We start from the raw sequence: 57,671 nt of genomic DNA, 5'->3' as shown, positions 1-57,671 counted from the left end.
TCAATGTCAGCTGCCCTTAACTAAAATAGCCATAGCAAGTTACCAAAGGTCTTATAGATATGAGTGACTCAACGTTTATAAACAATATGTATTCACAAATTAAAAAAAGCGCCAAGGATATATAGATGACCTTAGCGCTTCTAATCGAGATTTTACTTGAATAACTTAAACAAACAGCAACTGAAGCTATGCAAGATTGTTCTGTCGATACTGCTGACGGTATGCTTTTGGCGAGACACCATACACACGTTTAAACGCCTGACTAAAAGTCGAGTCTGAGGCATAACCTACCATCTCGCTGATACGGCTAATACTGTTTTGCTGTAAGCGTAAATAGCGAGCTGCCAATCGTAAGCGGTAATCGATCAGATAAGTTAATGGCGGCATACCAACAGTGTCTTTGAAACGCTGTGCAAAGCTAGAACGCGACATCCCAGCTACTTCTGCAAGTTGATGAATGGTCCAGCTTTCACTCGGTTCCCCATGCATTGCGGCTAGTGCCTTGGTCAAAAATGGATCCTTCATGGCTTTAAGCCAGTTTTCTGTGGCTTCAGGCAAGCTTTCAATATAGACGCGCAAACACTCAATCATCATGATGCTTGCCCAATGATTGATTACAGCCGTTTTGCCCATACGCTCACGCTCAGCTTCTAGTGTTAGCAGCTTTATCTCTACATCAATCACTTCAAACCGTCCGTCAGCAGCATCATTGAGCTCTGGCAATATCGGTGGCAGTACTGACAACAGAGGATTAATCATCTCTTTGTCGTATTTGCATTCGATCAGTATCAAAGAAGAATTGGGGTCGCCATCGCCATCGATATCAAGTGTACGCTCGGTGCAATTACTCAATAGTTCATCAAGCGACTCGGCAATATCGCCATGGTGATTGAGTGCGTAACTCACATGCTTGTGCGCATTCGGAATCATGATCATGTCGCCAGCGCGAGCTTCTCTTAGACCATTACCAACATCAATGCAAAAACCGCCAGACATTACTAAGTAAAATAAAATGGTGTCTTTTCTAGTAATAGAATAAGACCAATTGCCAGTGCCATTTAGACGATAATACTTAGTCTCAAATAAATGCACGTTTTGCAGCAATACACTCAGTGCGTCCATCAATCAATTCCTCAATAATGCAGATTAATAACGATTCATCTTAAAAAAATAATAGTATTCTTAATAACAATTTCTGTCAGTTTCCTCTATGCCAATGCTTGCTCCAATAAATAATTTTTATTAAATATAATGGATGTGATAGCACTTAAGCATAATGCATCATTTAAAATGTCATGTCTATTTACTTATTAGAATTACTAAACAATAATAGAGTAGACACAGTCACGCTAGACCTTAAGGAAAAGCTATAGGAAGTGTTGATAAGAATTTGGGGGATTATCTAGTATTGAAGGTGTTATCAAACTCAATCTAATTAATCTTATAAAGATAATGCAGAGATAAAATCGAATAGGCATAAAAAAATCGCCATCAAGGGCGAGTGCTATTACTGATATATTTTTAGATTAAGATATGATTTGTATGTAGATACAAAATATGGGGCGACTGATGGGACTCGAACCCACGACAACCGAGATCACAACCCGGGGCTCTACCAACTGAGCTACAACCGCCATAACTATTGCCAAAGAATAGGCAAGATTTGCAGGCTAAATGGTGCGCCTGGCAGGATTCGAACCTGCGGCCACCTCCTTAGAAGGGAGATGCTCTATCCAGCTGAGCTACAGGCGCTCTTAGAGGACTTTTATATACTAAGCTTACTTTGCGATATATTTTACTATATCAGAAACTAAACCGTTATACATAAAAAAAAGCCTGTAAGGCTCTTAAAATAGATGGTCGGAGTGATAGGATTCGAACCTACGACCCTCTGGTCCCAAACCAGATGCGCTACCAAACTGCGCCACACTCCGAAATTCTCTATTATCACGATAGTTTGTTAATCAACTCGTTGTTGGCAATGCCGCTAACTTGTTAATGTTCCTCGCTATCGAGGTGCACATATTAAGGGGTAAAGGCGATTGTGTCAACACCTATTTTCGATTAATTTCAAATAATCGCTAATTTTTTTAAAATTACGTCAATTTCGCCAAAATAGTGACAGCAAGACCCTTTATCCATCAGTCATTCACGCTGTCATTGATAATGATATTAAGCTTTGTCCAAATGTGGCAGTACTTCACCGTTAAGTGTGCCTGTCAAAACATTAAACGGCATTAACCATAAATGGGCATCGGCTGACTCATTGTTTTTAATATTATCGCTACTGTCTCTCTTATTATTATCACTACCATAGTGAATTTGTTGCTTGAGCACCACTGGCTGCCTATCACTACCTAGCACTGGGTAAACCAACCAGACCTGCCCCGCCAAGTAAGCTTGTGCATAGCTGGTCAATTGATAAGCGTCGCTCGCACTAATCGCAGCGGCATGCGGTAAGTACTTCCATTTAATATCGATGACATGACTGTAGCGACCTCTGGTTTTGTTTTTGGCTTTAGTTTGATGAGCTGCTATATCGTTCTGATTTTGACAATCATCAGAGGCAGTTTTAAATATCAGCAAATCAGGCCGTATAGACAAGCACGCTAGTCCCTCAGCATCGTTTAGCCAGACACTTTGGGTTTGATAAAAAGGACGGTAATTGCTACTAATCTGCTGAAACATAGATGCAATACGCTGACTTGCCCATTGCTCAAAAGCTTGATTCATATCAATCAATAAACATAATCTTAGCTGAGAGCAATTTTGTCTACTTGGATCAATACCGTTACCTGTCGCAGCTGTCGCCTGTTTTAGTAACCAGTATGCCAAGTCTACTAACTGCTGCGCGGTGTGCAATTTTTGCTTTTGAAGTGGCTGAGCGTCTAGCTGACGCTTTGCTTGAGCATATATTACCGCTATCTGCTGCATTTCGCGGTTGTTGATCGTAGACACCTGCTGCCATGGCTGCAACAGTTTTGAAGAAATAAACTGGGGTAATAAAGGCATCAAGTAAACCAATGCACTCTTAATCAGCCGATTGGCCAACATGTCGTGACTTAATACGCTACTTTCACAGATGAACCTATGCGGTTGCATACTATTGTGACGCAGTTGTTCTTTGATGAGCAGTCGACCTTGCAGGGATGCCTGATTTTCAATCTGAGCCTGATAATGCTTGGTTGGTTGATAATCCATTAAACGCTGCAAAAACTGCTCAATCAGCCAATCTGATATAGGCAATTCTTTTAACGGTAAAGGAGTGGACTGGGAGTTAAACTGACCGAAGTTTTTCGTATTGGGTAGCTTACGATTGTTACGCGTATCAAAATGTATCAAATCCGATAGCATACCCTGTACCCAATGACGAGTCTGGACAATATTGCTAGTCTGAGTAGACTGATTGAGCTTTGGCAATATCTCAAGCGTCATGCCACTAGGCAGTAAAATAATCCCAACGTAGTGCCCAACCTTGAGCTGCCATTGGCCTTGCTTACGCTTGATAGTAAATGCTGCAAACTCTTGTACTATTAGCCAATCGAAGTCAGACGCTTTCAAAAAATCATGCACGGTCAGACGTTGATGCTCAAACACGGTGATAACGTTCATTGTGACGACACTACTGTTAGGGATACGAGTCTGACGACTGTTTGCCCTAATAGCGTGTTGCTTGGTGTCATATGGATTATTCGTTATCACTGAACGGTCACCCTGCTAGTACAAACGCTGATAGATAGCAGCATGATTAAATTCACCATCCCTAGCGATCAGATCGGCATTGATAGTATAGCTATTCATACTCATAGATTGATCAAGAAAAGAACCCTGCCCTGCAAACATTTGGTGTTCAGCGGAAGCATTATTTTGGCTGTTCATCGGATTATACAAGTCGTCATTCATTAGCGCTTGACTGTCCTGTACGAACTGCTTGCTCGTCGGTTGCTGCTCATCTCCAAAGATATACTGCAGCACTGTAATTTGGCCACCCGCAGCTTGAGCCAATTGAGGAATAATTTGTTCGACGAGCGCCGTTTGTAATTGCTCTAACTGAGTGACTGCGAATAAAAACGCATGACCCAACTGCGCTTCTACTCCCAGTGTCTGCACGATACGTCTATTCAAGCCTGTTAGTAATTTACTCAAATCTATCGCACCTGCTTCTAAGTCTTCAGACAGTCCAGTGTCGGTGTCATTGCTGGCTCGAATTGTTGATAGTAAATTAGGCTGCGGCGGACAATCCATAAAGCGAAAACGTCGGCGTAATGCCATATCAAGTGGCGCTAAAGAATGGTCTTGGGTATTCATAGTGGCATAAATATCGACATTGGCAGGAACACTAAAAGCACGCCCAGAATACGCCAAACTTACTGTCATCGCATTCGGCTTGTCCGCTCGTTTATCAGGCTCTATCAAACTGAGAAGCTCGCCAAACACCCGTGACACGTTAGCACGGTTAATCTCATCAATCAGCATGGCATAACGCTGCTGAGGGTCGCGGGCGGCACGTTGGCATAGCTTTAAAAACGCCCCATCTTGCACCGCGTAACTCATTTGAGTTTGTTTAGAAGGGCTGTTATTTGCTTGAGCAGCACCATTCATGACAGGCCGTATACCTTCTACAAACTCTTCATAACCGTAGGCTTGATGGAAGCTCACCATACTAAAACGTTGCTGACCAATGTTTTGATTTTGATGGGGTTGGTTGTCACGCTGTGCCTGCTGAAACTCTGCTAATTGCTGCGATAAATCTTCTAGTAGCACCATACTCTCTGGCAATAAATACCATGCCCCACTATTGTCCTTATCAAAATAAGCTTGGCTAGCGCGGTTATCAAAACTGACTGTTTGAGAGTTTGTAGGACTATGTCTGCGTAGCTCTAACCAAGCTGTACTATCTAGATTTTTATCACGTGAGTTCTGAGCAGCTTTGGTCATAAAAAAAGGATGATCAATAATTTCTCGTACCTTTAACAAGTCCTGTTGTTCAGCACGTAAATCTAAAAACACCAAACACAATACTTCGCGCCAGCTTAAACCTTGCAGCAGTTGTTCTAATAAATCTTCATTTTCAGTCTTGGGTAGATAGTCGGTGTATTGCTTCGCGATTTGCAGCAATCTATAGGTTTTACCTGTACCAGCAACGCCCGTATAAATAATATTTGTCGGTTCATGAGTAGACATATCAGGCATAACGTTATCCAGCGGCATTGAAAACAGGTTTAAAATAGACATGCTAACATTTTGTCATTATAACGTGACTGTCTATTGGCATGGTAACTATAGTCAACCTTCTATAAATTGGATACGGTGTCAGTCTCGCTTAGTCTACTATTTGTAGTACTTCCACTCAGGCATCCTTTGTCCAAATGATGCTGACATATAAGATACCTAGACTACTTTAAGTGGCGATCTAAATTGATGACATAACCTAGCAACATAGCCACGCTACTATAGTTTTGTAAGCGCAGCAGTTCATGCTAATAATAGTAGGAAGGCAATGGTTGATGTACCATAGTATTTGTAGCGACTTTCATTATCTATATTTGTGTCGCTATCATAAAAAGCCATGCTAAGAATGTCATTCAACTCATTTACGTTAAGGAATTTTGTATGTCAGGATTATTAAAAAAACTACCCGCCAAGTTGACCAATAAACTGCCAGCCAAAGTATCTGACAGCACAAAATCATCAGTTGAGAAGCCTAGCAGCACGCTAAAACCAATTAGCAATCAATTTACCAAACTGCTATCAGTCACCAAATATCTGCCTGCTGGTGCACGCTCAAGTATTTTATCTAAAGCCTTTGGCAAGGTCGTCCCATATGTCGGCACAACTGGCATTTATTATGAGACGGTAGAACCAAACCAAGTCGTCGTTAGTTTAAACAATAATAAAGCCGTCCAAAACCATATCGGCTCTATCCATGCAGTCGCCATCACGTTACTGGCTGAGACAGCAACGGGTTTTATTTTGGGTTTGAACTTGCCCTCTGATCGTATCCTACTGATTAAATCTTACTCGGTAAATTTCCATCGTCCAATCAAAAAAGGTCAAATTGCTGCTATTGCAAGCTTGTCTAACGAACAGCGTTTGGATATCCTAAACACGCCCAAAGGTGAGATGATTATTCCTTGTGTCATCAAAGATCGTGAATCTGATAGTGATCGTGACCCAATTGTGGTTGAGATGACCTGGGCATGGATACCAAAAGCGGAACTAGAGGCACGCCGCCAAGGTAAAGCGTCTGAAAAAGTTGCAGAAGATGACTCTAAAACCGAGGCATCAATCGAAGAAAGCAATGCTTCATCTACTCAAAATAATAGTACTGATAAGTAGCTAGTAAAAATTGATAACAAACCCAATGAGGAAACAGTATGTCCAAACTTAGTACTTGCTTATCTACGCTAGCGCTCGCCGCCATGTGCTCATTGGGTTTTGTTCATAGCGCTAATGCCAACACAACGACAGCTGTCAGCATTGCTAAATCTAGCCCTACTTTCTTGGGCGATGGCGGTACTTATCCTTTTTCAGAAGCTGTACGCGTAGGCAATACATTATATATGTCGGGACAAATTGGCTTTAAAGATGGCAAACTGGTCAAAGGCGGTATCAAAGCTGAAACCAAGCAAATGCTCGATAACATCCATATCACGCTATTAAAGTACGGCTACCGAAAGTCTGATATCGTTAAATGTATGGTCATGCTGACTGATATGGATGACTTTGATGACTTCAACAAAGTCTACAAGGCTGAGATGATAAAGCCCTACCCTGTACGCTCAGCCTTTGGCGTATCAGAATTGGCTGCTGGAGCAAGCGTTGAGATTGAGTGTATGGCTGCCAAATAATAGCGGCTAAAAACTCTAAAGCTCCACAATTAGAAAAACGTTAAAACTAAAATAACTGGCTATTCACACCAGCTATTTTTTGTCTGTTATACCGATATCTAGTTTGCAGATTTATACCAATATTGTCTCGTCCGTTAACGCACTCTCCTTTGTCACTCGCAGCACTTCTTCCAATGTCGTACGCCCTTCTATGACCTTACGCAAACCATCTGCACGTATCGATGGGGTCTGCTTGCGCGCATATTCTTCTAGCTCATACTCAGCCGTATTGCTATGAATCATACGGCGCAATGTATCGTCGATTGGCACGACTTCATATATAGCAGTACGTCCTTTAAACCCTGACTGATTACATTTATCGCAGCCAACTGGCTTGGGCAAACGAATCGACTCACTCGCTATATCTCTGGTATCACGTTTCAGCGTTGTCCCAATCCCAATTTCGGTAAATAGCTTGGCTTGCTCGGTATCGGCAGCCTGCCAGCTTTGACAATGTGAACATAAAGTACGTACCAAACGCTGCGCTACTACGCCAATAAGCGACGACGACAACAGAAACGGCTCAACACCCATATCCTGTAAGCGAGTGACCGCGCCAATAGCAGTGTTGGTATGCAGCGTCGATAATACCAAATGCCCTGTCAAAGAGGCCTGTACGGCAATCTCTGCTGTCTCTAAATCACGAATTTCACCAACCATCACAACATCGGGATCTTGACGCAACATCGCGCGCAAACTTTTAGCAAATGTCATATCTACTTTGTTATTGACCTGCGTCTGCCCGATACCATCAAGCTGAAACTCAATCGGATCTTCAGCAGTCAAGATATTGCGAGTTTGATCATTTAAATCGGTCAATGCAGAATATAACGTCGTGGTTTTACCCGAGCCAGTCGGCCCTGTTACCAAAATAATGCCGTGCGGACGATGGATTAAGCGCCTTAGCTCAGTATAGTCACTATCAGAAAGCCCCAAATACGTCATATTCAAACGACCAGCTTGCTTGTCTAATAGACGCATCACTACACGCTCACCAAAGCTCGATGGCAAAGTCGATACACGCACATCGACCTCTCGCCCTGCCAGTCTTAAACTGATACGACCATCTTGCGGCACTCGCTTTTCGGCGATATCTAACTTAGCCATTACCTTAATACGCGAGACTAACAATGGAGCCAGTTGTCGTTTTGGTGTGATGATTTCTTTTAGCTCACCATCAACTCGGAAACGAACGACCAAACGCTTTTCAAAGGTCTCAATATGAATATCTGAGGCACTTAAACGGATGGCTTCGGACAACAATGCATTAATCAAACGAATGATAGGTGCGTCGTCTTGTTGATCCATCAAGTCTTCAGTTTCAGGGACACTATCTGCCAAGCTATCGAGATCAGGATGGTCCTCAAGTCCAGCAGCAATATGCTGAGACTCTCCTGTATTGCCAGCATAAGCTGCGTTCATACGTTTTTCAAAATCGTCCGTGCTGACACTTTCGTAAGTGGGTACACCGCGAATGCCTTGCTGCTGTAAAAACCGTACCGCTTCGTTGATCGCTGACAACGGAGTCGCTTTGGTGAGTACCAATGTCGGCGGCAATTCAGGATCTATCGCAAGTATGGCCAAAATCTGATGGCGTTTCGCAAAGCTGTATGGCAACTGCATCATAAAGACGGCCCAATAAGTGAGGAGAGGATAAGAAGTACGCACGCCAAGACAGGATGGATGCCTTGTCTTTAACAGTTCGAATCAAAAAAGACTGCCAGTAAGGTTGCATGAGTTTGTTATAATAGCATTTTGTTTTAGACGGGTATTATTTTATGTGACTGGCGCTTTATACCTATTGCCCAGCACATATTATTACTATCAGAGTTAGCATATCATGCCTTTTTTTGCAGACCGCTTGCCATTGTCTATTACACCTTTTAGATTGCTTAGATTACCCATCATATTTTGTCTATCCCTTCTCCCGCTCGATATTAGGATTTTCCGTTATGTCAGAGAACGTTAGCACTACTCATCCAACACCACTTTTACAAGATACCTTTACTGTCGGTAGCCGTACCTTTTCTTCGCGTCTGTTAGTCGGTACCGGTAAATATAAAGACATGACAGAGACTGGAGAAGCGATTGCCGCTTCAGCAGCCGAAATCGTGACCGTTGCTATTCGCCGTGTCAATATTGGACAAAATAGTGATGAACCTAACTTATTAGATGTGATTTCACCTGATAAATATACGATACTACCGAATACTGCTGGCTGCTTTGACGCCGAAACAGCCATTCGCACTTGTAAGCTTGCTCGCGAATTATTGGGTGGGCATAATTTGGTTAAGCTTGAGGTATTGGGTGATGAGAAAACCTTGTATCCAAACGTTATGGAAACTTTAAAAGCCGCCAAAGTATTGATCGATGATGGTTTTGAAGTGATGGTTTATACGTCAGATGACCCTATCGTCGCACAAGAATTAGAAAGCATGGGCTGTGTCGCTATTATGCCGCTTGGCAGCTTGATTGGTTCAGGACTTGGTCTACTCAATCGTCATACACTTAGCTTAATAATCGAAAATGCTAAAGTACCTGTATTGGTTGACGCTGGTGTCGGCACTGCGTCTGATGCTGCACTTGCAATGGAGCTTGGCTGTGATGGCGTACTGATGAACTCAGCCATTGCCAATGCACAAAACCCGGTAATGATGGCACACGCAATGAAACATGCTATGTGGGCAGGCCGCGCTGCGTTTTTGGCAGGTCGTATGCCTATGCGTAAGATGGCTACTGCCAGCTCACCACAAACTGGGTATTTCTTTCAATAAATTGAAGCATAAATGACATGTCATAATAGAGCGTGTTGAGTATTTACGTATAGTGCTGTCAGTGCTATGGTTGATTGCTTAACACGCTCTATAAAATAATAAAAAATGTTATTTGATTGAATATCTACTCATTATAATTTTCACATAACACTTATCGTCATAAAAGGATTTATTATGCGACTTCTCACAGCAGTCGACCAGTTGTTTCTACTTCTTGAGTCGCGTAAACAGCCCATGCACGTTGGTGGCTTATTCTTGTTTGAATTGCCAGATGATGCAGGGAGCGATTTTGTCTATCAACTGGTCAAGCAGATGCAAGACTCTGATGTGCCGCCAAGCTTTCCATTCAACCAAGTGCTTGAACATTTGATGTTTTGGAAAAAAGACAAAAACTTCGATGTCGAACATCATTTCCATCATGTCGCATTGCCAAAACCTGCGCGTGCTCGTGAGCTATTGATGTACGTTTCACGAGAGCATGGACGTCTGTTGGACCGTGCCATGCCGCTGTGGGAATGTCATGTGGTTGAGGGTATTGAGCCCGAAACTGAGGGCAGCCCTGAGCGTTTTGCGTTGTACTTTAAGATTCACCACTCTCTAGTAGATGGCATCGCTGCGATGCGTTTGGTACAAAAATCGCTATCGCAATCAGCAACAGAACCCGTAACCTTGCCAGTGTGGTCGTTGATGGCGCGCCATCGCAACCATGTCAACGCTATCTTGCCAGCTGAAAGATCGGTCAAACGCATCATTAAAGAGCAAATCTCTACCATCAAACCTGTATTCACAGAGCTGCTAGACAACCTTAAAAACTATAGCGATGAAGGCTATGTCGGCACTTTTGATGCGCCTATGAGCATTTTGAATAAGCGCATTTCAGCATCTCGTCGTATAGCTGCACAGTCCTATGACATCAAACGCTTTAACGATATTGCAGAGAGATTGAATATCAGCAAAAATGATGTGGTACTCGCCGTCTGTTCTGGTGCCCTTCGTCGCTATTTAATCTCGATGGACGCCCTACCAAGCAAACCATTGATTGCCTTTGTGCCGATGTCGCTACGTACAGATAAGAGCGTCTCGGGCAATCAGCTATCATTTGTATTGGCAAATTTGGGTACCCATTTAGACAATCCTTTACGTAGAATAGAATTGATTCATCGCAGTATGAATAACGGCAAACGTCGCTTTCGCCGCATGAATCAAGCGCAGGTTATCAACTATAGTGTGATTGCCTATGCTTGGGAGGGTATCAATCTAGCGACAGGGTTATTCCCCAAAAAGCAGGCCTTTAACCTAATTATTTCTAACGTTCCTGGCTCTGAAAAGCCACTGTACTGGAACGGCGCGCGCTTGCAATCGCTATACCCCGCTTCTATTGTCTTTAATGGTCAAGCGATGAATATTACTTTAGCCAGTTATCTAGATAAGATTGAGTTTGGTATTACCGCTTGTAGCAAGGCGCTGCCTCGCGTACAAGATATGCTGATGCTGATAGAAGAAGAGTTGCAGTTGCTAGAAACTACCAGTAAGGAATTAGCATTCAAAGGTATTACCGTTGAAGATAAAAATGACAATAAGGGTAATAATCAAACAAAAAAGCTGGCTCCATAACGGAACCAGCTTTTTTCATTCATACTCAATCTAGATATTAACTATATCTAGGCGCTAAACGTTAATAGCATTAAGGTTAACGTTTAAATTGCGTCACCCCAGATTGGGACAACTGTTTGCATCAACGGCTTAAGCAATTTCACATTACAAGCGAAGATAGAGCCTGATGTCATAGAGTTGTGCGCGCCAGTATGATCAACCACCACACCGCGTGCTTCAGTTACGATAAGCTCGCCCGCAGCGATGTCCCAAGGCTTGATAGACATCTCAAAATAACCGTCAAAACGACCAGCGGCAACATAGCATAAGTCAAGCGCAGCTGAACCCATACGACGTACCTGACCACCTGCCTCAGATATCTTCTGTAAGCTCTCAAAGTGCTGTTTAGCATAAGAGATAACTTCGCCATTGCGCTTACGCTCAAGCGGATGACCGGTCGTAAAGAAACCGCCATCAATGGTTTTGCGCTCGCTCACTTGCATACGGCGATTGTTCAAGCGCGCGCCTTTACCGCGGCTCGCTGAGAACATCTCATCACGAACAGGATCATAGACCACACCGTGTTGGGTAACACCTTTATGCTGTACAGCGATAGATACGCAGAACTGCGGTACACCGTGGACGAAGTTCTTAGTGCCGTCTAGTGGATCGATAATCCAGCACCAGTCAGCATCTTCGCCGCGGCCTTCTTGCATACCAAACTCTTCACCCAAAAATGAATGATTAGGATAGCTGGCTTTTAGCGTCTCGATAGTGAGCTCTTCGCTAAAGCGATCAATGCGGGTAACCAAACCATCAAGTCCTTTAGACTCGATATCTAACTCGATTTTGTGGCGGTTTTGATGCGCATATAAAATCTCTTTACCAACTTTTTCAGCAGTACGCGCTGCGATGACGACCATGGGTTCCATAAATAACCTATTTGCTTGATGAATGAATATAAAAAAATAAGACTAACTTTGTGCCCACAACATGCCAAACAGCCGCCGCATCACACCACATCTATGCGATTAAAAACGTGTCTCTTATAAACGAAAACTTATAAAAGACACTCGCATTATACTAAAATTGTTCGATAAAAATGAAAAAACCGTTACGCTGACCAAGCCAGTACTTTGGCGATCATCTAAACTGCGCAAGTTGTAAAAAAGTTAGCACCTACGGCTAGCAGGCGTTTGCTCTGTTTAAAGAGCTTATATCGGTTTTAATTCATGCCTTTTTAGCGCATTAATTTTTTAAAATAATATTGTAACGCTTACGATAAGAGCGTTTTAAGCTGTTTAACCACGCCCTCGACATCTAGACCACAATCAGCTAATTGCTCTGCTTGAGAGCCATGAGCAATAAAGCGATCAGGAATACCGATATTAGCAATAGCTGGACGACTTTGCTTAAAGGCTGCCGACTCATTGAGTAAATATTCATTTGCTGCACTACCCGCGCCGCCCATAATCATGTGCTCTTCTAGGGTTGCTATATGAGTGACCCCTTGCGCCAGTAACGTCTCAAGCATGGCTGTATCTAGCGGTTTTACCCAGCGCATATTGACCACCTGTATCTGGCAATCTAACGCTGCATCGTTATCTGTTAGGGTTTCTGCTGCTTGCTGAGCAGTTGCTACCATCGTACCAAAGGCCAATAATGCCAATTTGTAAGGTGCATCAGCTTTACCTAATACTGACTCGACCACCGCTTCACCAACTTTATAAGTTTGGGCTGGCTGCTTAATATCAGCACCTGTGCCTGTACCACGCGGATAACGTACCGCCGTACAGCCTGGATACTCATAGCAAGTATTGAGCAAGTGGTAGCATTCGTTCTCATCTTTTGGCGCTGCAATCACCATATTAGGCACACAACGTAAAAATGCAAAATCAAACACGCCAGCATGCGTCGCACCGTCTTCACCGACTAAGCCCGCGCGATCGATGGCAAACATAACATCGAGGTTCTGTAGAGCCACGTCATGAATCAGCTGATCATATCCACGCTGTAAGAACGTTGAATAAATCGCGACAATAGGTTTGACGCCTTGAGTTGCCATCCCAGCCGCTAGCGTGACAGCGTGTTGCTCAGCAATAGCCACATCAAAGAAACGCTCTGGAAAGTGACGAGCAAAGTCCGTCATCCCTGAGCCTTCTTCCATAGCAGGGGTGACAGCTAGCAGCTTATCGTCTTCGGCCGCTTTATCACATAAGAACTGGCCAAACACTTGCGAATATTTTAATGCTGGCTTTGTACTTGGTTGTTTTTTTAGCTGCTCTATAGAGTTAGCTTTAGACTCTTCATGCTCTTTATGATTTTCGACTGGCAACTTACTGATTGCGTGATAGCCCACTGGATCTAATTCTGCTGGTGCAAAGCCTTTACCCTTAGTGGTATAGATATGCACTAGTACTGGGCCTTTTACTTGCTTCGCCAGTGACAATACGCGCAGTAGCTCAGGAATATTATGCCCATCAAACGGACCAAAATAGGTAAAACCAATCGCTTTGAATAAGTTGTCTTCTAGCTGCGGAACATCACGCATCTCTTTGTGACGTTTGCGGCGATCGAACGCTTGCATATCAGGACGGTGGCAGAGTACAGGCTCACCTGACTCAGAGATATCAACTTGATAACCTGATTCCCAAAGCATGGCTAAATGTCGTGAAAATCCACCAATAGAGCAAGATATCGACATATCATTATCGTTTAGAACGACCAACAAATCAGCATCTTGCTGTACTGCGTCATTCATGGCTTCAAATGCCATGCCGCCTGTCATTGCACCATCGCCGATGATGCAAGCAACCGTTTGCTCGCGGCCTTGATAACGCAGGGCGAGGCTCATACCCAAACCAGCTGAGATAGAGGTCGATGAATGCCCAACGCCAAATGTATCGTAGACAGATTCTGCGCGCTCAGGAAATGCCGTCAGACCATCTTTAGACCTGATAGTACCTAGCTGCTCACGGCGACCTGTCAGTACTTTATGAGCATAAGCTTGATGACCCACGTCCCAGACGATTTGGTCTTGCGGCGTCTCTAACAAATAATGCAATACTATGGTCAATTCGACCACACCTAAATTGGCACCAAAATGCCCACCGCTCTGACCAGCTGAATACAATAGAAAAAGGCGCAATTCATCGGCCAGCGTAATAAGCTTGGCAGTCGAAAGCGTGCTGAGGTCAGTGGGTGTATCAATTGCATCAAGCAATGGCGTATGAGGACGCACACGTGGAATCACAGTATAGGTCTGCTGTAAGCTCGATAGCTGAGCAGCAGAATCCAGCACTGATGTAGATAGGGACTGAGACTTTGGAGAATGAGGTGACTGCTGCATAAACCGTACGATACCTACCAATCTGCTGACAAGACGTGTCTTTAAAATATAGCGGTGACTATAATCAAAAGACGTCAATAATACCTACATCATTATTGATGTAATCGACCATATAATTATTCATGCAACTTTCGTATTTGTATAGCTGCGCTACTTACGACAGTACACACGCTAGCACAATAGACTGCGCGCCAATACCAACGTTTTGATATCAAAATATTGATGCTTTTATACTATTGACTACTGAGGGGTGACATTATGCCCTATTATTTTGCATCAATAGCGGATGTTAGTGACGACATAGTAATGTAAGGGTAAAGACTTGTCACTGTATCCGTCAAAATAGTATGGCATAATAGCATTTTTTTTTAATTGTCGCTTTAATCATCGTGCGTCGTCTGTGAACTTTGTGTGTTTTTATAAAAAATACAATGAGCACGCTGTCTTTATGAACAGGTTATACTGGTATCATCTTAATTTTAGCAGTAAAGTTTAGGTGACATGCTCATCTCAACTAATAGCTATCTTGAAAACAGTAGTTATCTCGAACAGTAACCGGCTCTAACAGCGCTCATCTCAAACAGCAATAACATACTTTTCACCGCCACGACTTTAGGCTTATGTAGGACAGCAATGTCATATCAATTTATCACTAGTGCCAAATTACCCACTCGTCACGGCGAGTTTGATATTCATATCTTTGAAAATAGCGAAGGTCAAGAGCATGTCATGCTGACCGTTGGTCTAGCTGTGGTCGATCAACAGACAGATGTCATGGCTAGCCAACCCTCAGACGACATGATATTGAACCAAAAGGATGAATCGATAGCGAAGCAAGTGCCGCTCATTCGCATTCATTCTGAATGTCTGACAGGCGACGCGTTTAGCTCATTGAAATGCGACTGTGGTCCGCAGCTCAATACTGCCATGCAAGCCATCCAAGAGTCAGGTTGCGGTGCGATTTTGTATTTGCGTCAAGAAGGCCGCGGTATTGGTTTGACCAATAAGATTCGTGCGTACGCCCTTCAAGATCAAGGGCATGATACGTTGGATGCCAATCTCATGTTGGGCTTGCCTGCTGATGCGCGTATCTATGATATGTGTGGTCCGATGCTTGCCCATATCGGTGTCGACGCTGTCAGGCTCATCACCAACAACCCAAACAAAGTTGCTTATCTAACTGAGCATGGTATTGATGTTGTCGAACGGGTGCCATTGTTGGTCGGTGTCAATGATATGAATGCGGAATATCTAGCAACCAAACGTGATCGCATGGGCCACTTGTTTGATAAAAATATCAATCTTGATATAGACGCTTCTCTCGATACAGACCTTAATACCGCCATACACCTGAATAAATAGATATTTTATGAGTATTACAAATACAAATAACGAAACAGACTTATCAACGGTAGCGTCCGTGACGACGCCAACCAATAACGACATCATGCGAGTGCGCGAATTTTTGGTTGATTTACAGGCGCGTATCTGTGAATCGCTAGAAGCACAAGAGCGTGACGGCAGCACTAATAACAACGAGTATGCGACCTTTGTTCCTGATGACTGGGAACGTCCTGAAGGCGGCGGCGGACGGTCGTGTGTATTGGCAGATGGCGAGGTCATCGAAAAAGCGGGCGTCATGTTTAGCCATATTCATGTACATAACCTCCCTGCCTCTGCGACCGCGCGTCACCCTAATATCGCTGGACGTAAAGCTCAAGCAATGGGCGTATCACTGGTTGTCCATCCCAAAAATCCAAACGTGCCTACTAGCCATGCCAATGTGCGTTTATTCGTAGCAGAAGCGGAAGGCGAAGCTCCTATCTGGTGGTTTGGCGGTGGCTTTGACTTAACGCCATTCTATCCAGTACTCGCTGATTGTGTACACTGGCATCAAGTCTGTCATGATCTATGTGCGCCTTTTGGGGACAATATCTACGCTGATTTCAAACAGTGGTGTGATGAGTATTTCCATCTACGCCATCGTGATGAGCAGCGCGGTATTGGTGGTCTGTTTTATGATGACGTCAGTACTGAAAGTCGTGGCTGGGACTTTGAGACTTGCTTTAACTTTATGAAAGCCGTGGGCAACGGTTATCTTGACGGTATCATGCCGATTTTTGAACAGCGTAAAAATATGCCTTATACTGAAGCGCAGCGCGAGTTTCAGCTCTATCGCCGTGGTCGCTACGTCGAGTACAATCTGGTCTACGATCGCGGAACGCTATTTGGGCTACAGAGTAATGGACGGATCGAGTCCATCCTAGTCAGTATGCCGCCGCTTGCCAGCTGGCATTATCGTTTTGAGCCTGCTGAAGGAACGCCAGAATTTGAGTTGACCGATTATTATCTAAAGCCGCGTGATTGGTTAGCACTGTAGTTTTCGTAAATATTGCAATACTCATATTTTTGGAAAATACTAAAAAGGTCAGCTACTATCGCTGGCCTTTTTTATTATCAGTACTATCCAAACGAGCTACTCCCACGTTGTTATCGTACAGAAATACGTTGTGCAGCTACTATACAATCATCACAATCAACTATAAGCAAACATAAGTAGCCATAACCAAGTTAAGGTATGCTTATTTAAAATATTACGAGGATATAACAACTATATAATTCCCATCGCCCAGATAACCGTTACAATAGAAGACGTTCTTTATTAGCAACTGTGCTCAGAAGAATTTTAGGCAGTATTTTGTATAACTATATTTTACGACGAAGCGAGCGTTTGTAATCACGCTTACTATTAGCCAAGTTTAAAGGAGTAAGTCATATGGCACAGGTTCATACCAACAAATCTTTCAAATCTCTGTTTAGCGTTACCTTGATGGCGGCTGCACTGGGTCTAACGGCCTGTAGCACCTCAACAGGATCTAACCCTGATGTGCAAGCCCGTCAAGACACTATGAAAAACTGGGGTGATGCAATGGGCATCATGGGTGATATGGCAAAAGCACCTGATACATTTGATGCCGATGTATTTAAAGAGCAAGCGGCGTTCTTGGCAGAAGATGCCGCCAAGCCTTGGAGTCATTTTGAAGACCCAGAAGCGGTAGGCAATGCTACCGAAGCGGTTTGGTCTAATGCTGATGGCTTCAGTGCTGAAGCTGAAAACTTCCAAAAGGTTACTGCTGAGCTAAATGCTGCTGCTCAAAACGCTACTAGCATGGACGATGTTAAACCTGCCTTTGGACAAGTTGGTGCAAGCTGTAAATCATGCCATACTGACTTTAGAGCAAAAGACGAATAAAGCTTTGTATTTATAGCAAGTAGATACGTATAAAAAAAACCGCCATATCAATGGATGTGGCGGTTTTTTAGTTTTCTAAATATTGTGGAAATCAAAGTTTTAACACTAATTAAATATTTCACCGAGCGCGCTACTCTGCCACTGTTTTATTCACGTCCACAATGTCTTGCTGCTCGTTCATTTTATTAACGATTGCACTCACTGAAGGATCACTCAAATCAATCGTACGTATTGGGAATGGAATGTTTACGCCCGCTACATCCAATGAGTTTTTGATACCTACAATTACTTGATGAATCGAGGCAACCTTATTGGCTTGCGTACCATCTTCGATAAACCAGCGTACCATTAGATCAATGGACGAACCACCAAAACCAGTAGCAATCACACTTGGTGTTGCTTTCTTCGAGACGCTTTCTATCTTATCTAATGCTTTTATAATCTCAGTTTTGGCCGCTTCGATGTCATCTTCATAACCGATACCAACTGCGACTTGCAGACGGCGTTGCTTATAAGCGGTATTGACGGTTAACGCCGAAGTATAAAGATCTGAGTTTGGAATCACCACTTGCCTGCCATCATAAGTTCTGATGGTGGTTGCACGGATTTTGATATCTTCGACCGTTCCTTCATAGTCGCCTGAAACAATCTGATCACCGATACGAAACGGCTCTGAAATCAGGAGCAAAATACCAGAGAGCAAGTTTTGAAAGATATCTTTAAAAGCAAAACCGATAGCAACGGAACCAATACCGAGCGCGCCAATCAACTTAGCAGGAGTGAACCCCGGCACCGCAATAACCATCGCTATCATAAAACCAATAAAGAAAATAAGCGCCCCGCCTACCCGCTGAAACACTTTGACCAAGTTCTGATGCCGACTACGACTGCCTAATAATTTGTGAACGATTTTTTTGAAAACAATCGATAAAAACCAAAAAATCAGGATAACGATAATTGATGCGACAAAATATGGGATACGCTCAACAAAGCCAACCCATATCTCATTTGCCGAACCAAGGATGCTTTGATAAGTTAATCCATCCGTCGTCGTAGCCTGCGCGGCTGTCTCAGCACTCAGTGTCGTTTCTGCCTCAGAGGTAGGCATCTGGGTGATACTCCTTTATTCTATTTATTTCTATTAACGCACTTATCTTAATAGGTGCTGTCGTTCTGACAATTAACCCATCAAATCGGCCTGTACGATTTCGATCCAGTAGCCATCTACATCTTTGATAAAGGCAATATTTTTCATGCTGCCATCTTCTGGACGTTTTTTGAATTCGACGTTGTTTTTATCAAACCAAGCAACCGCTTCATCCAAGCTTGGAACGCTAAAACAAATATGACCAAAACCTTGTGGATCTTGATTGCCATCATGATAGCTAAAGTCAGCTTTTGTCTCGGTACCGTAGTTGTGCGTCAACTCTAAAATACCACGCTGACGGAAAGCGAAAATTTCTAGATCATCGCCAGTTGGCAAGTTTTCACGCTCGCTTTCGGTCAACTTAGCCAAGAAATATAAATCGAATCCCATGTCAGGGAACTTCTTAACGGCAAGCAAGGTCATACCCAAGACACCAGTGTAAAACTCTAGTGATTTAACAGGGTCTTTGACACGCAGCATAGTGTGGTTAAAAGTAAAACCGGTCGTCTTTGATGAAATTGGCTGAACACCATCCGTGCTAACGCTGCTAGCAGGCTGGTCTATTGCGTCGTTATTGTTGTTAGATGAAGTAGACATAATTATCCTAATATAATTCAAAAAATAAATGCATAAACACGCAAATCACGATTGTCATGATTTGTGTCGTTCTCTTATCATAATAAAAAACGGCGAAATAACTGATAGGGTTTTGTAAGAATATGAACAAGGTATGTTCGTCTTTACACCCTAACTAGCTAGTTGTCTGAAGCTATCCAAGACTGACTAGCTATCTAAAAAACGCACTTTTCCTGTCTCAAGATCATACTCAGCGCCGACTACCAATAGCTGACCACTATTGGTTAAATCCTCTAATGCACGTGAGCCATGCTTTAGCTGACTGACTGACATACGTACGTTAGCGCGAATAGAGCGATCGACCAGCTCGTCTGCATCGACGTCTTGACCATTGGCAGTTGCTAGTTCGTGCAAGTTATAAACGCTTGGGCGAATACGATCAACGATAGATTGCAAGTTAGGTGAATAGTTCTGCTCAGGGTTAATCAATGTCTCAACGCAAGCAGTGACAGCACCACATTTTGAGTGTCCAAGTACCACTACCAATTGCGTGCCAAAGGCTTCAGCTGCAAACTCGATTGAACCAATCTGTGATGGTGCAACCACATTACCCGCGACTCGTATAACAAACAAATCTCCCAAACCTTGATCAAAAACAATCTCAACTGGTACTCGTGCATCTGAGCAACCCAAAATAATGGCCAATGGATTTTGATCCTTGACCAACTCTGGACGGCGCTGCATATACTCATCGGTACTGGTGAGGCTATCAACGTAGCGTGCGTTACCTGCTTTTAAAAGCTCAAGCGCTTCTTGACCTGTGGTTGGACGTATATCGGTAGGCATGAGAGATCCTTTATCATCAATAATATTAGAGTTATAAGCTGTTTTGCATACATGTATTCAAGCACAGATTGACTAATTATCGTCAAACTATCAGGCTAATCATGTTTGTCAGACATAACGTGATTGTATAGGAATAAAAACCAAAAAACGGTAAAAAAATTTGTCTAAATATCGCTAGGTGAATGTAGTCACATCTAAAAATACAGCTGTATATATCGCTGCTACAATAGTCCGACTCGCGTAACTTATAACGAACTTGCACTGAATTATATCAAGGGTTTGTTATAATACGCAGCATTCAGGCAGCATTCAGGCAGCATTCAGACCGCGCTTACGCTTACGCCAATCCTTATAATGACAGCCAGTTACCTTGGCAACTGTATACAGATATTGGACGCTTAGGAACAGATATTATGACCGATTTATCTCAAAATACGCATAACACCTCTGCGTCACCTCATGATGATCAGGTGCTGCTGCAACTGACTGGTGTAAAAAAAACCTATGATCAAACCGAAGTCCTAAAAGACATCAACCTTGATATCAAGCATGGTGAGTTTCTGACGCTACTTGGCCCATCAGGCTGTGGTAAGACGACATTACTACGCTTGATTGCAGGCTTTGAGCAGCCGAACGCTGGGGCGATATATTTGGATGGTGTACAGATGGCAGGCTTGTCCGCTGATAAACGCCCGGTCAATACCGTATTTCAGCAGTATGCGCTGTTCCCTCACATGAGCGTCGCCCAAAACGTCGCTTACGGCCTAAAGCTAAAAAAAGTCCCAAAAGATGAAATCCAAAGACGCGTCAGTGAGATGCTAGCGATGGTACAGCTAGAGCATTTAGCCAACCGCAAGCCGCAAGATTTGTCTGGTGGTCAGCAGCAGCGAGTTGCGATTGCTCGTGCGGTGATTAACCGTCCTAAACTGCTATTGCTTGATGAACCATTATCCGCACTCGACCACAAACTGCGCCTACAAATGCAGTCTGAGCTAAAACGTCTGCAACGTGAGCTAGGCATTACCTTTGTCTTCGTGACCCATGACCAAGAAGAAGCGCTGTCGATGTCAGACCGTATTGCCGTGATGAAAGACGGTACGTTCCAGCAAATCGGTGCGCCTATCGAAATTTATGAAACCCCTGCCAATTTGTTTACCGCCAAATTCATCGGCGAGACCAATTTGTTCAGAGCTGAGGTCAAAGGTGTCCACCTAGACCAGCCAGATCGCGATGGTAAAGTGACCAACGGACGTATCGAGGTCGAAGTCTGTGAAGCACAGGCGCAAGAAGGACCGACTACCTTACGCAACTTACGTCGTCCCAATTTTGCCAATGACGTGCAAGTGGGCGATATCGTCAATTTACTACTTCGCCCCGAAGATTTACGAATATATGATCCAAAAGATAACGAGCATAGCGGACTGCTAGGCCGTGTCATCGAGAGTAACTATAAAGGCAGTACCTTAGACTCGATTATCGAACTGGCAAATGGTCATATCATTAAGGCCTCTGAGTTCTTTGATGAAGATGATCCGAGCTTTGATTACAAACTAAACGAGGGCGTCAAAGTCTCATGGGTAGATGGCTGGGAATGGGTGTTGCCAGAAGACTCTGAAACTGTGCCAGACACGACTGTACAAAAGGATGGTAGCTGATGGCTCGCAACCACTTAGGCAGTAAAAGTCCATTTCGTACCGCTACGCTTTGGCTAATCTGGGGTTGGCTACTGATATTTGCACTATTACCAAATATCCTAGTCATCGCTGTCAGTTTTTTGACCCGTGATAGCAGTGCGTTTATTAGCTTACCTGTTAGCATCGACAGCTATGTGCGGATGATTGACCCGTTGTATTTTGAAGTGTTTGTCCACTCATTATGGATGGCAGGTATCACAACGGTTATCTGTCTACTGCTTGGCTACCCTTTTGCATGGCTGATCTCCAAAGCAAAAGTGCGCTGGCAGCCGCTGCTGATGCTACTACTGATACTGCCCTTTTGGACCAATTCCTTGGTACGGACGTATGCATTAAAGCTGCTCTTTGCTAACAATGGCTTGATTAATAAATTACTATTGGCCATCGGTGTAATCGATACGCCAATCGATATTTTATATACACAAGGCGCAGTGATTGCAGGTTTAACCTACTTGCTGTTCCCTTTTATGGTACTGCCACTATATGCAGTATTTACCGACTTGCGTAATGACATGCTACTGGCTTCGCAGGATTTGGGTGCAACTAAAACACAGACCTTTTGGCATGTGGTGCTGCCATTAACGACACCTGGTATTATTTCTGGTGTTCTGCTCGTACTATTGCCTGCGATGGGCATGTTTTATGTGGCTGATATCTTGGGTGGTTCTCGTAATTTATTGGTCGGTAATATTATTAAAAACCAATTTTTGGATGCGCGTGATTGGCCCTTTGGCGCAGCAGCTAGCGTATTGTTGACATTGGCTATGGCAGTATTATTACTTGCTTACCGTGCCAGTAGCCGCCGCATTGGCAAGACTAACTTTAACGAGGTGGCCTAATGTCTTATAGCTCACCGAATAAAAAAACTCGTACGCTCAAGATTGGCAGTATCGCCGCCAAAGGCTATCTCGGACTGATTTATGCCTTGTTGTACCTGCCCATCATTGTCTTGGTGGTGATGTCCTTTAACAAATCAAAAATCGGCTACAACTGGGGCGGCTTTAGCTTAAAGTGGTACGAATCACTGTTTAACAACCAAGCGATGCTCGATGCTTTTTGGCACTCTATTGTATTAGGATTGGTGGCGGCCACTGTCTCAACGTTGATAGGCACACTCACTGCCCTAGCCTTACACCGTTATAATTTTCGTGGTAAAGGCTTATTAAATGGATTGCTATTTGTCCTGATGATGTCGCCTGAGATTGTACTCGCTATTTCATTGCTAGCACTGTTTTTATTAATTGGTTTGCAATTGGGCTTTGTCTCGCTGCTATTGGCGCACATTACTTTTTGCTTACCCTTCGTCGTCATTACCGTTTTTGCACGATTGAGCAGTTTAGATGAGCGCTTGATGGAAGCGGCACGCGACTTGGGTGCTAACGAATCAACCATGGTGCGCACCGTATTGATTCCAGTTATCTTGCCAGCCGTCATGGCAGGTTGGTTACTCGCCTTTACCTTGTCGCTAGACGATGTGGTGGTTTCGACCTTCGTCACAGGACCCAGCTATGAGATTTTACCGCTACGCATTTATTCTATGGTGCGCGTAGGACTCAAGCCAGAAGTCAACGCCATTGGTACGTTATTGCTAGTTGCCTCGCTAGTATTAGTGGTTATCTCACAGTTATTATTACGCAAACGCTAGATGTTGATTGCTGACTAATTGCTTATTAACCGAGCATTAATAACGGACTATGAGTGAAAGTCAGTGCTATATTGACTATAATGAATTTTTCTCACCTTAGCGGTTAGGTTATATTATGCTTGAGCTACGTCATCTTAATACATTAACCGCGCTACGGGCGCATGGTTCACTTGCAGCAGCGGCAGATGAGCTGCACGTTACTGCTTCCGCCGTTTCGCATCAATTAAAAGAGCTTGAGAACTATTACGACATCAGTTTGGTTAATCGTCGGACGCGCCCGCTTAGTTTTACGCCAGCTGGTAAAGCAGTATTGGCATTGGCAGACAATATCCTACCGCAAGTAACTCGTACCAAATCCAACCTTAAACGCTTAGCGCATGGTCAAGCAGGCAGATTACGCTTAGCGTCTGAATGTCATAGTTGTTTTGATTGGCTCATGCCGATACTTAACCACTATCGCCGAGAATGGTCAGATGTCGAGCTAGACTTTGCCACAGGGTTTGAGCCTGAGCCGCATCATCTTTTGATGGAAGGTGATATTGACCTGCTTATTACTACCAGTGATTTACCGCTTGACGGTATCAGTTATCAGCCATTATTTGAGTACGAGAGTCGTTTGGTGCTTTCACCAACACATGATTTAGCTGCTCAGAAATTTATTGAACCTGATGATTTGGTTAATGAGACATTGATTGCCTATCCCGTAGAAGCCAAGCGTCTCGATATCATTGCCAATTTTATGACGCCAGCACAAGTAAGCTTTGAGAGTGTTCGTACGACAGAGCTGACCGCGATGCTGATTCAGTTGGTCGCTAGTGAACGCGGTGTCGCAGCATTGCCTGATTGGGTGGTTGCTGAATACGAGAAAAAAGGTTGGGTCGTCTCGCGGCCACTAGGAGAAGGTGTGCATTGTCAGCTGTACGCCGCAACGCGTACCTCAAGTAAAGATACGGCGTATATGCAGGGATTTGCGAGCTTATTGGAAGGGATAGTGAAGCCGTTATAGTTTCATTACTAATCACTTTTTTATAGTGATGAAATATTATTCACCTTTTCATATCGTAATGAATGTTATGGTAAATAATGGTTCCCTAGTGAGGACTTGAATCCTAGGCTGTAGGCTAGTGGTAGCGATGGTTCGAGTTGTTGGAGTAACAGCAGTGTACTTCATGGTGTACTTACCATGCATATCCTATTCGTGATCGGTGCGCTACAAAGGAATCGATCTATAGGCTGTATGCTCACTATTTTTGACAACTCAGCGAATGATTTGAAAGAACAGTCATATGAGTAATATAAATGAAGATGACCTGAGCCTAAAGGCAGGTAATATGAAACTGTGGATGAGCGCAGAGTATAGTGGAGATATAAGTGATGAGCTTAGAATTTCACAAAACTTTGTAGAAGATGAAATTAATGCGAAAATTGCAGACAAAGACTATGATATAGACTTAGACAAATGGCGCTGCATAGCAATTTTAATGAAAGACAAAGCAGACCAAGAGCGGTATTGTGAAATCATAAAATACTCGTCCAAGACTAAGAAAATGGATTTTAAATTACAAATTGACTACCCTGAATTTGTAAATGGAGATGCCAAGCGTCAGCAACAGCTGATCTACGAGATGCTGATGCGAAGTCTAGATTTATTAATTGAAAAGGGACTAAACGAAGCAGGCATTGAAAGCTTACGTCAAGATACACAAAGCGTTGCCCTAAAAAACGGCTGGATAACCACTCATTAATAGCATGGATCGTATCAAAAAGGCTTAGTGTTTACTAAGCCTTTTTTAGTTTGCTAAGAGCGCAAGAGCAAATGTGATCCCTGCTTATCCCAACTATGACCCTAACTATGTACCACCACATATAGAAAACAATGCTGACTATTAAGAAGTATAACAATGTATACCCCAACGGAACCAGCTAACTCACTCTCCAAACGTATTAATAGACTACTTATAACAGACTGATATAGTGGAACCACTTATAACAGACTATTAAACGATTAATATCTCTTAACGGCTACAAAACTAGCTTAAAGAAATAAAAGCCAAGCGCGGTTGCCAGTAAGGTTAACCCAACATGCAAACCGATGAGTGCTAAACCTGCTAGCAACCGCCCGTCATGAATAAAGCCAAATACCTCTGCACTAAACGTACTAAACGTCGTCAGCCCACCTAAAAAACCCGTAATGACAAACACGCGTACATGATCAGATAAGTTGCTTCCCATGCGCTCAAACCATACTAGCGCAAGCCCTATCAGCAGTCCGCCTAAGATATTGGCGCTCAGGGTACCGAGTGGCACCCAACCGTGCAAGGCATTAAAACGCGATAGCCAAGCTCGCAGACAAGCACCAAATGCTGCGCCCAAACCAATAGCAAGCCACTGCATAAACTGTCCTTAATTCATATAAACGTGTTGGACCAAATACTCATTTATACGGCTGGCAATTCTGTCATCGGCCAACGCGGAATACAGCTAACGGCCAAATCATCAGACTGTCCTGCTTGCAAGCGCTCAAAACCTGCATAAGCAATCATCGCGCCATTATCCGTACACAGCGCAGGCGGTGCATAATGGACCGTCGCATTGATCTTAGCCAGTTCCGCTTCTAATGTCTCGCGCAGATGAGTATTGGCACTGACCCCGCCCGCAATTACTAAACGGCTCATATCTGCTTGCTTAAGTGCTTTGACACATTTTTTCACTAGCGTGTCGACCACTGCATGCTGGAAACTGGCAGCAATATCAGCGCGAACTTGTGGATCACTATCAGCGCCATTACCCGACCCTCCCGAGCATGGTGTATCTTTAATCAGATTATGCACGGCTGTTTTCATGCCACTAAACGAAAAGTCTAGACCCCGATGGAGCATTGGTCTTGGGAGTGCGTAAGCGTCAGGATTACCAGCTTCTGCCAGCTTAGCAATATTAGGACCGCCAGGATAAGGAAGACCCAACATTTTAGCCGCTTTATCAAAGCACTCACCCGCCGCATCATCTATCGACTCACCCAATATCTCATATTGCCCAACACCGTGAGCAGCAATCAGTAACGTGTGCCCACCAGATACCAGTAGCGAGACAAAAGGAAATGCCGGAGGGTTCGCGCCCATAAGCGGCGCCAAAAGATGCCCCTCCATATGATGAATACCAATCGCAGGGATATCCAAACCATATGCTAAACTACGACCAAACAGTGCGCCCGTCATCAATGCACCAATAAGACCAGGTCCTTTAGTATAGGCAATCGCATCGATGTCGCTTTTTTTCATATCGCATTGCTCTAGCAGCTCATTCAATAACGGCACGAGCTTACGAATATGATCGCGGCTAGCAAGCTCAGGCACAACGCCACCATAAAGTGCGTGCAGCTCAATCTGAGAGTACAGTACTTGCCCGACCAAACCTTGGTTGTCGCTATTTATTTGCTCACTATCAAAAATCGCTAGCCCCGTCTCATCACAAGAGGTCTCTAAGCCCAATACTTTCATACTTTTGCCTTTATACTTTCGTTTTCGTGCTATTTTTGTCGCACTTTTATCTTACATCATTTTGAAAAGTTGGATGACGAATACAGCCAGTCACACACTATCTCAAATTCGCTTGATACAGCTGTATATTCTCAGACTGGCATGACAAAAAACGTGCATAAAAAAACCGTCATTGTCAGTCACAATGACGGCCAGTTTAGCAAATTTCAATAGCTGACATACTCTATATATATCGTATCAGCTTACCGACGCTAGCATATAATCAACAGCCGCTTTAACTTGTGCTTCGGTCACACCATTTACTGCTTGCGCTGGCATTTTATTAAAGCCTTTAGCCGAGTGCATGTACAGTGTTTCTTTATCTTTGGTCAGACGAGCTGTCCAAGCCGCTGTATCACCATACTTTGGCGCATCGAGCAAACCTGCAGCATGACAAACCTGACAATTTGATTCATACAGTTTAGCACCTGCATCTGCGGCCAACACTTCAGGCTCAGAATCAGTTGCAGGTGTTGCCACTTCTTCATCTGCCATGTCAGCAGACTCTGTTGCTGCTTTTGGTTCTGTATCTGTATCTGTTTCTGGCTCAACCATAGACTCAGGTGTCGTGCCTTCTGTTTCTGCTACAGCTTTCTCTTCTATAGCGGTAGCAGGTTCATCGGCTACTGCAGACTCTTCCGTAGCTGTGTTATCACCGCTACAAGCACTCACGGCAAATACCACACTCATGCTGATCACAGACAATTTCAGCTTGTTCATATATGGTTGTATATCAATCATGGTTTTACCCTTACTTAATCAGTCTGCAATCAATTAGTGATACGTTATATCAGCTTAAAGTACTTACGTATACGACCAACGACTGCTTAATATTCAATTGAGCTAATAGTCCATTGACCACTAAATTACTCAGCAGTGGCTGCAGCTGTATCGTCAGTAGCCGCCATATCAGCGCTGTCAGTAGGAGCAGCGGCTGTATCCGTACTATCGGTAGCTGCGGCTTCTGCAGTATCAGCGTCAGCCGTTCCTGCTTCGGCAGTAGCCGTAGCGTCAGCTTCTGTACCCGCTGCATCAGCTGCTGGCATTGGTGCTGTCTCTGGGAACTCCATTTCTTCAGCTGGTGGCGCATTTTTGATGGCAAGCTCAGCAGCTTCGTCAACGCGATCGATTGCCATTACTTCTTCATGCTCTTCACCGCCACTACAAGCGCTCACGCTCACACCTAAAGCTACAATAAGTGCGGTGCTTAATGCCGTGTTAAATACTGTTTTTTTCATTCCAACATCCTCAATAAAATACACACAAAACGGTTCATAGGCTTACTATAATATGGGAATTATCATAGCATAAACTCCAATCAAACCGTTATAGACGGTAGGGATTTTTTATTGATAAAGCGTTGTATATATGTCGAATTCATAGTTTGAGAGCCAAATTCAAATAGCTATCTAATTGAATACCTTATCGGCAATAAATGCTTAAAATCATTGACTTTGTTGGTATTTTTTATTAAAATACCTGCCCTTACGCTAATGCGTGAGAATTGTCCTAGTTTGAGCTGATGCCTGTAATCTTGAGATATTACGGCTAAATACTAATACACAGCCAAACTAATGCCCTTATATCTCATCCTAATCGAGGAGTCTTCATGCCTGCAGTTAAGGTTAAAGAAAACGAACCAGTTGATATCGCTATCCGTCGTTTCAAACGTGCTTGTGAAAAAGCTGGTGTATTATCAGACGTACGTAAGCGTGAGTTTTATGAAAAACCAACGCAAGTACGTAAGCGTAAAAAAGCTGCTGCCGTAAAGCGTTATAAGAAGAAGTTACAACGCGAAACTATTCGTACCACTCGTATGTACTAATCAGTAATCTGATTAGTTAAGTACAAGCGCTACACTAACGCCACTGTTATCAATTGATATCAGTGGCGTTTTTTATGCTACAATTTTTGTTATTACTGCTGACATAATTTTTTATTAAAACCACTATCAGCAGGTTTGGTTCTAAAAATTTAACAAACGACCTCTAACGAATAGCATTTAACAGATCGATAAGGATAATAGCAGTGAGCCAACTTAAACAGACGTTATCAGATAATATCAAAGTTTCAATGAAAGCTCGTGAGCTTGAGCGCGTCAAAGTACTGCGCAATGTACAGTCAGTAGTGAAACAAATCGAGATTGACCGTCAGACAGAACTTGATGATGCGCAAGTATTAGAAGTTTTGCAAAAACAGCTAAAGCAGCGTCAAGAGTCACTAACTATCTTTACAGAAAATGGCCGTGATGACTTGGCCACCAAAGAGCAGTTTGAGATTGATATTATCAACGAGTTTATGCCGCAGCAAATGAATCAAGACGAGATCATGGCATTGGTAAATGCTGAAATCGCTGAGCAAGGTGCGACGTCTATGCGCGATATGGGCAGCGTCATGGGTGTCTTAAAGAATAAAACAGCTGGCCGTGCTGATCCTGCTTTGATTTCTAAAATGGTCAAAGATGCGCTACAAGGCTAGCACTTGCTATTGATTGGCAGGCTACTCTGTACAAATAACCGCCTAAGGCTTAAAGTCTTTGGCGGTTTTTATTGCTTTGAGTTCTGCATTAATATTAGCCAATAACGGACGCGCACTATTGGCTTGATCCGTGGTTTGCAGATTTTCCGTCAACTGTTTGGCCTGTGTCAAAGAGGTCAGCGCACTCTCATAACGCCCGTTCCATAGCTGATCATAACTACGATAGCGCAATGCATTAATCGTCGCGATATTGGCTAACTGTGGTGAGGTGGTTGTCTTAGCAAGTTTTTCATTGGCAAGTTGCAAGCTTTGCCATGCATAACGATCGCTTGGCTGCTGTTCTGTTAGTGGCTTCAACAGCGCTTGAGCTTTTATCGGTTGATTACTGTTAGTCAGCGCTTCGGCCAGATAAAGACGTAAATCACGGCGCTCAGGATATAGGCGCTGTTGGCTCTCTAAGACATCTACGGTTTGTTGCCATTTGCCTTGTTCATTTAATAACTGACTGTGGGTAATCGACAATAGAGGCTCTAAATTTTGACGCTGCGTGCTTGATAACGCATTTATCTCCGCCAATACCTTATTAGCATCTGTAAAACGCTGCTGCTCTCCATACCAATGCATTAGCGCAAGTTTGGCCCCGAGACTGTTTTTGGCAGCTGTTGTCAGTGTGACTTCGGATGCATGTTTACCAGTCACTTGAACACGCCAATACAACAAATCAAACAATGCTTGATGGCGCTGCTGTTGGCTCAATGAGAGCGCTGGATACTGCTGAGCGCGACTTTGTGACTCGCTCAACCGCTCATTACTCAGAGGATGTGAGCGCACAAAACTCGGTAAAAATTGATTCTCAACTTGGTTTAACTGACTCTGCTGATTCATCGTGGCAAAGAACCGTGGCATCGCCCGAGGATCATAACCCGCTTGGGTCATAATCTGCATCCCTACTCGGTCAGCCTCGCGTTCATTACTGCGGCTAAACGCCATGCTGCTATTCATAGAGGCTGTCTGACTGCCCATCATCACAGCCGCAGCGGCATCACCATCGACAGCTGAGGCAGCAATCGCAGCTAACATACCGCCTAGCTGCATTAGCAAGGCTTTTTTACGTTCGTCAGCGCCGCTCTCGTAGTGCCGTTGACTGATATGCGCAACTTCATGCGCGACGACGCTTGCCAGCTCATCCATGCTACTAGCTGACAGTATCGTCCCAGTATTGATACCGATTACGCCGCCAGGCGCTGCAAAGGCATTAATACTGGGGTTATCAATAATAACGACGCCAAGTGGTGCTTGCTGACGAGCTTGGGCATTGAGACGCCACGTCATGTCTTTTATCGTTTCTTGTACCCAAGGATCATGCTCCATTCTGACGCGGCCATTGATATTCTGTAATGACCACTCGCCAAGCATTTTATTCTGATATTGCTCAGCAAAGCTCAAGCCTTGCCCGCGCAGGTTTGGTAGATCTAGCGTTTGCGGATCTATGACTTGCCACGAGCTATCAGCAAATGGCAGCGTTTGGCTCTCACGACTATGTGCACCGCTAGCCATGGCTAGCAGCATCATTGACAGCCCTACCTTGATACTATTTGGCAAAGCTACACTCATAAAATGACGTTTACCTTTTTGCTTAGACAGCATAATCGGCAAGCCTACAGAGTTGGTGGCTATTAAAGAGTTGTTGCTGTTGGGTCGCTTCGTTCTATGAGCGTGGTACAAGTGTATATCCTATAAGATGATTGACGACGTCTTTTCGACTATACGAGCTTGTTTATACAAGGTCAATTCTACAATGAACTTAACTACCAATAACTTAGCCACCCGTCACGATTGCGCAACATGGCTGTGTAATTATTCATTGGAATATTATTTATGCAGTAAGTCTCAATCGTATAACTATTAATCGGGCAATTGCCAATCGTGCAACTCCTGGTTATATGATTCTAGTGAACCGAACACAGCGTTGATTATATTCAACTGCAACTATACATCGTCTATTTGGTATAATAAGCAACAATGATAGTAGGTTTAGATGACTGTGATGACGACCTCATAATTTATGATTGATGGATTATGTTCGTACTAAATATCAAAGCCCATTACTAATAGAACAAATTAAAATATAGACATCTACAAGGTTTAAGTTATGCCCGCTGCTAGTGAATTAGTCATCAAACGTGTATCGCACTTTATGCAATTATCAGCGAATTTGACTGATGCACAGCAGAACGATATTGCGAGTTTACTAGAGTTGCTACCGACTGAAAGTCATAGCTCAGATAACGTAGCTATAGAGCAATCTGAACTAAATATAAAAAGCTTCGTTGATGGACGCGGTCTTGCATGCCCGATGCCATTGTTAAAAACGAAGGTCGCATTACGTGACGTAACAGTTGGCGAATCACTGTACGTGGTTGCAACCGACCCTAACTCGCAAGCTGATATCACAGCGTTTTGTAGACAAAGTCAGCAATCACAGTCGGCAAATTATTTAGAGCTAGTGGTCAATGAAGGTACTGACCACTCGTCAGTTGATGGCACATCATTACAGCGTTTCGCTACAATATATCACTTCATCATTACCAAAACTGATAGCAACTAAGCGCTGCTATCCTTTACAATTAAATCATAAAGATTTTTATCTGACTATTTGCTTAACTATTTAACCAAGGTCAAGAATATGGCTAATACTTCTACTGATGCTGTAAATACAAATAAAAAAGATGGATCAGCTCCTATAAAAAATGATGCACGCGATGCTGCATTAAAGGCCGCTGCTCAGCGACCTCCCTATGACGCGAGTACATTGGGCAATACCAGTACGCGCGACTTAGTACCAGCTATGCCAACTCACCTGTCAGCGCCAGGGGTCAACTTGGGTGCGTATATCAATACTGTCCATCAAATCCCGATTTTGACGCCAGTACAAGAGCAAGAGTTGGCGCATCGCTATTATGATGAAGGTGATGTCGAAGCCGCTCGTCTACTGGTGATGTCACATCTACGCTTTGTAATTCATATCGCACGTAGCTACTCGGGTTACGGATTGCCTCAAGCAGATTTAATCCAAGAAGGTAACTTAGGATTGATGAAAGCAGTCAAACGTTTTGACCCGAATAAAGGCGTACGTCTGGTGTCGTTTGCCGTACATTGGATTAAAGCTGAAATTCATGAGTTCGTGATTCGCAACTGGCGTATCGTCAAGGTTGCGACCACCAAGGCTCATCGTAAACTGTTCTTTAACTTGCGTAGCCTTAAGAAGACCAATAATCAGCTGACCTTAGAGGAAGCGGACGCTATCGCTAATGACTTAAATGTTACGCGCAAGCAAGTGTTAGAAATGGAATCACGTCTGACTTCTTATGACGCTTCGTTCGAGGCGCAGTCAAGCGACGATGATGATGGTCGCTATGCCCCTCAGCTATTTTTGGAAGATGGAATTGATCCAGCTGAGCAGCTAGAGGAAGCGGATTGGGAAGAGAACAACTCATCAGCACTCATCGCTGCGATGGGCACTTTAGATGATCGTTCGCGTGATATCGTCGAACAGCGTTGGTTATCTGAGCAAAAATCCACCTTGCATGAGTTAGCAGCAGTTTACTCTATCTCAGCTGAGCGAGTGCGTCAGATCGAGAAAAATGCTATGGACAAAATCCGTGATGCGATGACCATTGATAGTGTGATTTTGCCAGATGATATTCAGTAGCCTTAAGATGATACGAGCTGTTCAATGATAAATTGGATCGGTATTGCAGCAATTAATATGGCTATTGCTGTTGCTCTGGGCGCATTTGGTGCGCATGGTCTAGAAGGTCATGTCAGCATACAGCAGCTCGAGTGGTGGCATACGGCAACGCTGTATTTGTTCGTACATGCGCTAGGATTATTGCTTGTTGGCTTACTGATTCGTTTAAAATATATTACTCAGACGACCGCTTGGTTACTACAAATTGGTATTATCATTTTTGCTGGTAGTTTGTATGCCATGACGCTTGGTGCACCGCGCTGGTTCGGTGCGATTACGCCTATTGGTGGCGTTCTTATGATTGCAGGTTGGCTATGGCTGGCCGTTTCCGCCTTTCGATTGAAGGATTCAGTTAACTGAGCTACTCGATAGTAATTGTGATTTTTAGCTCTTTACATTAGCTGCAATGAATTGTCAGTAATAAAATGAAAGATACGTAGTGAATAGCAGATAAACAGGAATTTTAATTTAGTAGGGAGTATTTAGTATGAGCACCATTAGTGTCAATGGTAAAAGCTTGCAAACCACTCATCAGACTGTACAACTGGTTATCAATGAGCTTGGTCTTAGTCAGGGTCGTTACGCTGTAGAAGTAGACGGCGAGCTGATGCCAAAGAGCGAGCTTGCTCAATTACGTATCGTAGAAGGAATGAATATAGAAGTAGTACAGGCTGTTGGCGGTGGTTAATAATGTTTAGACAGATAAGCTTGAGCTGATAGCTAGTTCATTTTCGTTCTAAATTTACGAGTACTAAAAAAGACCTCAACGTATTACACGTTAGAGGTCTTTTTTTATGTCAATTACAAACTAATGCAGCAGCTACTTATAAATTTTTTATTCTCTTAGTCTACTTTCACTAGCTTGTAACGATAGTGTTCAAAGTTTTAAACCCGAACTATGCTGCTGGTACTGCTTCTGCAGGGGTTAGATCCTGATAGCGACTATCGCGTCCTGCACCCTGAGTCTTTTTGCGCTCTTGACGGGTTTTGTACTTACGTACTTGTCTATCTAGCTTGTCTGCCATTTCATTAATGGCTTTATACATATCATCTTCATACGCTTGGACAAACATTTCTTGACCCGAGACACGCATAATTGCTTCAGCTTTATGGCTCTTTTTACCGCCGTCACTAGTACCGCTATTGTCTAACGATAAAATCACTTGAATACTTTGTATCTGATCGAAGTGACGCTCTACTTTTTCAAGCTTCTCGCGTACTGCTGTGTCCATAGCTTCTGTAACGCTGATATGATGACCACTGATAGAAACATTCATATTGTTGTCCTTTTATTTGTAACTTACAATCAACAGATGAGATAGCATTCTTGCTCTTATCATCCTGCCTTACCACTAACTACACCAATGCCTCTAGTAATGTGTCGACGTATCCTTTTATCGTCTCCTTTATTAGTTATAAATAAATACTATAAATCGGCGCTTGGTTTTCGTTGTTGGTATGACTCTAATTTGTCATGAAAATCGCCTAGTAGCAAGCCGTTAAATTGTAATTAAGTGTAACAATACCTATTATTTCTACTTGGTTTCTATATAATCAAAAAATTTTATTTTTTATATCTGTATTGCACTATACAGACAGGTAGCCATTAAGCTTATAGAAAGATGAGCTTAGATAATTAGTATTTCTGTTTGCGCTGAGTAGACGAGCCAATATTCATTGCTTCACGATATTTGGCGACGGTTCTTCTGGCTATATCAATACCATCTGCTAACAGCTCATCTTTGATACGACTGTCTGATAATGGCTTTTTGGGGTCTTCGTCAGCGATGAGCTTTTTAATCATGGCACTGATAGCGGTCGATGAGATATCTCCATCAGCGCTACTCACGTGAGAGGAGAAGAAGTGTTTCAAAGAAAACAACCCTTGCGGCGTCAAGATAGTTTTGCTGGTGGTAAGGCGTGAGACCGTAGACTCATGCAAGTCAACTTCTTCAGCAATTGCCTTTAATATTAGGGGTTGCATAGCGGTTGCACCATGCTGCAGGAACTCTTGTTGATAGCGTACAATGCTGGTCGCTACTTTGAGTAGGTTTTGATTGCGCTCTTCGATACTACGAATAAACAGCCGGGCATCGGTGAGGTTTTCGCGTAGATATTGATTGTCAGGGCTGTCATCGCCACGCTTGACTAAGTTGGCATATTCTTGGTTTACGCGTAGTTTTGGTAAGGTGTCTGGATTGAGGCGTACATACCAGCCATCCTCTTCTACTTCAGAGTTACTTGTCGCCTTATTGTTTCTAACAGGTGTGACCAACACATCTGGAATATCGTAGCTTTCAGGCGGCTGGGCATAGTCAGGCTGGCTAGACTGAAACAGCAGCCCTGGCGAAGCGTTTAAGGTACGTAGTAGCGTAAGCGCAGGTGTGATGTATTCTGGTGCAAGCCCTGTGCGTTCAGTCAATGCTTTAATATTATTACTGACTAAATGCTCACTTGCTGATAGCAACGCTTTGGCTTCTTGTAGGTATTCGGTGTGGGCATCTAGTTTGGATAGCTGAATCGATAAGCACTCACTTAAATGACGCGCGCCTACGCCAACGGGATCACAGGACTGAATAATACGTAATACCGTCAAGACTTCTTCTTTTTCAACGCGCTCATCCCATTGATAGAAACTTGCCATCTTATCAAAGCTCTGAAGTAGCTCATCTATATCAATTCGAATAAAGCCCATATCATCCATGGAGTCTATTAAATATTCTGCAATCAGCGTATCGGCCTCTGATAAACGCTTAAAGTTCAGCTGCCAGCGCACATGATCTTGAATGGTAGACGATGTACCGCCTTGGTAACTATCGAAATCTTCATCACCCCTACTATTGCCAGCGCCTGTTGCGGTAGAGGCATAGTTACCCGTGTCAAAGCTACCTATATTGAAGCTATCGGCATCTGAACTGCTGTAGCTATCTACATCTATTGCACTATCATCGATATTAGGCTGTTGTAATTTATCCAAACTATCACTGAAGCTATCGCTACTATCGCCGTTGTACTCTGTACTGGCAGTAGGCACTGAGTCGAATGAGTCACTGCTACTCTGATTCCAGCTATCAAGCGTCAACGGCTCGCTCCACTCCTCTATTTCATCGTCACCACTGTCGTATTCGTCATCGTTTTCGATACGTTCAAGTAATGGATTACTATCTAGTTTTGCCTGAACCTCTTGTGCGAGCTCAAGACTAGAGAGCTGCAGCAATTTTATGGCTTGCTGCATTTGCGGGGTTAGCTTTTGTGAGTTGCTCAGCGTGGTCGCCAATCCGAACGACATACTCATGGGCGGCTTATTGCACTCCGATCTTAGTGATATTGTGTTTATTCTGTCAGTAAAGGTAACGACATAAATCTTATCAGCACATGACGATAGCATTTTTTGCCACAATTTTGCTATGATAATTTATGTTTTGTCCGGATACGTTTGGTTTGCTATCGCTAGTAAACTAACATCTTGGCAAGGATGAGCAACCCATAAATACGAGCAGTCTGCTCATTACCGCGAAAATATTATAATAAATTACGGTGAATGACCAATACAGCTCACACCCAATAGGAATATTGTCATGAATTCAAATAACCATCAACTTAACGTCGCTGCTATTCAAATGAACAGTCAGCAGAATGTTGAGGATAATCTAGCAGATATCAAAGCCGCTATCACAGATGCACAAACTCAAGGGGCTGAGCTTGTTGTATTGCCTGAGAACTGCTGTAGTATGGGACAGCAATCTGCTACTGCCGAGCGTTTTGATGACTTATCAGCGACGATAGCAGACTACGCCCGCACCGCTGGTATCCATGTACTAGCAGGCTCGTTACCCTGCCATTATCGCCCTGATGGTACTGTCGTTCCTGATGGTAGATTACGCCAAGTGAGCCAACTGTTTGCACCAGATGGCACTCGCGTCGCACGCTACGATAAGATTCATCTGTTTACCGCAACTGTGGCCGATAAGCATGGCAGCTATAACGAAGCGGCGACCTTTGAGCCGGGTACGCAGACCGTAATTGCGCCACTAGCAGTAGGCAGTACAGTCTATCAACTCGGCATGATGGTATGTTTTGATTTGCGTTTTCCAGCATTGGCGCAGCGCCTGCGACAAGCAGGTGCTGAACTGTTGAGTGCCCCTTCTGCCTTTACTTACTTGACTGGGCAAGCACACTGGTCGCTGCTGTTACGAGCGCGTGCTCTAGATAGTCAATGTATGGTCATTGGCGCAGCGCAAGGTGGCAATCATCTCTACAAAGATGGTAGTACCCGCCAGACATGGGGACATGCAGCTATTACAGCGTTTGATAGTAGTGTTATCGCAAGCTATGACGATAGCGAACTGGATAAACAATATGCCATCGTCATGGCGTCATTAGACAAGCAAGCGCAAGAGCAAGGCCGCCAAAAACTGCCTATCTTTGATTGCCATCGTTTGGCGTAGATTATGGAATTCAGTGGATTTCGTGCCTAATTGCTAAGGCAATTCTTCATTTTGAGCATGAGTTGCTCGTGGATGCGCGCGATCATAAACTTGCGTTAATTTTGCAAAATCAACGTGGGTATAAATTTGCGTGGTGCTAATATTACTATGCCCGAGCATCTCTTGTACGGCGCGCAAGTCACCACTGCCTGACAGCATATGTGATGCAAAACAATGACGCAGTAGATGTGGGTACATGTTTTGGGCAATACCTGCGCGGACGGCAGCAACTTTTAAACGCTGCTGCACTGCCCGTGTTGATAATCTGGTGCCGAGTTTTTCACTGATGAATAATGCGCTATCCATCTGCTCTACCCAAAGGTTACGATGCGGCAGGTAGCGACTAATCGCTTCTGCAGCCTTTATCCCTAATGGCACTAGGCGTGTTTTATTCCCCTTACCCGTGACTCGTACCCGTAAGTCAGACAAATCTACATCTGCCATATCGAGTGCAACCAACTCGCCAACTCGCAATCCACTACTATAGAGCAGTTCAAACATAGCTTTGTCACGTAACCATAAGCGCGCTTGCTCTGGTGTATCAGGAATCTCTTGATCGAGTAGCTGAGTTAGTAAATCGACATCAGCGATAGAAGGCAGTGGTCTAGGACTGCGCTTCAGCTGATAGCCAGTGGTTGGGTTGATACGTGCTAGCGCTTCTTCAATCATCCAACCATAGAAATGCCGAATCGCAGACAACTCTTGCTGGACACTGGCAAGCGCTAGCTTGTCTTCATCAAGACGTTGACTAATATGCTGGGCAAGTTGCCGTTTATCACAGCGTGTCCACGTCAAATGCTTACCACGTAAAAACAACGCCAGTTGATTTAAACCAGCGAAATAAGCGGTCAGAGTATGCGGTGAATGGTTGCGCACAGACAACGTATTGAGCCAACGATGCACAGGTGCGAGTAACTCTCGCAATGCAGCGTCCGACTCTACAGTGGCGGCCAACTCAGTAGACAGCCAAGGTGCTGAGTTCGCCGCTTGAGTGTCTTTATTGGTAGACATAACCATACTAGAACCATCCTTGGTATTTATACGATTGGCCTAACAACAGTTATTAGCCTTCGGCATTGGGTTTAAGGCCTGCTTGTGCCATCAGGCCATCTGGACTAAATACACCTTCATAAACGAAAGCGGTCGGACCCGTCATCGTAACCGAATAACCTGGCTGCCATTTGATAATCATGCTGCCACCATATAGCTGCGCGCGAACTTCTTCACCCTCATCGAGCCAGCCTTCACGTATACCAACGGCTACTGCTGCACACGCGCCCGTACCACAAGCTTGCGTCTCACCCACTCCGCGCTCGTACACACGTAGACGAATGTGGCGCTGATTCATCACTTGCATAAAGCCCACATTGACGCGGTCTGGGAACGCAGGATGCGATTCAATTGCTTTGCCTAAAGTCTCGACCTCTGCATCAAGTACGTCATCGACTTTTATGACAGCATGCGGGTTGCCCATATTGGCAACGTACAGCTGTACAGGCGTACCATTTACATCAAGATGATAGGTGTTTTGGATTTTGGTCGTGGCTCTTGGGCTAAACGGAATCTCATCTGGCTCAAATTTAGGCTTGCCCATATCGACATCTACCCAACCATAACGATCAGTAGTCAGAGAAATAATACCGCTGGCCGTCTCAACGCGTAGACGCTGCTTAAATGACAGTTTACGTGCCTGCACAAAACGCGCAAAACAACGTGCGCCATTGCCGCACTGTTCGACTTCGGTGCCATCAGTGTTAAAGATACGATAACTGAAATCGACATCAGGACGCATCGGTGGCTCGACTACGAGCAGCTGATCAAAACCAATGCCTAGGTGACGATCGCCCAATAACTGCACCAAACCCTTGGTCAAATCTAAGCGCTGGGTCACTAAATCAATGACCATGAAATCATTACCCAACCCATGCATTTTAGTAAACTCTATTAGCATATCTTTGATGTCCTATCCTATTTTTATGTATGCCTTATATTAGCACGCTGTCAGATACAATCATAATTATCACCACTATCAAATACCAAGTTATATGTATATCTCACAACTGACCTACTTACTTAGCATTGGACACAAAAAAACCCACTGTTATCGCCACAGTGGGTTCTCTTTAATCAACAGAGCTATAATTAAAAAGCTATTTAATCAACACAGCCATCGATGACCATATCAATTAACGCGGCTTACAATGCTATTTATCCTGCCACAATGCTTCATCTGCATATAACGCTTCAATCGTTTCGCGCTTGCGAATAAGCTGATGACTATCACCAGACACCATCACTTCGCTGGCACGTGGGCGTGAGTTATAGTTACTACTCATGGTAAAGCCGTAAGCACCTGCACCCGTGATGGCCAATACATCACCTGTGGCCAGTGATAGTAGGCGGTCTTTTGCCAAGAAATCACCCGTCTCACAAATTGCGCCAACGATATCCCATGGCTGCGTACCATCCGTATCGATACCAGCACTAGGTAAAACACTTGGAATCACCGCCATTTCAGCTTGATATAAAGCAGGACGAATCAAGTCATTCATCGCGGCATCAACGATAGCAAAGTTTTTATACTCAGTCGGCTTGAGTACGTCAACTTGAGTCAATAGCACGCCAGCATTGGCAACGATACTACGACCTGGCTCAAAGAACACAGTCAAACCAAGTTCGCTAAGTTTTGGCAATAAGGCTTGGGCAAACTCATCGATAGACACAGGTGTCTCATCAATATAGCGCACACCTAAACCACCACCCAAATCAATATGCTGTAACTCAATACCAGCATTACGCAGGCTATGTATCAGCTCAATAACTTTATCTAATGCTGCAACAAACGGCTCTACTTCAGTCAACTGCGAGCCAATGTGACAATCAATACCAACGATGTCGATATGTGATAAATCGGCCGCTTGCTGATAGACCGCTAGTGCGTCTTCGTGAGTGATACCGAACTTGTTGTCTTTAAGACCTGTTGAGATATACGGATGGGTTTTGGCATCGACGTTAGGATTAACGCGTAACGAGATTGGCGCAGGCTTGTCAAGTGACTTTGCCACGTCATTGATTAAAGTCAGCTCGCTGATAGACTCAACATTAAAGCAGCCAATACCTTGAGTCAGCGCGTATTCGATATCACTATACGTTTTGCCCACACCTGAGAATACCACACGTGATGCTGCGCCACCTGCCGCTAACACACGCATAAGCTCACCGCGAGAGACAATATCAAACCCAGCGCCTGCCTGTGCCAAGACACCAAGCACAGCAAGGTTAGAGTTTGCTTTTACGGCATAGCATACCTGATGATTCAGACTGGCAAAGCTATCAGTATAGGCTTGATAAACGTCCAATATTGCTTGCTTTGAATACACGTAGCATGGTGTGCCATATTGTTTTGCCAACTCATCGATACTGACCTGCTCCATATACAGCGCATCGCCGCGATAGCTTAGCGCTGGCAAGTGAGCACTCAACGCTTTCGGGTCAACATACAACCCTTGCTCAGTTTGGATAGTAACGGATTCGCCAGTAGCAGAATCGGTCAAGTCAGCAGGTAGTTCAGAATGACTCATATAAACATCTCTAATATAATCAGATTATCAAGGGTGAAATTTAAATTTAGGTAGCAAAGCTATTTAGCCATAACAGAATCGATGGTTAGTTAAGCAGTCAATTAAACTGTTAATTAACAAGCACCTAACCACTAACTATTGGCTTAGCTTAGCAACTATTAGTCTAGTAATTAATAGCTTAGCAATTAATAGTCGTTGGGATCGGTACTAGGCTCAGGTAGCACCATTTGCTCTTCTAGGTAGCGGTTTTTTTGATAGTTATCATCGTCGATACCCGCAAAGGCTGCATCTTGTGGATGGCTAGTACTATCCAGTACAGACGCACTGCCCTCTATCGTTTGACTATTAGAGTCTGCCAAATATAGATCGCCTTTTTGCCCGCAGCCTGACAATCCTAGCATAACCACACTGCCAATAAATAAAGTGGCAACAGTCTGACGACTGGTACGAGCGAACGAGCTAGCATGCTTGGCTGCTGAGGGGTTGTGTATAGTAGACATATAATAGATAACCTGTGAGCTTACGACGGCATAATGGCGATAGTAAATCGTGATAAATAAAAAACAAATGGACAGCCAAACCGACAGCGAAAGCACTGCCGTTATGATCATTTTAATCATAGCATTATTACATAAAGCTGTACGGATACTGAATATGATTGGTGAATAAATTTGCGTGATGTTGGATATTTTCTAAAACATTAGTCGAATTTTTATAGTAATATCGTCTGCGAGCTTAGATATGAATGTATGACATATGGGTGTCTCGACAATATTTCTTACAATTTCGTGAGTCATAGGCCTGTCCTACCGCCCATACAAGTTATCCATTTATAGTTCTATAACTCACTGAATATAATTGATTTATTTTGTATTTAGCCATTTATTAATCACACATTTTAAACCTTACCCCTGTCGTGGTGTAGAAACAAAAATGTGTTACATTATATTCCCAGTTTGCGGCAGCAATAGGACGCTAGCCTGAGATGCATACGCATTACCTCATGAGCATGGATGCATAGCACTGTCAGAAACAGTAGCCCAAGTATAAACAAAATCGCCAATATGCTTGCTTGATATTATCGGCATAGATATGGCTTATTTTTATTTACTCGGCGGTTATCAACTTCATCAATTCCATATAATAATGACATCATGTCTCAGTGACCTTTACTACAGCAGTTGAGATATCAGCGATGTAGCATTTGATGATAATAAAACAGGACGTGGCAATAGACGTCTTTTTTGTATCGAACGAACGATATAATTGATTTGCCCTTTATAAAAACCAATCTAAGGATAGAGTATGAGCGCCAACCTAAGTACCACTTTTGATGATAAGAATAGCGAAACATCAACCCTAACTAGCCCCACTTTAGTCCTCAACTGCGGTTCGTCTTCTATCAAATACGCGTTGATTAGCGATGACAATTCTACTCGTATCACCGGTCTTGCCGAAAACTTAGGTCTCGATACAGCCCGTATCAAACACACCACGCTAAATGGCGATAAGTTAGAGATCTCTATTCCTGGTGGTAGTCACAAACTCGCCTTACAAAAAATCCTAGAGCTATTAGAGCAATATCACTTTATCGCAGTCGGGCACCGTGTGGTACATGGCGGCCGTGAATACTCTCAAGCTGTTCGCGTTGATCAGCATGCGTTAGAGGAAGTGAAACGTCTAAAGATATTGGCTCCACTACATAACCCTGCAAATGCTTTGGGTATTGAAGCGGTTCAAGCTATTTACCCTGACATTCCACAAGTTGTGGTATTTGATACCGCCTTTCACCAAACCATGCCACCCGTTGCCTTTCGCTATGCGTTGCCAAAATATCTATACGAAGAGCACAAAATCCGTCGTTATGGCTTCCATGGTACATCTCATGCATACGTCTCAGAACGTGCTAGCCAGGTTACTGAAGCAAAAGGTCCTCATGGCTGGATAACCGCACATCTAGGCAATGGTTGCTCAGCAACTGCCGTATATGATGGCAAAAGTCTCGATACCAGCATGGGTCTGACCCCGCTTGAGGGACTGATGATGGGCACACGTAGCGGCGATGTCGACCCAAGCTTACATATGCATCTGAAACGTCAGCTCGGTATTAGTCTAGAAGAAACGGATAAGATGCTGAATAGTGAAAGCGGTCTGCTTGGTATCTCTGGTCTATCAAATGATTTGCGTACTATTGAGCAAGCCGCGAGCGAAGGCCATAAAGATGCGCAGCTCGCCATCGAGATGTTCTGCTACCGCGCTGGTAAATACCTCGCCAGCTTAAGCTGTGCACTGCCTGAGTTTACCGGTATTGTTTTCACTGGTGGTATCGGCGAAAACTCTGTCACCACGCGCGCAAGTATTTTAGCCGTCATGCGTCATTTCGGTATCAAAATGGATGCTGAAAAGAACGCTGGATTGTACGGTGGCCAAGAAGGCAGCTTCCAAGCAGAAGGTAGCAGTGTCGAGTTGTGGGTTATACCAACAGATGAAGAATACCGCATCGCTCAAGAGACTCGTCAAGCATTGAAATTAGTATAAGACGATTGATTATAATGCCTAGCGCTTATCATTCTAGACGCTTATAAAAAGCTGAAAACAAATAAGATAAAGCGCTTGGCATTTCTATACTGCATCTCTTATGCTGCTCAAAATGACTCGTCGTCTAAAATAAAATAAATTGTAGGACATATTATGCAAACCATTTTACTTGTTCCCATTAGTCGCGGTATCGGTGTGACATCAGCCGCGCTAGGGCTAATCCGTGCCTTTGATTACAACGGTATCAAAGCGGGCTTTATGAAGCCGTTTTTGCAAGATGATACGCTAGACAAACAACACAGCTTAGACAGCTCAAGCGCATTGACCATGCACGCATTTGGCCTAAATCCGCCTGATTCTATCAGCCGTCAACACGTCGAGCGTATGCTAGGCGATGACAATCTTGATGACTTGATGGAAGAAGTAATTGCCAATTTTCATACGATCGATGATGGTCATGACGTGATTATCTGTGAAGGTCTGGTGCCAACCACTGAGACCTCTTATGCTTCACAAATCAACCGTGCACTTGCTCACGCTCTAGACGCCAAAATTATATTTGTCAGTACCGCTGATATCAGTAAACCTGCTTATTTAGCAGACAAACTGGATGTCCATGCCCGTGAGTTTGGCGGTGTCATCGATTCACGGACACTCGGTGTGATATTGATGCGGGTACAAGATGTGCCGAACACCTTTGATAATCAACCTGTCGCACCGGGCGAGGCCGTTGTCAGCTTAGATCCGAACTTCCTGCAAGAGGTTCAACGCCTATCGCCTTCGTTTAATACCGAAGTGTTCCGCCTTATCGGTGTTGTCCCTTTTAGTGACTCGTTGTCTGTGCCTCGTACATGGGATATCGCAACAGAGCTTGATGCGACTTGGTTAAATGTTGGTGAAGCAAAGACACGTCGTATCAACCGTATCAGCCTAACCGCTCGCTCAGTGGCGCGCGTCAATGAAGTCTTTAAGCGTGGTACGTTAATGGTCGTGCCTGGCGATCGTGATGACTTGCTATTGGCTGCTGGATTGGCCTGTATCAATGGAATTCCATTGGCAGGTCTAGTATTGACAGGTGGTATCACCCCAAGCGATACAGTTGCTGAGCTTTGGCAATCAGCGCTCAAAACTGGCATTCCAGTCATGAGTGTCGAAAGCGACAGCTACGAGACGGTACAGAGCCTGATGCATATGAGTTCTGAGATTCCGAGTGATGATACAGAACGTGCTGATGAAGTGGCTCGTTATGTGGCGGCGCATTTGGATCTAAGCTGGATTAAAGAATACTTCAGCCGCAATCATGAACCGCGTCTGTCACCATCAGCATTTCGCCATCAGTTGGTCAAAAAATCACAACACGCTAAAAAGCGTATTGTGCTGCCAGAAGGCGCGGAGCCACGTACCGTCGAAGCGGCTTGTATCTGTCAGAGTCGCGGTATCGCCAACTGCGTACTACTTGCTAAGCGTAGTGACGTTGAGCAAGTGGCCAAAAACCGTGATCTAACGCTACCTGAAGGGTTAGAAATTATCGATCCTGATAACCTCGATATGAGCAAATATATCGCCGCTGTCGTAGAGCGTCGTAAAGGTAAAACCACTGCGGAAGTCGCTGCTGAATACCTAAAAGACACGGTCTATTTAGGTACTATCATGCTCCAACTAGACGAAGTAGATGGTCTGGTCTCAGGTGCGATTCATACCACTGCCAATACAGTACGCCCAGCATTCCAGTTGATTAAGACCGCGCCACAATACTCACTCGTGTCATCAGTGTTCTTTATGCTGTTGCCTGAGCAAGTGGTCGTCTATGGTGACTGTGCGATTAACCCAGATCCTAACGCTGAAGAGCTGGCTGAAATTGCCATTCAATCAGCACAGTCTGCTGCTGCCTTTGGTATTGATCCAAAAGTTGCGATGATCAGCTACTCTACTGGCTCATCAGGCGCTGGCGCGGATGTCGAAAAAGTCGCCCGTGCAACCCAAATCGTTCGTGAGCGCGCACCAGACCTCAAGGTCGACGGCCCGCTACAGTATGATGCGGCATCTGTCATGAGTGTCGGTAAGCAAAAAGCACCTGACTCACCTGTCGCTGGACAAGCCAACGTCTTTATCTTCCCTGACCTCAACACTGGTAACACCACATATAAAGCAGTACAGCGTAGTGCCAACGTCGTCAGTGTCGGGCCTATGCTACAGGGTCTGAATAAACCGGTGAATGATTTATCACGTGGTGCCTTGGTCGACGATATCGTCTATACTATCGCGTTAACCGCTATCCAAGCGTATAGCGATTTGATTTAATCGCTGTAAGGCTCGCTAATTAAAGTCCTATAAAAAGCCGACTATCATTATGATGGTCGGTTTTTTATTGGTACTGTGGGGTCAGACAGTGGTGACAGATGCTCGTCTGCCCTCTACAATAGCGCTATCATCAAATTATTTAATCTAAAAAGGTCAGCCAGTAAAAGAGCAAGGGGCATCAACGACCACATGCGCCCTATCTACTTTGATACATTTATTTATGCCAAATACGAGCAACAGCCCTCAAGAAAAAACACCTACACCTGCCATTCGTGCCTACCTTGGCGGCTCGTTCGATCCCGTACATAACGGTCATTTAGAAGTCGCGATGTCTGTCTATCAGCACCTACTACCAATTGCAACGCAGCTACAGCGCACCCTACATGTGTCCTTATTACCCAATGCGCGCTCGCCATTTAAGACGCAAAGTACAGACCCTAACCATCGCTTAGCGATGCTAAAGCTAGCGACGGAGAGTACGCCGATACAGATTAATGAGCTGGAGCTATGGCAAGCGCCGCCTGTCTATACGATCGACAGCGTACGCACATTAAGACAGCAATATCCTAATGACAGCTTGATATTTATCATGGGTATGGACAGCGCCCATAGTTTGGATAAATGGAGAGATGGCTTACGTCTCACCGACCATGTCAACCTATGGGTATTTAATCGTCAGAGCAGTACCGATGTGAGTGATGGTGTTGGCGAAAAATTTTCTGACAGTATTATCTCTTCTAAAAATAATACAGTGACCGTACAAGATATTGCTACTCTACAATCGCAATTGCCGTTGTCGTTGCAAGCACATATAACAGATTCACCTATCGAGCTATTAACTCCAACCATTCAGCAACTAACAGATAGCTCGAACTCAAGCTCAAGTAACCCTGACTTGAAAAACGCCAATCAAGGACGCATTTATATAGATCCGCGACCTATTACTGCGGTATCAAGCACACAAATACGTGAACAACTACAGAAATTAGACGATCAAACAAATAAAATGCCAGTCGCTGAGAGGCAAATCGCATCTATAGCATCAATAAATGATATCATTAGCAATACTGAATCTAATCCATTAGCTAAATGGCTAAATCCTGCTGTTTATCAATATATTATCGCCCATCAGCTATATTCTGCTGCTCAATTCCGTTAAAATCGCCTTATCTATGTCATTTTGCCTATCTTGTCTCTATGCGTGACTGACAACATATGATCAGTCGGACAAGACAAATTGACGTTTTACCCCTTTATTTTACATATTTACGATTCAAGAGATTAAAATTTATGACCAACACCATGACTGCAGAACGCCTAACAGAATGCTTGACCCTAGTACAAAGCGCTCTAGATGATATGAAAGCAAAGAACATCACTGTAATGAATGTAGAAGAGTTGACTGACGTAACAGAGCGCATCATCATCGCTGATGGTACCTCAAAGCGTCATGTACGTGCGATGGCTGATAGCGTCGGCGCTGAAGCTAAGCAAGCTGGTTTTATGCCACTTGGCCGTGAAGGCGGCATCGATTCTGACTGGACGTTGATCGATTTGGGCGCAGTTGTCGTCCACATGATGACGCCGCAAGCACGTGAGTTTTATGACCTAGAAGGCCTATGGTCATCACCTGAGCAATTGGCTGAACTAGTTGCTACGCCGCGCGAAAAGAAAACTGCGGGTCGTCGTAACAAAAACAAATAAACTTGTCAGTGACGATATTCGTCCAAAATTAAGAAACGCTACACCAAAAAGACCAGAATACTTATTCTGGTCTTTTTTTTATGTAAGTTTTATGCTGATGAACCAGTATAATCAGATACATCATTGAGTACAGATAAGCTCATTTCATATTTAGTATTTATTAGCCACTAAAATTAAACCACCAAAATTAAGCCGCCCTCGCCTATTTATTCTACTTATTAGGAAACCTTATGAGCGCAGAATCGAACACGTCATCACCTGAGCAAACCTTAACAAAATCGTCTGAGCAAACCCTAACAGACTTTAACCAAGACTTGCCCCTACATATCGCTACCCTCACTTGTGTCCGCGCTGGCAAGTCTATGCCATTCGCCCGTGAAGAAATGAGCGCCATTGATAAAGCACCTATCAAATCTCCTGTCGCCGTCAACTTTATGGGCTTAACCACTGATGAACAAGCTGACCGTAAGCATCATGGTGGCCCATTAAAAGCCGTGCATCAGCTAGCGCCTGCGACGTATGCAAAAATCAATGCAGAGTTCGGTCTAAAAGTGCGCGTCGGTACGCTAGGAGAAAACCTTACGACTGAAGCCGTTAATGGTCTGCCTGAAATGACCGAATCTATGGTTTGTATTGGCGATGTTTTTCAATATGGTGGGCATTTTGAAAGCGATCAAGACATTAGTAATGATGATGCTAGCGTTCAGTTACGTATCGTCCAACCGCGACGCCCCTGCTACAAAATCAACGACCAAATTGGCCAATTTACCAAAGTACCAAATATCGCGGCATGGGTCAGCAAGCAAGGTATCTCTGGCTGGTATTTCCAAGTCGTCCGTGATGGCATTATAGAAGCTGATTTACCCGTATATTTGATTGAGCGCCCTTATCCGTTTGCGACATTAAAGACGTTATGGCAATTGGCCAATTCTAAAGAGAAATATGATGCAGATACTATTGAACCGTGGCTCGCGATTGACTGTTTAGAAGACAGTTGGAAAAAGGTTCTGGCTAAAAAAATCCAACAGGATTGAAAAGGTAACACTCAACAAAAACCTTTAATATGACTTTTCTATTTATAAAAGATAGCCACTACCCTGCGTAATGGCGTCACAAGGTTTTTCATGTTCTATGTCAGTTCCATAATAAACACTCTTTCCTTCTCTTTCTCCATCTTTGATCGTGAAGGAGCACTCCATGAGTGAAAAGACAGAAAGTATCAGCTACCTACAAGCGATAGCGATTAGCGTTGGTGCGATCATCGGCTGGGGCGCTTATGTCATGCCAGGCGATTTGTTTTTGCCACAGTCACAGCTATTAGGCTCTTCTGTTGCTATTATTATCGGTACTTTAGCCATCTATATGGTTGCGCGTGCCTATATTAATTTGCTGACTCAAACGCCAGAGAACGAGTCAGGCGGTATCTATTGGATTGAAAAATACATCAATCGCAAGCATGCCTATATCTATGGTTGGGGCGTCACGATAGGCTATATCTCTATTATCGCGCTCAATATATCAGCCGTCGCTTTGCTACTGCGCTATCTGTTACCTAGCGGCTTACAATTAGGCTATCTGTATACGATTGCTGGTTGGGAAGTCTACGCCAGTGAAGTGTTCTTATGCAGCGCGGCTATTATTTTATTCAGTTATATCAATCTAAAAGGTGTACGAGTCGGCGCAAAAATCCAACTCTATATCGCCCTCTTTATGATTCTATCAGTCACCGCGCTGTTTTTTGCCTCACTTTGGATGACACCAACGAACCAAGCATTTTTGCCAACTGATATGTCTAGCGGCTCTATCACCAGTCTGGCATGGTTACCTATCTTGGCCGTTATGCCGTGGGCGTATGTTGGTTTTGAGACCACACCGCAGATTTCAAAAGCGATTAGTGATTCAAAAACCAAGACCAAAAGTATTATCCTAATTTCACTCATCGCCGGTGTGTTGTTTTACTTTTTAATCAACTACTTTACCGCGCTAAACATGAGCTTTGACTATCAAGCAATCAAAGACAGCCACTGGGCGACAGGTGAAGGCATAGACAATCGGATTGGCAGTATCGGCATCTGGCTGCTATCGATCGCTATGATTGGCTCGATAATGAGCGGTATCAACGGCTTTATATTGTCATCGGTTAAGCTCTTAGAATCTATGGGCGACACGTCGTTATTGCCTAGCGTATTTACAGATAAACACAACCAATTTAGTAAGCAAAAGACCGTTATATTGATATGCTTGGTCTGCCTACTCTCTCCTTGGCTAGGTAGAAACTACCTACTCGATATCGTGACAATGGCATCCTTAGGCATTACGGTTGGCTTCGCTTATGTCACGACCGCTGACCTCATCAATGAGCGAAAAAAGAAACAGGCAGGTTTGCTAAATTATCTCTCTGTATTAATTAGTGTGGTCTTTATATCGCTATTGCTACTACCATTTTCACCAGCGGCGCTGTCATTCAATGCTTATGTCTTGCTAGGATTCTTTATTCTGCTCGGGGCAATTGGCTATAAAAAAATCGCAGTCAATCCTAACGTTAATTAACCGCAACCATTCCCACACAGAGCATTTCATGGCAAAAAACATTTCCTCGATTGCATTGGCATCAGTATTAATATCATCCTCTATGCTATCGCTCGTTGGCTGCGTAACAACGTCAACGCCGCAGTATGTAATCGATAGCGATAGCTACCAAGCAACTGGCAAAAGCGAGCGCATCAAAACCATCGTCCTGCACTATACAGTCTCTGATAATGAGCGCTCGATAAAGACATTGACCACAGGCAATGTGAGCGCGCACTATATAGTATTAGACAACGATGACAATAGAATCTATAACCTCGTACCAGAGAGCGAGCGCGCATGGCATGCAGGTGATGGCGGCTTTGCAGGACGGACGATATTAAATGATACCTCTATCGGTATCGAGATCGTCAATAGCGGTATCAAGCCTGAATATCGAGACGCACTAAAAAATGGCACGCTCGACTATCACCCTTATGAGCACTATGTGGCATTTGATGAGTTGCAGATTAAAAAAGTCGCACAACTGGTGCAAGATATCACCACGCGCTATGACATCTCACCGAAGAATATCATTGGTCACTCCGATATGGCACCCTCGCGCAAGATAGACCCTGGTGCAAAGTTCCCGTGGGAGCGACTGTATTTCGATTACGGTATCGGCGCTTGGTATGATGAATTTGATAAGCAATTCTTTATGAATCAAGATGGATTTGCGTCGGCCACGATACCTGAAATCAAGCAAGCGTTTCGCAAGTATGGCTATCAAATCAACGATACCGATACGTGGGACAAGGCCAGTCGCGATGTCGTCTATGCGTTTCAGCTGCACTTTAGAGCGCAGCAGCCAACGGGTAATATGGATCGCGAGACCTATGCGATATTGCAGGCGCTAAATAAGAAATATGCTGGTCGGGATGATTTTTATTGAAGAATACAGACTATCAGGAGACATAAACCATGAATAACTCTCAACAAGATGAACAAGACGACCTACAAAAATATCTAGAAGAAAAAGCCAAACAAGAGCAAGAAAGCGAACAGGAAAAGAAAGAGGAGCAAGAACCTGAGCCACTTTCTGCCTATGATGCTTGTGTGCTAAAAGAAAGCGCTAAGATTCATGAGTTGATCGCTGAGGCTCAGCAGCGTCCCAAAGATGAATAACTGGATAGACAGTACTTACCAATCAAGTATATAAAAATGCGCAAGTTGATTTCTTATGTTTTGAGACATAGCTAAGCCGCTATGAATCCAATATCACAACTAAACAATGCTATATCACTTTATAAAAGAAGGCCTATCTACCAACCATTTAGGCTATTTATTGCGATAGGCTAATGATAAAATCACCGCTCACAAGGTTATAGATAGTATCACTGCTCGCACCATCTCGTTGGCTTCCTGCATCTTTGGTTTTATCGTTGGTTTTAATGATGGCTGAGATGATGCGCAGATTTGATAGCTTGGCTTTGATAGCCTAGTTCTATGACCAGTCCCAATATCTCTATTATCAAACGAATACCAATAATACTAAAAAAGGAATATTTATGTATCAAGCCTTTCAAAAACACCTACAACAAGAAATCAGTGATATACGCGCAGCAGGACTGTATAAAAACGAGCGCGTTATCACCTCTCCGCAAGATGCGCTCATCAAGATCGCCGATGGCCGTGAGATGCTTAACTTCTGTGCCAATAATTACCTTGGATTGTCTGACCATCCTGAGATTAAAAAGGCGGCGATCCAAGCCATCGAAAACTCAGGTTATGGTATGTCATCGGTGCGGTTTATTTGTGGTACGCAAGATTTGCATAAGCAATTAGAAGCGTCAATTTCTAAGTTTTTTAATACCGAAGATACGATTCTTTATGCGGCCTGTTTCGATGCCAATGGCGGTGCCTTTGAGCCATTACTGACCAGCGAAGATGCCATTATTTCTGATTCGCTAAATCATGCCTCAATCATTGATGGTGTGCGCCTGTGTAAAGCCGCGCGTTATCGCTACGCCAATGCGGATATGCAAGATTTAGAAACGCAATTGCAAGCGGCGCAAGCACAGCGTTTTCGTTTGATTGTCACCGATGGTGTGTTTTCAATGGATGGTAACGTAGCGCCAATGGATGAGATTTATACGTTGGCACAAAAATATGATGCCATGGTCATGATTGACGAGTCACATTCAGCAGGCGTGGTCGGTCGCACTGGTGGCGGCGTGACTGAATTGTTTGATCTACGTGGCGATATCGAGCTGATCACTGGTACATTAGGCAAGGCATTTGGCGGTGCTATTGGCGGCTTTACCACGGGCAAAAAAGAAATGATTGAGATGCTGCGTCAACGCTCACGCCCGTATCTATTTTCAAACTCTATTCCTCCTATGGTGGCTGCGGCTGGGGTAAAAGCGTTTGAGATGCTAGCGCAAGACAATACCTTACAAGACCAATTACATGAAAATACTGCCTATTTTGTGAAGCAAATGCAAGAGGCGGGATTCGACATCAAGCCTACCGAATCGGCCATTTGTGCGGTGATGATCTATGACGCCAACGTCTCGCAACAAATGGCAGATGCACTGCTTGAAGAAGGCATTTATGTGATTGGTTTCTTCTATCCTGTCGTACCCAAAAATGAGGCTCGCATTCGTGTACAGCTCTCTGCCGCCCATACTCGCGAGCAGCTCGACCAGTGTATCGCCGCTTTTATCAAAGTCGCCAAGCAAATGGAAGTGATTGATTAAGAGTCGTTCGGTATTTATCTAAATTCAACAATAAAATGCAGCTAAATAAGAGAACAATATGAAAGCACTGGTTAAAGCCCATTCCAAAAAAGGCATCTGGATGCAAGACATGCCAGAACCTACAGTTGGCATCAATGACGTTAAAATTAAAATTAAAAAAACCGCCATTTGTGGTACAGATTTGCACATTTATAAGTGGGATGAGTGGTCAGAAAGAACCATCAAGACGCCGATGATCATCGGACATGAATACGTCGGTATCATTAGCGAGATGGGCGATGGCGTGAAGCACTTTGAAGTGGGCGACCGCGTCACAGGCGAAGGCCATATCGCTTGCGGGCATTGCCGAAACTGCCGCCGTGGCAAGCTACATGTGTGCGAAAACACCATCGGCGTGGGCGTTGACCGCGATGGCGCGTTTGCCGAATATTTGGTGATCCCTGCCGATAATGTCATCAAGCTCGATGAGCGTATCAGCGATGAGATGGCAGCCATTATGGACCCCTTTGGCAACGCTACTCATACTGCCCTTTCATTTCCTGTCCTTGGTGAAGATGTGCTAATCACAGGTGCAGGTCTGATTGGTTCGATGGCAACGGCGATTTGCCGCTTCGCAGGGGCACGTAATATCGTGGTCAGTGATATCAGCGATTATCGCCTAGAGCTTGCCAAAAAAATGGGCGCGACGATGATCATCAACCCAGCCAAAGGTGAAACCATCGAAGGTGCTATCGATCAGTTAAAAATGCACGGCTTTGATATTGGGCTTGAGATGTCAGGCTCGCCTCAAGCCTTTGATTCGATGATTACTAACATGTATAACGGCTCTAAAATCGCGCTCTTAGGTATTTTACCCAACACCACCACGGTGGATTGGAGCAAGATTATTTTTAAGGCGTTAACCCTAAAAGGCATTTATGGGCGCGAGATGTGGGAGACGTGGTATCAGATGGAACAAATGCTGATTAGCGGTATTGATCTATCGCCTATCATTACCCATCGCATGCACATTGATGACTTTCAAGAAGGCTTTGATATCATGGAAAGTGGGCAATGCGGTAAAGTGATTTTAAGTTGGGATTGATTTTGACAAGTTACAGTCGCTAGATTTTGAGTTAGTGATAACACTAATTTCGATGAGGTTGAGCAATTTTTTCACGATTGTATCTGTATCGCTTTAGCGAGGGATAACATCGTTGGTCAAGTTTTAGCGATTTGTGGTTAAAAACTATCAAACTAACAATCAACCTTTAACTGTAATCTGCATAAGAAAATTTATTGTAACTATAATAGTTTACTTGCTCTAATCTTACTTTACTAAATAAATTTCATAAAATACGATCTGAGTGAGATCTAAATAACATACTAATAAGGCTATGCAATTGAATATACCAGAAACAATAGACTGGTTTGTAACGTCGAAATGCAACTTGAAATGTGACTTCTGTTATGGGCCTTACCCTGAAAGTGAAAGTAGAGATATCCTCAAAAGCATCGCTCAGCAAATTTCGACTAGCAGTATTGCTAACGTAACATTATGTGGTGGAGAGCCTTTTGTTAATCCAGATATTTTTGAGATAATTGACATTTTACTTAAAGATGGAAAAAATGTTTATGTATCTACAAACGGTCACTTTCCAGAAAAATTATCAAGAGTTTTAGATAAACTATCAGGTATTAGCATTTCATTAGATGCCGGTAACAATATAGATTTTGAAAGAATAAGAGGAAGGTTGTCAAACTTTGATAAAGTAGTTGATTCCATCAAACTGGTTAGCACTACCCACTCCCATAAACTAAAGGTAACTACCGTACTTTCACGTGTAAATATCGAGAGTATTATTAATATAGGTGAATTCATTTCTGAATTCAATCCAAAAGTATGGAGAATTCTTCAATTTGTACCTAGGATGAAAGGTAGTATTAATAGAGATATTTATGAAATAAGTAATGAGGAGTTTATCAAATCAGTTCAGGCTCTGGGGCCTATTTTCCCTAATTTAAATATATATGCTTCTAAAAGCGAAGATATTGACTCTTGTTTCTTAATTGACCATGCAGGAAATATACTTTTACCTCAAGGTGAAGATTATAGTTCCGTAGGGAACTGTTTTGAGCAGAGTATAGAAGAATGTTGGAATAATTTTTGGGAATCAAAGGAAACCCACTATAGGAATAAAATATGGATGTCGGAAATCAGATGATAGGTACAGTTGGTGAGAAAAAATTTCTTGATAAAGTTTTTGATATCTTAGGAGGAAATGATAAAAATTTCCTTAATGGGCTTAATCAAGATTCAAGTATCTTAAAAATAAATCATAACACTTTGTTAGCAACTAATATTGATAAAGCTCAAACACCTATAATATTATCTGATGATGACCTTAATACTTATAAAGCTTGGGGCTACTTATCAGTAACAAGCAGTTTAAGTGATATATTGGTTGTAGGTGCTAAAGGACTATCATTTTTAATATCCATAACTGTACCAGCTAACATTCAAACTCAAAAAGTTTTAAATATTATTGAAGGTGCTCAAGAAGCATGTAAATATTACGGTATTTCCTTTTTAGGGGGGGATACTAAAAAAGGTAATGAAATCTCAGTTGTGGGTACTGCTAATGGGATCATTACAGGCTCAGACTACCTGAGTAGAAATAGCTCTCATCCCTCAGACCTTATAGTATGCACTGGTCAATTTGGTCAATTTGCTACTTCTTACTATAAGATTCTCAAATCCCTTGAACTAGAACTCCATGAAACTAATTATGTATCTTATCCAAGATTTGCTATAGATCAATGTGAAGTAGTTAACAGCAATCTTAGTTTATTTTCTGCTTCAATGGATAACAGTGACGGATTAAGTAATATACTTTCAAAAATGTTTATCGAAAACAACTTAGGATTCGAAATCTATTTAGACTCTATACCGTTTAGTGAGAAATCCAGAGAATTATCAAAATCACATAATATACCTTTAGAGAACTTTGCATTTTATGTTGGCGATTGGAACTCTATATTTACTATATCTGAAGAAAATTTTAAGATATTAGGAAAACGTGTTGAGAACCATGAATTGAAGGTTATAGGAAAGGTAAAAAAATCTAGTAACATAAAAGAATTTCACAAAAATACTAAAAGGTATTCATGCTCTTTGAGGTTCGAAAATGACTCATTCATTTCTAGTACTGGCGATACTAACTATCTTCTAAATAACATTCTAACTACTGCATCGGTCTTGATATGAAATATAAAAGAATAATCATAGAAAGCGCTAAGCTTAATGAAATTATCGAGAGGAACTATCCAAAACATATAAAAAACACATGGACTCTATTTTCTATATTGATTGCTCTTATAGTTACTTTTATATCAGTCGATAAATTCAAAGATTTTAGTCCATATGTATCAAGCTTTATGATTGAAAAGCTATTAATGTTATCTATAATTATATTTATATTTTTAATAATATGGGAGTTGTCTCAGAAGCCTAAAAACAGTAAAGAATCAGTGCTTTCTGAAATTAATCAAGAAGCATTAAACGTAGTTAGAAATGTCGCATTATTCATATTAATAAAAGATTTTAATAACGAAGATAGTACTAAAGATACTAAAATACTTTTTTCAGATGATATTGAATGGTCAAGCTACCTACTTCCTTACTGTAAGCTGAATCATGATTTCACAATGGAGGAGCTATCTCGATTTATAGAATACGAGCTTTCTTTACCCAGTCACACCATTACCTTAAGAAAAATCGATGAACTCTGCTTTGTTGAAGAAAAGAACTCTGCCACATCTAGCAGAATGACTCAATATAATTACTCTTCGTACTATGTAGTATATGAGGAAGATGTATCACCTCTTATTCAAAATAAAGAATTCAAACTAGGTACAAAAAAATATGAATGGTTGAGTTTACAAGAAGTTCAAAACCATGCTAAAACAATGTATCTCAATAGAAAGGTTATTGATGAAATACATGAAAACTGGCCATCACTTCTTTTAAAATACAAAATTTCTAAACACAAAAAATAACTGTTCTTGAGAACTAATAATATTCAGATCATTTCGAAATACCTAATTTGAGAGATGACAAATACTTAGAAGAACATGACTTTACATTTGCCCAAACAAAAAGGTGAGCCTAAGCCCACCTTCTTATTTTAAAGAACAGTTATATAGGGAGTTTCCTAAAAACTGTGTAACTGCTTATAATCCACTAACTGGAGAATAAGCAATGACTACTCAATCTGACATT

At 43.3% G+C, this 57,671-nt stretch carries 52 protein-coding genes and 3 tRNA genes; 32 read left to right on the top strand and 23 right to left on the bottom strand.

Annotation, left to right across the window (positions count from 1 at the left end; genetic code table 11):
* Positions 1-186 precede the first annotated feature (186 nt).
* The 6 genes from JMY00_RS01505 to JMY00_RS01480 form a co-directional block, all read right to left on the bottom strand.
* Positions 187-1,122, bottom strand: coding sequence for an AraC family transcriptional regulator (locus tag JMY00_RS01505; RefSeq protein WP_201578856.1), 936 nt, complete (start codon positions 1,120-1,122; stop codon positions 187-189).
* A gap of 436 nt (positions 1,123-1,558) precedes the next feature.
* Positions 1,559-1,634, bottom strand: a tRNA-His gene (locus tag JMY00_RS01500).
* A 41-nt stretch (positions 1,635-1,675) separates the two neighbouring features.
* Positions 1,676-1,752: transfer RNA gene (locus JMY00_RS01495), tRNA-Arg, on the bottom strand.
* A 105-nt stretch (positions 1,753-1,857) separates the two neighbouring features.
* Positions 1,858-1,934, bottom strand: a tRNA-Pro gene (locus JMY00_RS01490).
* A gap of 238 nt (positions 1,935-2,172) precedes the next feature.
* Entirely contained in the window at positions 2,173-3,702 is a 1,530-nt protein-coding gene (locus JMY00_RS01485; RefSeq protein ID WP_240990615.1) for an McrC family protein, read from the bottom strand.
* 15 nt (positions 3,703-3,717) lie between these two features.
* A complete protein-coding gene (locus JMY00_RS01480; protein WP_240990614.1) occupies positions 3,718-5,235 on the bottom strand; it encodes an AAA family ATPase in 1,518 nt (505 codons plus the stop codon).
* A 378-nt stretch (positions 5,236-5,613) separates the two neighbouring features.
* Between JMY00_RS01480 and JMY00_RS01475 the strand changes: the two genes are divergently transcribed.
* Positions 5,614-6,339, top strand: a complete 726-nt coding sequence (locus tag JMY00_RS01475) for a DUF4442 domain-containing protein (RefSeq protein WP_201578855.1) — start codon at positions 5,614-5,616, stop codon at positions 6,337-6,339.
* A gap of 38 nt (positions 6,340-6,377) precedes the next feature.
* Positions 6,378-6,851 carry a RidA family protein gene (locus JMY00_RS01470; RefSeq protein WP_201578854.1) on the top strand — a complete coding sequence of 158 codons (474 nt, stop codon included), beginning with the start codon at positions 6,378-6,380 and terminating at the stop codon, positions 6,849-6,851.
* 111 nt (positions 6,852-6,962) lie between these two features.
* On the opposite strand, the gene gspE is transcribed toward JMY00_RS01470, so the two are convergent.
* Positions 6,963-8,516: a type II secretion system ATPase GspE gene (gene gspE, locus JMY00_RS01465; RefSeq protein ID WP_201578853.1), complete on the bottom strand. Its 1,554-nt coding sequence runs from the start codon at positions 8,514-8,516 to the stop codon at positions 6,963-6,965.
* Positions 8,517-8,842: 326 nt separating this feature from the next.
* Between gspE and JMY00_RS01460 the strand changes: the two genes are divergently transcribed.
* Both JMY00_RS01460 and JMY00_RS01455 read left to right on the top strand, forming a co-directional pair.
* Entirely contained in the window at positions 8,843-9,664 is an 822-nt protein-coding gene (locus JMY00_RS01460; RefSeq protein ID WP_101205496.1) for a thiazole synthase, read from the top strand.
* 174 nt (positions 9,665-9,838) lie between these two features.
* A complete protein-coding gene (locus JMY00_RS01455) occupies positions 9,839-11,278 on the top strand; it encodes a wax ester/triacylglycerol synthase family O-acyltransferase (protein ID WP_201578852.1) in 1,440 nt (479 codons plus the stop codon).
* Positions 11,279-11,361: 83 nt separating this feature from the next.
* On the opposite strand, the gene JMY00_RS01450 is transcribed toward JMY00_RS01455, so the two are convergent.
* Both JMY00_RS01450 and dxs read right to left on the bottom strand, forming a co-directional pair.
* On the bottom strand, positions 11,362-12,189 hold the full coding sequence (locus tag JMY00_RS01450; protein WP_057758174.1) for an inositol monophosphatase family protein: 828 nt from the start codon (positions 12,187-12,189) through the stop codon (positions 11,362-11,364).
* 344 nt (positions 12,190-12,533) lie between these two features.
* On the bottom strand, positions 12,534-14,606 hold the full coding sequence (dxs, locus tag JMY00_RS01445) for a 1-deoxy-D-xylulose-5-phosphate synthase (protein WP_201578851.1): 2,073 nt from the start codon (positions 14,604-14,606) through the stop codon (positions 12,534-12,536).
* 633 nt (positions 14,607-15,239) lie between these two features.
* On the opposite strand from dxs, the gene ribA reads away from it, so the two are divergent.
* The 3 genes from ribA to JMY00_RS01430 all read left to right on the top strand — a co-directional run bounded on the left by ribA (position 15,240) and on the right by JMY00_RS01430 (position 17,859).
* Positions 15,240-15,968 (top strand): GTP cyclohydrolase II, encoded by a 729-nt coding sequence (gene ribA / locus JMY00_RS01440; RefSeq protein ID WP_201578850.1) that lies wholly within the window; start codon positions 15,240-15,242, stop codon positions 15,966-15,968.
* Positions 15,969-16,026: 58 nt separating this feature from the next.
* The gene (hemF, locus tag JMY00_RS01435) at positions 16,027-16,986 is read left to right on the top strand and encodes an oxygen-dependent coproporphyrinogen oxidase (RefSeq protein WP_201578979.1); all 960 of its coding nucleotides are present in this window, start codon (positions 16,027-16,029) and stop codon (positions 16,984-16,986) included.
* A gap of 396 nt (positions 16,987-17,382) precedes the next feature.
* On the top strand, positions 17,383-17,859 hold the full coding sequence (locus JMY00_RS01430) for a cytochrome c (protein WP_201578849.1): 477 nt from the start codon (positions 17,383-17,385) through the stop codon (positions 17,857-17,859).
* Positions 17,860-17,989: 130 nt separating this feature from the next.
* On the opposite strand, the gene JMY00_RS01425 is transcribed toward JMY00_RS01430, so the two are convergent.
* The 3 genes from JMY00_RS01425 to JMY00_RS01415 all read right to left on the bottom strand — a co-directional run bounded on the left by JMY00_RS01425 (position 17,990) and on the right by JMY00_RS01415 (position 20,428).
* Positions 17,990-18,967, bottom strand: a complete 978-nt coding sequence (locus JMY00_RS01425; RefSeq protein ID WP_201578848.1) for a mechanosensitive ion channel domain-containing protein — start codon at positions 18,965-18,967, stop codon at positions 17,990-17,992.
* 72 nt (positions 18,968-19,039) lie between these two features.
* Complete coding sequence (gene gloA / locus JMY00_RS01420; protein WP_201578847.1) at positions 19,040-19,603, bottom strand: lactoylglutathione lyase; 564 nt, start codon at positions 19,601-19,603, stop codon at positions 19,040-19,042.
* Positions 19,604-19,789: 186 nt separating this feature from the next.
* Positions 19,790-20,428: a carbonic anhydrase gene (locus JMY00_RS01415; protein ID WP_057758161.1), complete on the bottom strand. Its 639-nt coding sequence runs from the start codon at positions 20,426-20,428 to the stop codon at positions 19,790-19,792.
* A 413-nt stretch (positions 20,429-20,841) separates the two neighbouring features.
* Between JMY00_RS01415 and potA the strand changes: the two genes are divergently transcribed.
* The 5 genes from potA to JMY00_RS01390 all read left to right on the top strand — a co-directional run bounded on the left by potA (position 20,842) and on the right by JMY00_RS01390 (position 25,512).
* Complete coding sequence (potA, locus tag JMY00_RS01410) at positions 20,842-22,083, top strand: spermidine/putrescine ABC transporter ATP-binding protein PotA (RefSeq protein ID WP_201578846.1); 1,242 nt, start codon at positions 20,842-20,844, stop codon at positions 22,081-22,083.
* Positions 22,083-22,961 carry a spermidine/putrescine ABC transporter permease PotB gene (potB, locus tag JMY00_RS01405; protein ID WP_201578845.1) on the top strand — a complete coding sequence of 293 codons (879 nt, stop codon included), beginning with the start codon at positions 22,083-22,085 and terminating at the stop codon, positions 22,959-22,961. The genes potA and potB overlap by 1 nt, the downstream gene beginning before the upstream one ends.
* Positions 22,961-23,767 carry a spermidine/putrescine ABC transporter permease PotC gene (potC, locus tag JMY00_RS01400; protein ID WP_201578844.1) on the top strand — a complete coding sequence of 269 codons (807 nt, stop codon included), beginning with the start codon at positions 22,961-22,963 and terminating at the stop codon, positions 23,765-23,767. Before potB ends, potC begins: the two co-directional genes overlap by 1 nt.
* 115 nt (positions 23,768-23,882) lie before the next feature.
* Positions 23,883-24,773: a LysR family transcriptional regulator gene (locus tag JMY00_RS01395; protein ID WP_201578843.1), complete on the top strand. Its 891-nt coding sequence runs from the start codon at positions 23,883-23,885 to the stop codon at positions 24,771-24,773.
* Positions 24,774-25,053: 280 nt separating this feature from the next.
* The gene (locus tag JMY00_RS01390) at positions 25,054-25,512 is read left to right on the top strand and encodes an Imm44 family immunity protein (RefSeq protein WP_201578842.1); all 459 of its coding nucleotides are present in this window, start codon (positions 25,054-25,056) and stop codon (positions 25,510-25,512) included.
* A 277-nt stretch (positions 25,513-25,789) separates the two neighbouring features.
* On the opposite strand, the gene crcB is transcribed toward JMY00_RS01390, so the two are convergent.
* From crcB to JMY00_RS01370, 4 genes are all read right to left on the bottom strand, one after another.
* A complete protein-coding gene (gene crcB, locus JMY00_RS01385) occupies positions 25,790-26,161 on the bottom strand; it encodes a fluoride efflux transporter CrcB (RefSeq protein WP_102078044.1) in 372 nt (123 codons plus the stop codon).
* Between the two features lie 44 nt (positions 26,162-26,205).
* Entirely contained in the window at positions 26,206-27,264 is a 1,059-nt protein-coding gene (gene tsaD, locus JMY00_RS01380) for a tRNA (adenosine(37)-N6)-threonylcarbamoyltransferase complex transferase subunit TsaD (protein WP_201578841.1), read from the bottom strand.
* Positions 27,265-27,501: 237 nt separating this feature from the next.
* The gene (locus tag JMY00_RS01375) at positions 27,502-28,044 is read right to left on the bottom strand and encodes a c-type cytochrome (protein ID WP_201578840.1); all 543 of its coding nucleotides are present in this window, start codon (positions 28,042-28,044) and stop codon (positions 27,502-27,504) included.
* Between the two features lie 125 nt (positions 28,045-28,169).
* Positions 28,170-28,541, bottom strand: a complete 372-nt coding sequence (locus JMY00_RS01370; RefSeq protein WP_160021059.1) for a hypothetical protein — start codon at positions 28,539-28,541, stop codon at positions 28,170-28,172.
* Positions 28,542-28,912: 371 nt separating this feature from the next.
* On the opposite strand from JMY00_RS01370, the gene rpsU reads away from it, so the two are divergent.
* Both rpsU and JMY00_RS01360 read left to right on the top strand, forming a co-directional pair.
* A complete protein-coding gene (gene rpsU / locus JMY00_RS01365) occupies positions 28,913-29,128 on the top strand; it encodes a 30S ribosomal protein S21 (RefSeq protein ID WP_010195908.1) in 216 nt (71 codons plus the stop codon).
* 203 nt (positions 29,129-29,331) lie between these two features.
* Complete coding sequence (locus tag JMY00_RS01360; protein WP_057758141.1) at positions 29,332-29,781, top strand: GatB/YqeY domain-containing protein; 450 nt, start codon at positions 29,332-29,334, stop codon at positions 29,779-29,781.
* A gap of 42 nt (positions 29,782-29,823) precedes the next feature.
* Here JMY00_RS01360 and JMY00_RS01355 read toward each other — a convergent pair whose 3' ends face one another.
* Positions 29,824-31,395 carry a M48 family metalloprotease gene (locus JMY00_RS01355; protein ID WP_240990613.1) on the bottom strand — a complete coding sequence of 524 codons (1,572 nt, stop codon included), beginning with the start codon at positions 31,393-31,395 and terminating at the stop codon, positions 29,824-29,826.
* 538 nt (positions 31,396-31,933) lie between these two features.
* On the opposite strand from JMY00_RS01355, the gene JMY00_RS01350 reads away from it, so the two are divergent.
* From JMY00_RS01350 to thiS, 4 genes are all read left to right on the top strand, one after another.
* Positions 31,934-32,389: a sulfurtransferase TusA family protein gene (locus tag JMY00_RS01350; protein WP_201578839.1), complete on the top strand. Its 456-nt coding sequence runs from the start codon at positions 31,934-31,936 to the stop codon at positions 32,387-32,389.
* 240 nt (positions 32,390-32,629) lie between these two features.
* Entirely contained in the window at positions 32,630-33,493 is an 864-nt protein-coding gene (rpoH, locus tag JMY00_RS01345) for an RNA polymerase sigma factor RpoH (protein WP_197099889.1), read from the top strand.
* Between the two features lie 24 nt (positions 33,494-33,517).
* Positions 33,518-33,892 carry a DUF423 domain-containing protein gene (locus tag JMY00_RS01340; protein WP_201578838.1) on the top strand — a complete coding sequence of 125 codons (375 nt, stop codon included), beginning with the start codon at positions 33,518-33,520 and terminating at the stop codon, positions 33,890-33,892.
* A 127-nt stretch (positions 33,893-34,019) separates the two neighbouring features.
* Positions 34,020-34,220 (top strand): sulfur carrier protein ThiS, encoded by a 201-nt coding sequence (gene thiS, locus JMY00_RS01335; RefSeq protein ID WP_057758131.1) that lies wholly within the window; start codon positions 34,020-34,022, stop codon positions 34,218-34,220.
* 208 nt (positions 34,221-34,428) lie between these two features.
* Here the strand turns inward: thiS and raiA are convergent, their stop codons facing one another.
* Both raiA and rpoN read right to left on the bottom strand, forming a co-directional pair.
* The gene (gene raiA, locus JMY00_RS01330) at positions 34,429-34,809 is read right to left on the bottom strand and encodes a ribosome-associated translation inhibitor RaiA (RefSeq protein ID WP_102090835.1); all 381 of its coding nucleotides are present in this window, start codon (positions 34,807-34,809) and stop codon (positions 34,429-34,431) included.
* A gap of 359 nt (positions 34,810-35,168) precedes the next feature.
* Positions 35,169-36,827, bottom strand: coding sequence for an RNA polymerase factor sigma-54 (gene rpoN / locus JMY00_RS01325; protein ID WP_201578837.1), 1,659 nt, complete (start codon positions 36,825-36,827; stop codon positions 35,169-35,171).
* A 283-nt stretch (positions 36,828-37,110) separates the two neighbouring features.
* On the opposite strand from rpoN, the gene JMY00_RS01320 reads away from it, so the two are divergent.
* Positions 37,111-37,980 carry a nitrilase-related carbon-nitrogen hydrolase gene (locus JMY00_RS01320; RefSeq protein ID WP_201578836.1) on the top strand — a complete coding sequence of 290 codons (870 nt, stop codon included), beginning with the start codon at positions 37,111-37,113 and terminating at the stop codon, positions 37,978-37,980.
* A 33-nt stretch (positions 37,981-38,013) separates the two neighbouring features.
* Here JMY00_RS01320 and JMY00_RS01315 read toward each other — a convergent pair whose 3' ends face one another.
* The 4 genes from JMY00_RS01315 to JMY00_RS01300 all read right to left on the bottom strand — a co-directional run bounded on the left by JMY00_RS01315 (position 38,014) and on the right by JMY00_RS01300 (position 42,100).
* Positions 38,014-39,036 (bottom strand): tyrosine recombinase XerC, encoded by a 1,023-nt coding sequence (locus tag JMY00_RS01315; protein ID WP_201578835.1) that lies wholly within the window; start codon positions 39,034-39,036, stop codon positions 38,014-38,016.
* Positions 39,037-39,082: 46 nt separating this feature from the next.
* Complete coding sequence (gene dapF / locus JMY00_RS01310) at positions 39,083-39,970, bottom strand: diaminopimelate epimerase (RefSeq protein WP_101205107.1); 888 nt, start codon at positions 39,968-39,970, stop codon at positions 39,083-39,085.
* A gap of 253 nt (positions 39,971-40,223) precedes the next feature.
* Positions 40,224-41,453: a diaminopimelate decarboxylase gene (gene lysA, locus JMY00_RS01305; protein WP_201578977.1), complete on the bottom strand. Its 1,230-nt coding sequence runs from the start codon at positions 41,451-41,453 to the stop codon at positions 40,224-40,226.
* A 332-nt stretch (positions 41,454-41,785) separates the two neighbouring features.
* Positions 41,786-42,100 carry a lipoprotein gene (locus JMY00_RS01300; RefSeq protein WP_201578834.1) on the bottom strand — a complete coding sequence of 105 codons (315 nt, stop codon included), beginning with the start codon at positions 42,098-42,100 and terminating at the stop codon, positions 41,786-41,788.
* Between the two features lie 805 nt (positions 42,101-42,905).
* Between JMY00_RS01300 and JMY00_RS01295 the strand changes: the two genes are divergently transcribed.
* The 13 genes from JMY00_RS01295 to JMY00_RS01235 all read left to right on the top strand — a co-directional run bounded on the left by JMY00_RS01295 (position 42,906) and on the right by JMY00_RS01235 (position 57,448).
* Positions 42,906-44,138, top strand: coding sequence for an acetate kinase (locus tag JMY00_RS01295; protein ID WP_201578833.1), 1,233 nt, complete (start codon positions 42,906-42,908; stop codon positions 44,136-44,138).
* A gap of 153 nt (positions 44,139-44,291) precedes the next feature.
* Positions 44,292-46,439, top strand: a complete 2,148-nt coding sequence (gene pta, locus JMY00_RS01290) for a phosphate acetyltransferase (protein WP_101205111.1) — start codon at positions 44,292-44,294, stop codon at positions 46,437-46,439.
* 220 nt (positions 46,440-46,659) lie between these two features.
* On the top strand, positions 46,660-47,598 hold the full coding sequence (locus tag JMY00_RS01285; protein ID WP_201578832.1) for a nicotinate-nicotinamide nucleotide adenylyltransferase: 939 nt from the start codon (positions 46,660-46,662) through the stop codon (positions 47,596-47,598).
* 131 nt (positions 47,599-47,729) lie between these two features.
* Positions 47,730-48,143, top strand: coding sequence for a ribosome silencing factor (rsfS, locus tag JMY00_RS01280; RefSeq protein WP_057758112.1), 414 nt, complete (start codon positions 47,730-47,732; stop codon positions 48,141-48,143).
* 362 nt (positions 48,144-48,505) lie between these two features.
* Positions 48,506-49,177 carry an MOSC domain-containing protein gene (locus JMY00_RS01275; protein WP_240990624.1) on the top strand — a complete coding sequence of 224 codons (672 nt, stop codon included), beginning with the start codon at positions 48,506-48,508 and terminating at the stop codon, positions 49,175-49,177.
* 163 nt (positions 49,178-49,340) lie between these two features.
* Positions 49,341-50,693: an APC family permease gene (locus tag JMY00_RS01270; protein ID WP_201578830.1), complete on the top strand. Its 1,353-nt coding sequence runs from the start codon at positions 49,341-49,343 to the stop codon at positions 50,691-50,693.
* Positions 50,694-50,721: 28 nt separating this feature from the next.
* Positions 50,722-51,603: an N-acetylmuramoyl-L-alanine amidase gene (locus tag JMY00_RS01265; RefSeq protein WP_201578829.1), complete on the top strand. Its 882-nt coding sequence runs from the start codon at positions 50,722-50,724 to the stop codon at positions 51,601-51,603.
* A 29-nt stretch (positions 51,604-51,632) separates the two neighbouring features.
* A complete protein-coding gene (locus JMY00_RS01260) occupies positions 51,633-51,836 on the top strand; it encodes a hypothetical protein (protein WP_201578828.1) in 204 nt (67 codons plus the stop codon).
* A 383-nt stretch (positions 51,837-52,219) separates the two neighbouring features.
* The gene (gene kbl / locus JMY00_RS01255) at positions 52,220-53,410 is read left to right on the top strand and encodes a glycine C-acetyltransferase (protein WP_201578827.1); all 1,191 of its coding nucleotides are present in this window, start codon (positions 52,220-52,222) and stop codon (positions 53,408-53,410) included.
* A gap of 58 nt (positions 53,411-53,468) precedes the next feature.
* Positions 53,469-54,494 (top strand): L-threonine 3-dehydrogenase, encoded by a 1,026-nt coding sequence (gene tdh, locus JMY00_RS01250; RefSeq protein ID WP_201578826.1) that lies wholly within the window; start codon positions 53,469-53,471, stop codon positions 54,492-54,494.
* Between the two features lie 298 nt (positions 54,495-54,792).
* Positions 54,793-55,614 (top strand): radical SAM protein, encoded by an 822-nt coding sequence (locus JMY00_RS01245; RefSeq protein ID WP_201578825.1) that lies wholly within the window; start codon positions 54,793-54,795, stop codon positions 55,612-55,614.
* Complete coding sequence (locus JMY00_RS01240; RefSeq protein ID WP_201578824.1) at positions 55,593-56,657, top strand: AIR synthase related protein; 1,065 nt, start codon at positions 55,593-55,595, stop codon at positions 56,655-56,657. The genes JMY00_RS01245 and JMY00_RS01240 overlap by 22 nt, the downstream gene beginning before the upstream one ends.
* Positions 56,654-57,448 carry a hypothetical protein gene (locus JMY00_RS01235; RefSeq protein WP_201578823.1) on the top strand — a complete coding sequence of 265 codons (795 nt, stop codon included), beginning with the start codon at positions 56,654-56,656 and terminating at the stop codon, positions 57,446-57,448. The genes JMY00_RS01240 and JMY00_RS01235 overlap by 4 nt, the downstream gene beginning before the upstream one ends.
* Positions 57,449-57,671: the final 223 nt, after the last annotated feature.

Source organism: Psychrobacter sp. Pi2-52 (assembly GCF_904846705.1).
Lineage (GTDB): Bacteria > Pseudomonadota > Gammaproteobacteria > Pseudomonadales > Moraxellaceae > Psychrobacter.
This window is presented reverse-complemented; position numbering and strand designations above follow the sequence as displayed.

Excerpts from the sequence above, each read along its gene's own strand:
- JMY00_RS01505 (WP_201578856.1), bottom strand. The coding sequence starts at position 1,122 with ATGGACGCACTGAGTGTATTGCTGCAAAACGTGCATTTATTTGAGACT.
- JMY00_RS01480 (WP_240990614.1), bottom strand. The coding sequence starts at position 5,235 with ATGTCTATTTTAAACCTGTTTTCAATGCCGCTGGATAACGTTATGCCT.
- JMY00_RS01475 (WP_201578855.1), top strand. The coding sequence starts at position 5,614 with ATGTCAGGATTATTAAAAAAACTACCCGCCAAGTTGACCAATAAACTG.
- JMY00_RS01470 (WP_201578854.1), top strand. The coding sequence starts at position 6,378 with ATGTCCAAACTTAGTACTTGCTTATCTACGCTAGCGCTCGCCGCCATG.
- gspE (WP_201578853.1), bottom strand. The coding sequence starts at position 8,516 with ATGATGCAGTTGCCATACAGCTTTGCGAAACGCCATCAGATTTTGGCC.
- JMY00_RS01460 (WP_101205496.1), top strand. The coding sequence starts at position 8,843 with ATGTCAGAGAACGTTAGCACTACTCATCCAACACCACTTTTACAAGAT.
- JMY00_RS01455 (WP_201578852.1), top strand. The coding sequence starts at position 9,839 with ATGCGACTTCTCACAGCAGTCGACCAGTTGTTTCTACTTCTTGAGTCG.
- JMY00_RS01450 (WP_057758174.1), bottom strand. The coding sequence starts at position 12,189 with ATGGAACCCATGGTCGTCATCGCAGCGCGTACTGCTGAAAAAGTTGGT.
- dxs (WP_201578851.1), bottom strand. The coding sequence starts at position 14,606 with ATGCAGCAGTCACCTCATTCTCCAAAGTCTCAGTCCCTATCTACATCA.
- ribA (WP_201578850.1), top strand. The coding sequence starts at position 15,240 with ATGTCATATCAATTTATCACTAGTGCCAAATTACCCACTCGTCACGGC.
- JMY00_RS01430 (WP_201578849.1), top strand. The coding sequence starts at position 17,383 with ATGGCACAGGTTCATACCAACAAATCTTTCAAATCTCTGTTTAGCGTT.
- JMY00_RS01425 (WP_201578848.1), bottom strand. The coding sequence starts at position 18,967 with ATGCCTACCTCTGAGGCAGAAACGACACTGAGTGCTGAGACAGCCGCG.
- gloA (WP_201578847.1), bottom strand. The coding sequence starts at position 19,603 with ATGTCTACTTCATCTAACAACAATAACGACGCAATAGACCAGCCTGCT.
- JMY00_RS01415 (WP_057758161.1), bottom strand. The coding sequence starts at position 20,428 with ATGCCTACCGATATACGTCCAACCACAGGTCAAGAAGCGCTTGAGCTT.
- potA (WP_201578846.1), top strand. The coding sequence starts at position 20,842 with ATGACCGATTTATCTCAAAATACGCATAACACCTCTGCGTCACCTCAT.
- potB (WP_201578845.1), top strand. The coding sequence starts at position 22,083 with ATGGCTCGCAACCACTTAGGCAGTAAAAGTCCATTTCGTACCGCTACG.
- potC (WP_201578844.1), top strand. The coding sequence starts at position 22,961 with ATGTCTTATAGCTCACCGAATAAAAAAACTCGTACGCTCAAGATTGGC.
- JMY00_RS01395 (WP_201578843.1), top strand. The coding sequence starts at position 23,883 with ATGCTTGAGCTACGTCATCTTAATACATTAACCGCGCTACGGGCGCAT.
- JMY00_RS01390 (WP_201578842.1), top strand. The coding sequence starts at position 25,054 with ATGAGTAATATAAATGAAGATGACCTGAGCCTAAAGGCAGGTAATATG.
- crcB (WP_102078044.1), bottom strand. The coding sequence starts at position 26,161 with ATGCAGTGGCTTGCTATTGGTTTGGGCGCAGCATTTGGTGCTTGTCTG.
- tsaD (WP_201578841.1), bottom strand. The coding sequence starts at position 27,264 with ATGAAAGTATTGGGCTTAGAGACCTCTTGTGATGAGACGGGGCTAGCG.
- JMY00_RS01375 (WP_201578840.1), bottom strand. The coding sequence starts at position 28,044 with ATGATTGATATACAACCATATATGAACAAGCTGAAATTGTCTGTGATC.
- JMY00_RS01370 (WP_160021059.1), bottom strand. The coding sequence starts at position 28,541 with ATGAAAAAAACAGTATTTAACACGGCATTAAGCACCGCACTTATTGTA.
- rpsU (WP_010195908.1), top strand. The coding sequence starts at position 28,913 with ATGCCTGCAGTTAAGGTTAAAGAAAACGAACCAGTTGATATCGCTATC.
- JMY00_RS01355 (WP_240990613.1), bottom strand. The coding sequence starts at position 31,395 with ATGAGTGTAGCTTTGCCAAATAGTATCAAGGTAGGGCTGTCAATGATG.
- JMY00_RS01350 (WP_201578839.1), top strand. The coding sequence starts at position 31,934 with ATGCCCGCTGCTAGTGAATTAGTCATCAAACGTGTATCGCACTTTATG.
- rpoH (WP_197099889.1), top strand. The coding sequence starts at position 32,630 with ATGCCAACTCACCTGTCAGCGCCAGGGGTCAACTTGGGTGCGTATATC.
- JMY00_RS01340 (WP_201578838.1), top strand. The coding sequence starts at position 33,518 with ATGATAAATTGGATCGGTATTGCAGCAATTAATATGGCTATTGCTGTT.
- thiS (WP_057758131.1), top strand. The coding sequence starts at position 34,020 with ATGAGCACCATTAGTGTCAATGGTAAAAGCTTGCAAACCACTCATCAG.
- raiA (WP_102090835.1), bottom strand. The coding sequence starts at position 34,809 with ATGAATGTTTCTATCAGTGGTCATCATATCAGCGTTACAGAAGCTATG.
- rpoN (WP_201578837.1), bottom strand. The coding sequence starts at position 36,827 with ATGAGTATGTCGTTCGGATTGGCGACCACGCTGAGCAACTCACAAAAG.
- JMY00_RS01320 (WP_201578836.1), top strand. The coding sequence starts at position 37,111 with ATGAATTCAAATAACCATCAACTTAACGTCGCTGCTATTCAAATGAAC.
- JMY00_RS01315 (WP_201578835.1), bottom strand. The coding sequence starts at position 39,036 with ATGGTTATGTCTACCAATAAAGACACTCAAGCGGCGAACTCAGCACCT.
- dapF (WP_101205107.1), bottom strand. The coding sequence starts at position 39,970 with ATGCTAATAGAGTTTACTAAAATGCATGGGTTGGGTAATGATTTCATG.
- lysA (WP_201578977.1), bottom strand. The coding sequence starts at position 41,453 with ATGGAGCAGGTCAGTATCGATGAGTTGGCAAAACAATATGGCACACCA.
- JMY00_RS01300 (WP_201578834.1), bottom strand. The coding sequence starts at position 42,100 with ATGTCTACTATACACAACCCCTCAGCAGCCAAGCATGCTAGCTCGTTC.
- JMY00_RS01295 (WP_201578833.1), top strand. The coding sequence starts at position 42,906 with ATGAGCGCCAACCTAAGTACCACTTTTGATGATAAGAATAGCGAAACA.
- pta (WP_101205111.1), top strand. The coding sequence starts at position 44,292 with ATGCAAACCATTTTACTTGTTCCCATTAGTCGCGGTATCGGTGTGACA.
- JMY00_RS01285 (WP_201578832.1), top strand. The coding sequence starts at position 46,660 with ATGCCAAATACGAGCAACAGCCCTCAAGAAAAAACACCTACACCTGCC.
- rsfS (WP_057758112.1), top strand. The coding sequence starts at position 47,730 with ATGACCAACACCATGACTGCAGAACGCCTAACAGAATGCTTGACCCTA.
- JMY00_RS01275 (WP_240990624.1), top strand. The coding sequence starts at position 48,506 with ATGCCATTCGCCCGTGAAGAAATGAGCGCCATTGATAAAGCACCTATC.
- JMY00_RS01270 (WP_201578830.1), top strand. The coding sequence starts at position 49,341 with ATGAGTGAAAAGACAGAAAGTATCAGCTACCTACAAGCGATAGCGATT.
- JMY00_RS01265 (WP_201578829.1), top strand. The coding sequence starts at position 50,722 with ATGGCAAAAAACATTTCCTCGATTGCATTGGCATCAGTATTAATATCA.
- JMY00_RS01260 (WP_201578828.1), top strand. The coding sequence starts at position 51,633 with ATGAATAACTCTCAACAAGATGAACAAGACGACCTACAAAAATATCTA.
- kbl (WP_201578827.1), top strand. The coding sequence starts at position 52,220 with ATGTATCAAGCCTTTCAAAAACACCTACAACAAGAAATCAGTGATATA.
- tdh (WP_201578826.1), top strand. The coding sequence starts at position 53,469 with ATGAAAGCACTGGTTAAAGCCCATTCCAAAAAAGGCATCTGGATGCAA.
- JMY00_RS01240 (WP_201578824.1), top strand. The coding sequence starts at position 55,593 with ATGGATGTCGGAAATCAGATGATAGGTACAGTTGGTGAGAAAAAATTT.
- JMY00_RS01235 (WP_201578823.1), top strand. The coding sequence starts at position 56,654 with ATGAAATATAAAAGAATAATCATAGAAAGCGCTAAGCTTAATGAAATT.